This window comes from Halalkalibacterium ligniniphilum (assembly GCF_000334155.1).
In the GTDB taxonomy this organism is placed as follows: Bacteria; Bacillota; Bacilli; order Bacillales; family Bacillaceae_D; genus Halalkalibacterium; species Halalkalibacterium ligniniphilum.
The window spans coordinates 1-54,390 of record NZ_ANNK01000106.1; the positions used below are offsets into that span (position 1 = coordinate 1).

Genomic DNA, 54,390 nt, shown 5'->3' on the forward strand with positions numbered 1-54,390 from the left:
TCGATGACTTGCTTTATTATTACCAGAAAGGATCTTCATGATAATGTTTTGGGCATTGGCTATAGTTCTTTTAGGGGCGCTCCTCTCCTACTTAAGCTGCCTATAACCTCGTTCAGAGAAAGCAGCATTAAACCGTCTATCCTTCCTTTCCGAATGAGTGGTATGCTGTTAGATATAGCCCTCATGTTTATGAAAAACATGAAAAGCTGCCGCACCTATTGAAACGATGGGCAGCTTTCATCAGCAATTTTTTTATCAATTGGAGGCATAAGGATGGACCAGCGTTTTTTACTGAAAAAAATCGAGCGGATTGTGGCAAGCTATACGAACGACACGATGATCCCCATCACAGAACAAGAACAAGAAGGATTGATCACTACCATCTTGACACAGGTCCAAGCCGAGACAAATGAAGAACTAGAAGAGACGATTCATGATGTGTGCTATAGCTATTTTTTTAGTGAACAGGACAGAGTTTAGAGACTAAGATGTCCTGCAACTTTCATTAAAATTTGTATAAAGATAAAGAGGCTGTGACGTAACGAACATGTATGATTAAACATGCGAACAATGCACAACCTTAGCGGAGGAAATATACGTAGACTCCTGCGGGATCAAAGGCAAAGGTGAGACCCCACAGTGCGAAAAGCACGAGGAGGCTCACCAGCCGCCCGCGGAAAGCGAAGGATATTTCCGAAGCGATTGCGATGCAGCAACGATCATGACGTTCGGATGTATCTTCAATAAAAACTCGTTTGTCCCAGCCTCTTTATCAAAAAACAGTTTAATTCTCGTCATGATTATTTGTCTCTTTAACCTAAATTATACTTCCATAGCCAAGCAGCGGCCCCTATAGAAAAAGATAAAAACTCGTTAGATCATCCCTAAATAGCAGAACAGATATAATGAAAGCAAAAAAGAAGTAGAAAAGTAAATTTACAAATTTACTTGCATTTAATTTCATTGTCATTTTGTCCGCTATCCATCCACACAGCACACTGTATAGTAAAACAAAGGGAAAAACATACAATAAGACTGCAAAAATAAGATACCAACTTTGCTCAAAAGTAAAAGACAATAAAACAGTTATTAGTATAACTAAAATGAATGGTGTGATGAATCCTGAGCAACCTTTTTTTAATATTCATTTAACCGGTCCTTAGTTCGGCGTGATGATTTCATAGAAATCTTACTTTTGACGAAATTGCTTTCCTGCCAGCTTCTCAAGAAGGCGAGGTGCAACCTGATAAATCGTCGCGCCAATGTTCATCCACCACGGAAGATTAAGCTCGCGCCTTGGCTTCTCTAGAAGCCGAATGATTTTTTCCGAAACATCCTCAACATCGAGCATGTACCGTTCAATGTTTTTAACATAGGAACCACTTTGGTCAGCTTGCTCAAAAAAGGGGGTCCGTATGGGTCCAGGGTTGATGGCACTCACATGAATCCCCTTTTCTTCAAGCTCCATACGTAAGCTGTTTGTAAAACCAAGCACCGCATGCTTGGTAGCTGCGTAGACACTTGATTTTGGGGTTGAAAGCTTCCCTGCCTGTGAGGCAATATTTACAATATGACCTTTCCCCTGGCTTACCATTGTCGGGAGCACGCTGTGCGTCACTGCCATTATCCCAAGGACATTTACATCAAACATCATTTTATTATTAGTCATGTCACTTTCTGAAAAAAGCTCAAATGTTGCGTAACCAGCATTGTTCACTAATACATCTACTCCACCGACATCATCTATTGCCTGGTTAATGATTTTTGGAATCTGATTATGATCTGACACATCGAGGGGATATACATGAGCCACCCCCCCGTTTCGTTCGATTGCTTCTTTTGCAGAATCAAGCTTTTCTTTTGAACGAGCGAAAAGCACTGAAGTGGCGCCACGTCTTGAGACATCGAAGGCCAATTGACGACCAAGTCCACTTGAGGCACCTGTAATAAAAATGATTTTATTTTGAAGCATTGTTTTACTCCTTTGACAATCAATCTTTTTTAATCATAACGAAGAATGAACGGTGTTGAAAGGATTAGTTTTTATTCACCTCTTGAAATTGTCAGATTATATCTTGACGACCTTTTAAATACGTCTTATAATGAGTTCAACTAAAAAAACGAATGCTTTGATAGGGATTAGTAAGTAGACATTTATGTGAACAGAAAGTGGCACCCACCGGCTGAAAGGTCCACCACCGCTAAATCTGCTGAACCTGCCCTTGAGCAGTCAGGTAAAGCCTGAACGTCCTTCCACGTTACGGGGTTAAAGTGGGCATTTTGCCAACAAAGGTGGTACCGCGGAATCAATCCTCCGTCCTTTTTTTGGACGCGAGGTTTTTTTATTTTCCAGCATTAGCTAGACATCATTTTTACTTGCAAAAAGAGGGGATACGCATGGGAAAACGACGGATCGTAGTAAAAATTGGAAGCAGCTCCCTAACCGACAAAAACGGCTCCTTAAGCAAATCAAAACTACAAGAGCATGTGGAGGCGATCGCTTTGCTCAAGGGTCTTGGGCATGAGGTCATCCTCATTTCCTCAGGGGCGGTTGCTGCCGGATTCAACGTTCTCGGCTATCCCGTCCGTCCGACGACGATGGCTGGAAAGCAAGCAGCAGCAGCGGTCGGTCAGGGGCTTCTTATGCAGCATTATACCGAAGCGTTGAAGGCTCACAGCATCGTGACAGCTCAGCTTCTGTTAACACGGCAGGATTTTCAAAACCGCACCCAATATTCAAACGCCTATGCGTCACTTTCAGAATTGCTGAAGCGTGGAGCATTGCCAATCATTAACGAAAATGACTCCACCTCGATTGAAGAGCTAACCTTTGGCGACAATGATATGCTTTCAGCTCTCGTCAGCGGCTTAGTCCACGCAGATTTGCTTTGTATTTTGACGGACGTGAATGGGTTATATGACTCAAATCCAATGAAAAACCCAGATGCGAAAAAATATCATTACCTCCCTCACCTTTCCAATGAGCTGATTGAGCAGGCGGGAGCAACTGGCTCAAGCGTGGGCACAGGAGGCATGAAGTCAAAGGTGCTTGCTGCAAAAACCGCCCTTTCCCTTGGGGTTCAAGTGTTTATCGGCAAGGGAAAAGGTCCTTCAAAGCTAATAGATATTTTAGAAGGTAAAGGCGATGGCACTTACATCGGAGATGCTTCTGAGCTTCCTGTTGGCAACAAAAAACAATGGATTAGTCTCCATTCACAAGTATCTGGAACCATTCAAATTGACAGTGGTGCGGAAAAAGCACTGATTTTAAAGGGAAAAAGCTTGTTACCAGCAGGGGTTATCCATGTAGAGGGACATTTTGAGCCTGGAGATGTGGTGACAGTAGTCAACCGAGACAACCGCATTCTTGGAAAAGGGCAAATTTCTGTATCAGCAGAGCAATTAAGAAAAATACAAGGCCGTTCTAGTGAGGAAGCAAAACAAGTTACCTCCTTACGCCGGTCTGAGGTCATTCACCGTGATAACTGGGTAAGCTACTCAAAGGAGACGATGAAACAATGAGTGAATTAATTCAAAAAGCACAACAGGCACAGCAAGCGAGTAAAACATTAGTAATTCTGTCAACAGAATCAAAAAACGAAGCACTGAAAAAAATGGCGGAGCAACTCATTCAAGAGCAAGCCTACATTCTTGAGGAAAACGAAAAAGACTTGGACAAAGGTCGCCAGCAAGGGATTAGCGATGCTCTTTTAGACCGTCTCTCCTTAACGGAGGAACGGATCAAAGCAATGGCCGAAGGATTACTACAAGTGGCTGAGCTTCAAGATCCTGTCGGTGAATCGCTTGACTTATTTGAACGGCCAAACGGCATCAAAATTGAAAAAATTCGCGTGCCACTCGGTGTCATCGGCATGATTTATGAGGCGCGGCCAAACGTTACGGTCGATGCATCAGGCTTATGCTTGAAAGCTGGAAATGCCGTTCTGTTACGTGGAAGCTCATCGGCGATTCATTCGAACAAAGCGATTGTTACTGTTGTTCAGCGAGCTCTAGAACAAACAGACATTCCAGCCGATGCAGTTCAATTGCTTGAAGATACGAGCCGAGAAACGGCACAAGAAATGTTTAAATTAAACGAGTACCTTGATGTGTTGATTCCACGAGGAGGAGCGAATTTAATTCAATCGGTCGTGAAAAATGCATCCGTTCCTGTGCTTGAAACCGGTGAAGGTAATTGCCATATTTACATTGATGAAACGGCACAAACAGACATGGCCATTTCGATTGCCGTGAATGCAAAAACACAGCGCCCATCTGTTTGTAACGCTGCAGAGACGATTCTTGTTCACCAAAAATGGGCAGATCAGCATTTAGCTTCACTTCTAGATGCATTAAAACAAAAAGATGTGAGTATTTTTGGAGATGACAAGGTCATTTCTGTCGATTCCACTGCACAGAAAGCAACGGAATCCGACTGGGCAAATGAATACCTCTCCTTATCTGTTGCCGTTAAAATCGTCGCAGATGTAGAAGAAGCGATCGCTCATATTGAAACCTACGGCACGAAGCATTCAGAAGCGATTATTAGTGAAACCGATGAACACGTCGTTACGTTTTTAAATCGAGTTGATGCGGCAGCCGTTTATCATAATGCCTCCACTCGCTTTACAGATGGCTTTGAATTTGGATTTGGTGCAGAAATCGGGATTAGCACCCAAAAGCTACATGCTCGAGGTCCAATGGGGCTTTCTGCACTCACATCAACGAAATATGTCATCCGAGGCACTGGACAAATTAGAGAATAGGGTGTGATCAGCATGCTACAAAACAAAACGATCACCTTTTTAGGTGCAGGCTCAATGGCAGAATCGATCATTGCAGGCCTTGTTGCGCAACAAATTGTCGTTCCTCATCAAATTATTGCAACAAATCAATCTGATGAAGAAAAGCTAGCGTATTTAGAAAACCGCTATCAAATTAGAACGCTTCAAGATCGCGAGCAGGCTGTAAAGGAAGGAGACATTGTCGTCCTTGCCATGAAACCGAAAAACGTCAAGGAGGCCATTGAAGATGTCAAGCATGTGACGTCAAAGGATCAGCTTTTTGTTTCCGTTCTTGCTGGAATTCCGACAACGTATATTGAAGACCTACTCGGTCACAATGCGCCAGTTATTCGAACAATGCCAAATACTTCGGCGAAAGTAGGCGCTTCCGCAACAGGGATTAGTGCAGGAAAGACAGCCAACTCCACTCATATGGTTCTTGTCACGCATCTATTTGAGGCGATTGGAACCGTCACAACGGTTACAGAAGATAAGCTCGATGCGGTGACTGGGATTGCTGGGAGCGGGCCAGCCTATTTTTACTATTTAGTAGAGGCAATGGAACGGGCTGCGGCGGATGCAGGTCTTTCAGAGAATGAAGCCAAAGTGCTCCTTGCCCAAACGCTGATTGGTGTTGGAAAACGACTCCTTTCTACGACCAAATCAACAGCTGAGCTCTACAAAGAAGTGATGAGCCCAGGAGGGACAACAGAAGCAGGCATTGGTGTCCTTCAGGAACGCGAGACACAGGCAGCGATGCAGGAGGCCGTAACAAGAGCCATTGCAAGGTCAACCGAGCTAGGTAGTGTTTTTACAGAATTAAACAAATAGGTGAAAAGACGAGCAGTGAAGGATGTTGCTCGTCTTTGCATTCTTAATTTTCCCCTTGTCTTTTTGAATGGCGCTGTCTTTCCATAAGCCATTTTCCTGCCTCTAATCCAGATAAAATCGCTCCTTCCACCTTTCCTTCCTTGAATGCATCCCCGGCAAAGGCGATCGGTCCAGGGTCCATCGCAGCCAAAAAGCGATCCGGATACAAGGATGAAGGTTTTGCATAGCGCCACTTTTTCAGCTGCGCACTTTTAATCGCTGCGTTTCCAATTAAAGGCCTTATTTTGTGGATGAATATTTTAAGAAGTTCCTCTTCGTCGTCATTATAGTGGCTCAAACTCCATGCGCCTGAAGCTTGGACCGTCACAATTGGAGAAGCTGAAATTCCTTTTTTCTGATTATCACCAATAAAAGCGATAATCCCGTCTCCTTGAATTCCTCCATTGTCAGGTACGCCACTCGGACCTTCTAGTACAAGCAGTGCACAGAGGCAAGGTTCATATAAAAGAGCTTCAAGCTCTTCCTTCACATCTGATTCTAGATCTTCACGGAGCAATAAAGCTAATGATTGGGGAACGGGTGCAGTTGAAAGAACCGCATCTGCTGAAAAATTCAGCTTCTTATGGCTCATGAATTCCGTTGCTTCGATCGCCCACTGCTTGTTGCGAAAGCGAAGCTCGTTCACTTTCACCTCTGTTTTTACAGAAAGTCCATTTGCTAGCTTCTTTGTAAGCGCATTCATTCCGTCGTTTGCCTTGTAGCGAGGATAGCCGTCAACGGATGCTCTCACTAGAGAACCTCCTTCACCGCTTAGTTGATGAAAGCCGTTCGTCCAAACTTGAATCCATCCTTTTTCTTCCCATTCGGAGCAATAGTTCTTCATTGTCTCAGAGCGAGCTGTAAAAAATTGTGCCCCGTGATCGGCACGCCCTTCACCAATCCTTCTTGTCGCCATTCGTCCCCCGACACTTTTTCCTTTATCTAAAACGAGATAACGAAGCCCCGCTTCTGCTACCGTACGGGCAGCCATTAGTCCAGATAATCCTGCGCCAATAATGATGACATCATAGTGTTCCGTCAAAGAAATCTCCCCTTATATGAAAATTCTGATATCTCTATTTTATCAAAATAGTCGTTTGAACAAAAATATTACTTATTTTTAGGCGTCCGACAATTTTTTACTGCTTTTTAATCTGGCAGACAAAATATTGCACCGCTTAAATACCCTTACTTTTCTGCGCATTAAACAAAAGGCCATGACATACGTATCGTTAAAGCTTTTAACCATCAAAGTTCGCTGTGTGAATGCTCCCTTTGAGGACTGATAAATCACTTCAAGCGGTCGATTTTCTAAGATGCTACGATTTAATAGCCCTTCCATGCCTCATCCACCTTTCTAAAGCTCATTATATACGAACACACACCCTAAAACAAGAACATTAGTTCGTTTCTGCATGAGCATCCTTCTCTTTATTGTTGGCTTAAAATCTAGTAAAATAAGCAAGGGCGTGTGTGGAACGTAGATGAGGAGTGATTGAACTAGCATGGTCTCAAAACAGGAACTTCAACCAAACGCTAATTCCTCGTTTAGAAAAGTAGTTGAGAAAGTCGTTGACCACCGAGCGTTTACCGTAACGGTCATTGTACTTATTTTATTTAACGCGGTGATCGTTGGACTTGAGACTTATCCTTCTCTTTATAACGAGCATAAGGGGTTATTCTTTACAATTGACTTCATATTACTATGGACTTTTACGATTGAAATTGCCATGAGGCTAATTGCTTCTAATCCGACGAAACGATTTTTTAAAAATCCTTGGAACTGGTTTGATCTACTTATTGTCTCAGCTGGTCACATCTTTGCAGGTGCCCAGTTTATCACGGTTTTACGTATATTACGTGTCCTTCGCGTGCTGCGAGCGATTTCTGTTATACCTTCCTTGCGACGTCTTGTCGATGCATTGTTAATGACGATTCCAGCCTTAGGGAATATTTTAATCTTGATGAGCATGGTCTTTTATATTTTCGCTGTTATTGGCACAATGCTGTTTTCGTCAGTGGCTCCAGAGTTTTTCGGTACTCTTCAGCAAACCTTGTTAACGTTGTTTCAATTAGTTACATTGGACTCTTGGGCAAGTGGTGTCATGAGACCGATATCTGCTGAAATGACAGGAGCATGGATTTATTTTGTCAGCTTTATTCTTGTTGGAACCTTTATTATTTTTAACCTATTTATCGGGGTAATCGTTAATAACGTGGAAAAAGCCAATGAATTAGAGTTAAAGGGAGAAATCGAGGAGGAGAAAGAACAGCTTCAGGCAGAGCTGTCTCAGCTACGCGGTGAAGTATCTGAAATGAAGCAAATGCTTGCTGAAATGAATAAAAAATTAAAGTAAAACATACTAAGATTAGTAGTACAGACCCCGGCCAGGGTTTGTGCTACTATTTTTTATAGTAGAAGTGAAGTAAGGCCGACCAGCCTCTGGGACCATTTAAGAGTCCGCATTTAAAACCGGCCAACTTCACACCCTTATTTGAATCAGTTTAGTATGTTGGGTCCTAAGAGATCGAGTAAAAGAAAGTGGAATCGATAAGGCAATGTGAAGGCTTCTATGATTGGCAAGAGAAGGAGAAGTGAATATGAAACATGTACTGGCATTCGATGTTAGTATGGGGAAAAGTACGATGGTGATCTATAATCATCATAAGCAATGCGAACATGAAGGTGAACTTACCCACACTAAATCATCGTTTAAAGCTTTGAATGAAAAAATTTATGAATTGACTACACTGGATGGACAAGCACCTGAAATCGTATTTGAAGCAACAGGTGTATATTCAAGACCATTAGAGTACTTTTTTCAAACAGAAGGTCACACTTATCATAGAGTGAGCCCATTGGAAGCGACTATACAAACGTCTTCTATGCGCCGTAATAAGACGGATAAAAGTGATGCTCATGAGCTAGCTAAATCTCACTTTCGAACAGAACGTACCACGACTTACCAAGAAGAAATTTATTATAAACAAATGCGTGCACTCACACGTTATTATAATGAATTAGATAGTGAAGTAATCAATCTATTTAGTCGTATGCACGCAATTTTACAACTTAGTTTCCCTGAGCTTGAACATCTATTTTCTAAGCGTTCGGCACTCTTTTTAAATGTCGTTCAACTATTTCCCCACCCAGATGAAGTATTAAATAGTTCTAAAACGGTCATACGAAACCGAATCAAGGCGAATACAAAAAAGAATATATCCCTTACGTGCGCTGAAGAGAAAGGCATCGAATTACTTCACGCAGCGAGAGATTCTTACCCAGCGATATCAAGAGAAGATGTCCGCTGTGACCAAGTTCGAGATTATGCCAAACGTATTGCAGATTTAAAAGAGAAAAAAGAAAAACTTATAAAAGAGATGGTTACTCTATCAGAGGAACATATCGAGTATAAGGTATTACTTTCATTTCCAGGGATTGGTGAAGCAACAGCTGTAAGATTAATTGGAGAATTCGGGGATCTACGACGTTTTAAAAACCCTAAACAATTAAATGCATACGTTGGGATTGATATCATGCGGTATCAATCAGGTAAGACATTTTATAAGGATAAAATTAATAAGCGAGGGAATAACAAGCTACGAAAAATCTTATTCTATATGATTCAAACGATGATTAGACTTCGCACCAAGACGAACAACCATATTGTAGAGTATTACGACAAATTAAAAACGCAACCTCAAGGAAAGCCCCATAAAGTTGCGTCAATAGCGTGTGTGAATAAATTTTTGAAAGTGGTATTTCATCTCATCACACACAACATTACCTATGATTACGAAGCAGTTTAACCTGTTCGTAAATTAGTTACGTATACTATATCACACTTGACCTTTCGAAAAAACACACATCGTTAGGTCTATTTGCCTTACGCAATTTAATTTGGAGTGAGAGAAGCCCCCTTCCCCCTCTAAATTAAATCTTCTAACCCATATAAATGTGATGAAAAACACTTGACTAGAGGTAAGAAAAGAGGCTGGGACAAAAGAGTTTTTATTGAAGAGGAATCCGAACGTCATGATCGTTGATGCATAGCATTCACTTCGGAACTATCCTTCGCTTTCCGCAGGAGTCTACGTATATTCCTCCGCTAAGGTTGTGCATTGTTCGCATTTTTCTATCATACACGTTCGTTATGTCCCAGCCTCAATCATTTTAAAAGGGCTTATCCTTACAATGAAGCCTCTTTTTATGAACCTAAATGAGGCTTTACTCCGTTATAAAAAGTCATATTCCATAAACGATCACTGGACGGTTCCGTCAGCTGCACCGAAAAATTCTTCATAAAGTTCACGAATCGCTACATCTGTATCTTCTTCATGGATTCCGAAAACAAGACTGACCTCTGATGAGCCTTGGTTAATCATCTCGATGTTCACATTCGCACGGGCAAGAGCTGCTGTTGCTCTAGCTGATATACCGACCGTGTTATGCATCCCTTCACCAACAATCATGACCATGGCAAAATCTTTTTCAATAAACACATCATCTACACAAAGCTCTTCCTTAATTCTTGTAAGGATGCGATGCTCTATTTCATCTGTAAGCTGATTTTGACGAAGGATGACGGATGTATCGTCAATTCCTGATGGGATATGTTCATAGGAAAGCCCTTCATCTTCAAGAATTTGTAACAATCGGCGACCAAAACCGACTTCACGGTTCATTAAATATTTACGCACGTAAATCGTACAAAAGCCTTTGTCTGCAGCAATTCCGATCACAGGATTCATGAAATATTCCCGTTCAGCAATAATCATCGTCCCTCTCGCTTCTGGGTTGTTTGTATTTTTAATACAAACAGGGATCGATTGGCGGAATGCTGGAATCAGTGCTTCATCATGGAAAACGGAGAAGCCTGCATATGAAAGCTCCCGCATTTCCCGGTAAGTCATTCTGCGAATCTTAACTGGATTTGAAACGACCATTGGATTAGCAGCGAACACTGAATCAACATCTGTAAAATTTTCATAAAGCTCTGCTTGAACGCCAGCTGCCAAAATGGAACCGGTAATATCTGAGCCACCACGTGGAAACGTGACGAGGTTCCCCTCTTTGGAAAAACCAAAAAATCCTGGAAAGACAATGATTTCTTTACGATTTCTCAGTTCACGTAGGTTATCATATGCTTCAGGTAACACTTGCGCATTTCCTGGTTCATCACTGACAAGCAAGCCAGCCTCTTTCGGACTCACATAAACAGCTTGTAGCCCTCTGCTCTGAAAATAGTTCGCAATCAGCTTTGCATTGTTGTCCTCACCACTTGCTTTGATTAAATCCATAAATTTCCCTGGGTGACTTGTATCAAAGGAAAGGCGTGCTCTTAAATCCGTTTCAATGACTTGAACGATTTCTTCACCAAGCTCTAAGCCTTGGGCGATTTCTGCATAGCGAGAGATCACAGCCTGTAACGCCTTTTCAGCATGGCCATCTCGTAAGTGTGTTTCACCTAAATGAATTAATAAATCTGTTACCTTCGTATCTTCCTTATCTCGCTTTCCTGGAGCTGATACAACGACTACCTTTCGCTGTTCATCAGCTACGACAATTTCTGCGACCTTTCGAATTTGTTCAGCGCTAGCTACAGAGGTTCCTCCAAATTTTGCTACCTTCATCTTTCTCTCCATCTCCTATCTCATACTCTCTCTATGTTATACCATGCTTCTTGAGATTTTTGAACATTCTAAATCTACCATACCTACATTATCCATGCAAAACGCTTCTCTTCTCTTTATCTTACGTGTAATAGGCTCTCGCGTCCTTAGAGTACATCAAGGGGATAAAACGCCCTATTCGGGTTAAATCATCTTAATGCCTCGAAAATGCAAATAGAATGGCTTGGTCATGTATGGAGATCACTGCGTTGATTTTCATATGGAGAACATTCAAGAGATCTTATCTCTCATTACTTGTTACGCCTCTTACATTTCTTCTTCGTCAACTTTTAAATACATCAAATAACTACGATCATAATTACTCAGTACCTCTTCCATTTCCCTTCCCTACCATCGGAGGCTAGAAATGCTCGCTCGACACGATCCTCACTGTCATCATTTGAAACGATGTAGGCACATCTGTTTTTTCGCCAATTTCAAGGTAAGAATATGAGCGAAAAGGCTTCATTCGTTCCTAAACTTGAACAGAAGCTCCGTCGCTATTTTATAGAAAAAGACCCTTTTCGATGAACCGAAAAGAGTCCTCTCGTATTACCAATCCCATTTTTCCTCGCCAACTCCAAAGAGGGAAAGAATGAGCGGCTGTGATTCACCTTGAAGGGAATCTGTTGTACAAGCAGATTCTGGCTCATAGCCAGTAGCAAGCGCTCCCTCCAATGTTAATTCCTCTAAGTTATTTGTTAACTCTGCATCATCATAGCAAGGCGGTGATACGTACACATTTTTTGTATGATCCACAATCATTCGCGTGTCAGATGGTGCAGTGGCTGTTGTTTGGATTACTAGCCCTGCAATGATAAGCAGACCTACAAGGCCCACCATTCCCCATTTTAAACCATTCATCTGTTCATCCCAACTTTCTGTTTTCCTTCTCTCCTAGTTTAGTTAAACAGGTTCAAAGAATCAATGTCGAACTTTTGAAACCATTTTGACCATTAAAACAAACAATGTTTGCCCCTACAACAAATTATGATAAAATTTAAAGCTACAGACAAAATCTTTTGTAGGAGTGAGGTTCATGAACCAGCCAAAATTACCACCTAAAGACGAACGCCATCGCCATTTTGGTTCCGTTCCACCTGTAAAGGGAACAAAGCCAAATGAAAAAGATAAAATGCCTGATTTGCAAAATCGCCCAGATGATTATTATTTTCCGATTCAGCAGGTGGGGGTTTCAAATGTAAAATATCCAGTGATGTTGGAATCATCCATTGAACCAACAATCCAAACATCAACCGCGACATTTACACTATCAACGAGCCTCTCCTCTGAATATAAAGGAATTAACATGAGCCGCTTAACAGAGCAGCTCCACGAATACTATCAAGTACATATGCTCTCCCTTGAAAGCTTGCGAGAATTCGCGCAAATTTTAGCCGTTGAAATGAAGCAACGATCTTCACACGTATCTGTTTCGTTTCCTTGGTTTTTCAAAAGAGAGAGTCCCGAACTAAAAAAAGAAGGACTCGCTCATGCCGACGTTACCTATGATGTCACCTATGATGAGAACAGTGGCTATGAGGCAAGGGTTACCTTAACCGCTGCTGTGACGACGCTTTGCCCTTGTTCAAAGGAAATTAGTGAGTACAGCGCCCACAATCAGCGTGGTTACGTTACCATGAAAGTGAACGTCGACGAATTCGTTGACACAGATTGGAAATCATTCCTTGTGGAAGCTGCCGAAAGCAATGCCAGCTCGATTCTGTATCCAGTCCTAAAAAGACCAGACGAAAAAGCTGTGACAGAGCGAGCGTATGAGAACCCACGATTTGTAGAGGATTTAGCTCGCCTTGTTGCTGCTGACCTTTATGAAAATGACCAGGTGAAATCATTTGAAATTCAGTGCCGAAATGAAGAGTCGATTCATCAGCACGACGCAATCGCCATCCTTTCTTATTCAAAAGAATCACTCACATAGAAACCTGCATGACCGGTTCGCTCTTTCCACTTGGCTGCAATCGAGTACATCACGTAGTCTGCGTACCACTTCAATGAAGGCAGTGTGAGCAAAAGAACTCCGGTGCTTTCTCATTTCGAGCTCAAGCTCCGTTCCCTTCTCACAGAAAAGAGGCTGATCCAAAGTAAAAGGATTAGCCTCCTATGTTTAAAGAGCATCTGGCAAATGGTGCTTGTACATCTCGATTGCATCTGAATGCTGCTTTAACACCGCAACTATTTTTTCGTTCGGCTTTGTGTAAATGATCGAATAATCCTTTTCATCAAAAGCTTCTTGAACCGAAAAGGCGAGAATTTCTTTATCAACAGAGAATTCTGCCTGAACGCCTGGTTTATTTCCGCGAGCATCTAATCGAATCCAACGATTGATCGATTGTAAAAACACACCATTTAAAGCATGAAGGGAGTAGCCTTTTTCCGGCGTATCAAAAATCATTAAACGCTGATAGCAAAAGCCTGTGGGGATACCTTGTCCTCGGAGCAAAGCGGCTAATAAATTCGATTTGGCATAGCAGATTCCTTCTCCATATATAAGCACCTCTGACGCTTTGCTCGTCACCCTTGTTCCTTGAATATCCCATGAATGAGAAATGTGATCCCGGACAAATTGAAAGGCAATTTTCGCTTTTTCCATATCTGTTTGCTTATCATTAAACAAGTTGCTCATCATTTTTTGAATGACTGGATGGGAAAAATCAATTACATCTGATTCTTGCAAATAGTCCATCTTCTGATTGGATTCTAAAACAAGCTTCACCCTTTGCTCCTCTCCTCTCTTTCATTAAAAAGCCCCGATTCCCTTAATTTGCATAAACAAATGAGGCTTATCTAACGGTTCAAAGCCAAACTCTTCATAAAAGGAGTGTCCGTCATCCGTGTTCAGCATGATCCTCCGAATATGTAAAGGCTCATAGCTCGTGATTGTCTCAAGAAGCCATTTGCCAAGCCCCTTTCCTCGGTGCTCTTTTACAATAAATACATCTGTAAGGTAGGCAAAGGTCACAAGATCAGTAATCACCCTAGCAAAACCTATTTGTATTCTCTCGCCCCTTAATTGGTCTTGATAATACATCCCAAAGCAGATCGCTGAATGCTGAATTGATTTTTCAACATCCTCTTTTGAGATCCCTTTCGACCAGTATGATTCTTCACTTAAAAACCGAGCAATCAGCTCTAGCTGTAAAGCGTTTTTATCAATCGAAATCAAATAGTCTCCCTTACGCCACTCTGTTTTGGTCATTCTACATTCCTCTCTTAACACCTTGTAATTATACATCAAAAAGAATATATATTCAAAAATTTAAAATAGGGGTTTGCAGCCGCACTAGTCCAATGAAAAAGAAAGTCATGTTCTTCTAAATTTCGTAGTGAACAGGTTCGTATTTAATCAATTTTTATTTTAAGCATTTCTTTCAATCTGTCATCCAGCTGAATGTTTGGGTTTTTCTGTACTAACACCTGTACAAACTTATTTTGGTTGATTGGAGAAATAACCGCAAAACCGAATAATTTGCCATACGTGATTTTCAAGCGATCCATTGACAATGCCGGGGCAGACATTGGATTTTTAACTTTATTTATCTTACTGATTTCTGCGATCATGACGACCTTCTTAAACGGCCCATATCGAATCACTAGCCGCTTCTCTTCAATTGTATAACCAGTAGTAAACCACAGCCAAGCCATAAAAAGAGCGACGGGTAACCCTATAAAAAAGGCAAACGGCTCTCTATCGATAACTGGCATAATGATACAGACACCAATCGTACCCCATATAATGATTGATAACCATAGGTCTTTTTTCGATGGAAAATACATGGGCTCGTCTCCTAAAATTTTTTGTCCTCTGTTTTTAGCTATATTTTAGCAAATACTTGAAACATGGTCAGCCTAAAAACAAAATTGATTACGATATTTGAAATTCGTTTCATACTGAACCCAAATCATTTCTATAACAAAGCATCCCGCTGTTTAAAAATTCAAACAGCGGGATTTCCGTGACAATATTTTTTTGAATGGCTTCTAAATCGCCCGGGTTTCTATTTCAAACCCTAAATCCTCAATCATCTCATGATCCCAATCTACCTTTTGGCCTGCAGTTGTTAAATAATCGCCTACAAAAACAGAATTAGCCGCATAGAGGGAAAGTGGCTGCAAGTGTCTAAGTGTTTTTTCACGACCACCAGACACGCGAATTTCCTTGGTCGGATTCATAAATCGCATAAGGGCAAGAACCTTTAACGCTTTCGTTGGCTTTACCGGCTCTTGTTTTTCAAGAGGTGTGCCTTCGACAGCATGCAGGAAGTTCACAGGAATGGAATCAGCATCAAGGTCTTTTAGAGCCATGGCCATTTCAACAATTTGCTCGTCCGTTTCACCCATTCCAATAATAACGCCTGAACATGGGGACATACCTGTCTCTTTCACATGCCCAATCGTTTCAACTCGATCGTCATATGTATGAGTCGTTGTAATGTTCTCATGATTATCCACATGAGTATTAATATTATGATTGTATCGGTGGACACCGGCTTCCTTTAAACGATTGGCTTTCTCTTCAGTTAATAGTCCAAGACATGCACATAATTTTACAGGGATTGTTTCACGGATTTCTTTTACTGCTTCCACAACCGTATCAAGCTCCCGATCCGTTGGTCCTCTCCCACTTGCAACAATACAGTACGTTCCCGCCTTTCGAGCAAGCGCTTCCCTCGCTCCATTGACAATCGTTTCTTTATCAAGGAGAGGGTACGTTTCTACATTCGGTGCTTTCGAAACGATGGATTGGGCACAATACCCACAGTTTTCAGGGCATAAATTACTTTTAGCGTTTAAAATCATATTAAGCTTCACTTTGTTTCCATAATAATGATGACGAATTTCATATGCTGCGTGAAGGATTGAAAGCAGCTCTTTTTCGTCTGATTGCAAGATTTGAAGGCCTTCCTCCTTTGTGATTCCTTCTTTCATTGCTTTTTCTGCAAGCTCACTCCAATTTAATTCAATGGTATTCAACATTTGACTGCCACCCTTCATTTTATGTTAACTTTTTATATTTATAGGTTAACATTAAAACAGGCTAGCTGACAATTTCTTTTTTACAGAATCAGGATTGCTTTCCGAGCTTTTTAGAACGGTTATTTTGCTTCATTTGCATTTTAAATAAGTGAAAGAAAAGGGGCAGGCACCCATTTCCTGATTTTGAATAGGTTAACTACGAACTGACAATCTTTACCTCAAGGGGGGTTGGGATGAAACTTTCAATTGTGCAAGGGAATAACCATTCTCTACATTCATCTGATGTAAACGTTGTGATTGATGTCATCCGGGCTTTTACTGTTTCGCATCTTGCTTTCTTAAAAGGGGCAGAAAAAATAATACTTGTAGGTACAGAGGATGAGGCATTTGCACTTAAAAAAAGTCATCGTCACTTTTTGCTTAGCGGCGAAATCAAAGGGCTACCTATTCCTGGCTTCGATCTGAGTAACTCGCCTAAGGAAATGCTTATGAAAAAAGTGGGCGGCAAAACACTTGTCCAAAAAACCACCAACGGGGTTGCAGCTGCCCTCCATTCCCTCTGTACAAAGTATTTGCTTGTCACAGGTTTTACAAATGCAAAAACAACGGCACAGTATGTTAAAAAAATTTGTGAATCCCTTAGCGGCACCCCACAGGTTAACTTGATAGCCTCACATCCTACTGGAGATGATGATTTAGCTTGTGCCCAATACATGGAACAAATTCTTCTTGAAAATGAAGCTCCTCCCCTCTCACAAATAACGGCAAGAATCAAATCTTCTCATGTCGCAGAAAAGTTTTTTGATAAGGAAAACAGGTTCTTTGATCCTGATGACATTCTTTTGTGCATACAGCAGTGGGATGAATCCTTTGTTATGCAGGTTAATCCGGACGGTCGTTTTCCGGTGATTGAAAGGAAGGAAATAAAATGAACACATATCCAGTTGAGCTTCAATTACCTGTTAGGCCTTTAAAGCCAAGGCAAGTTGGATTGACCATTCTTATTGATAATGGCGTTCCCATTCAGCAATTTAAAGACACGATTTCCAGCTTTGCCGAGATGATCGATTTTGTGAAATTTGGATGGTGCACATCTCTCATCACGAAGCAGATTGAAGAGAAGATGGAATGCCTGAAGCTGTATAATGTGTCGTACTTTTTTGGTGGCACGATGTTTGAGAAATTTCTGAGCCAGGACAAAATCGACGAATTTTACCGCTATTGCAAGCATCACAAGTGTACCCACATCGAAGTATCCAATGGAACCCTTGATTTAACAAATTCTGAGAAAGCCCGATATATCAAAGATTTCTCAGCAGAATTTAAAGTATTCAGTGAGGTCGGACGTAAAAACTCCGACCAGGCAGATAGCTGTTCTTCCTATGAATGGATCGCTTCCATTCAGGAGGATCTTGCAGCTGGAGCTACAAAAGTGATAACGGAAGCAAGAGAGGGTGGCTCAAGTGGAATTTGCACCAAAAATGGCACCCTTCGTTATGATTTATTAGAGGACATCTTATCGTCTGGTACGGATGAGAATTCACTGATTTTTGAAGCTCCTACGAAATTGATGCAGACCTATTTCATAAAAAAAGTAGGACCACAGGTCAACCTGGCGAATATCCCTTTTACAGAAATTATTCCTTTAGAAACACTCAGGTTAGGGCTTCGTTCTGATACCTTTCATTTACACAACGAGGAGGCATTTTCATGAGAGAAGCGAACAAAATATTTCATTTGGCCATTCCATGTAAGGAGTTAGATGAAACGGTAGCATTTTATGAAGCGTTAGGATGTAAGCTCGCAAGACGATACGACGATCGTGTAACGTTTAATTTTTTTGGTGACCAAATCGTTTGCCATCTAAGCCCTGAGCATATTGATCACAAACCAATGATGTACCCTCGACATTTTGGTGTTACATTTACAGAAAAAGAAGAATTTTATCAAGTGCTGCATCTTGCTGAAAAAGAAAAACTTCCATTTTTTCAAAAGGAGATGTCCAGATTTTCCAGGAAGCCGGAAGAGCATGTTACTTTTTTTTTAATAGATCCTTCAAATAATTTGCTTGAGTTTAAATTTTATCATGATGTTTCGATGGTGTATTAGGATATAAGGCATTGGATGAGTAACCTGGTTATCGGAAAAAAGGCTCTTTAGTTTGAGAAAAAAGAGCCTTTATTTACCACTAGTTGGATTTTATTATTCTTTCTAATTGCTGCCAACGGTCTGGCTGTGCTAAAAAAGAAGGGTGAGAAATTTCTGTTAGCAGCTGGCGGCGTTTGGTTTCTTCATGTATTGTTTCTTTAATTCTTTGCCGGGCTTCACCTAAAAAGTCAAGGGTCTCTTCCACATGCTCCGGTAAAATCGCTTCAATCTCTTGTCGTAGCTGCCGAGCATAGATAGGACTTGCTCCATTCGTTGAAATGGCGATTGTCAAGGGCCCTTTTTGAATGGAGGAAGGAAACATTACATCACTCTGCTCTGGGCTGTCGGCAAGGTAGATCAGTTGCTCCGGCTTTTTGGCAGCAAGCACCTGTTGATTCACCTCTCTTTGATTCGTGGCTGCCAGGAGTAAAAAAGCGCCTGTCACATCATCTGACTCAAATGACTTTTGGTGCCAATCGATTTTACCGTCTCTTTTAAGCTGAGCGATCGTGGCATGAATGGATGGAGAAATAACAGTCACGCTCGCCCCCGCTTCAAGTAAACGGGGAATTCTACGTGCAGCTACAGCCCCTCCGCCAACACAGACGACAGGACGCCCTGCCAGGTTTAGCATGACAGGAAGTTGGTTCATGCTGTTTCAATCCCTTCGTACACTGCTTTCATCCGGTAACGGCATAAATCACAATTCACCTTTACCTCCTCTGCAAGAACTTCATCAACACGTGCAAGTAACACTTCAACCAGCCGGTCATCAAATCCTAAAGATGAACAAAGCCGGTATTCTTTTTCAGAGGTGGCGTTCAACTGTAAAACTCTATCGCCTAAGGTATTCATCAACACACCTGAAAACAGTAAGTAAGGGAGCAGGTAGACCGTTTTTCCTTGTAGACGTTCAACCTTCGCTAACCCTTCATCTAAATTCGGCCTTGTTGCGGCAAGATAGCAAACTTCCACATCCGTCACCGGTGTGTACTCCCACAGCAAACGAGAAACTTTTACTAAATCACTATTTGCATCAGGATCACTGCTTCCCCGACCCACCAAAAGAATCGTGGCCTCTTCTCGTTCGTCATAGTCCGGTTGCCCTTCGCTTTTTTTCAAGCCTGCACATTCTAGACGTTCTTTTAACACGTCAATAATTGTTGCCTCAATTCCAAAGGGCCGTCCATACTTGAAGATGACATCTGGGTGATTTTTCTTCGCTTTATCAATCTCTAGAGGAATGTCGAGCTTCGCATGGTTGGCTGTTAGAAGGAGAACAGGAACAATCGCAATTTCAGTTGCTCCTTTTTTCACACATTCTTCAATCCCTTGTTCAATAGAAGGCTCAGCAAGCTCGATAAAACAAAAGGCTTGGAGCCGTATGTCTCTTCGTTTTTCCATTGCTTTCTCCACAAATGCTCTAAGCTCATCATTTCCTGCCTGAACACGACTTCCGTGCCCTACATATAAAATTGCCTTCATTTTATCACCTGCTTCATTCAATCGATTGCTGCTCAAGATACCGAATAAGTATATCGATATTCGGAGTTTCAAGTTCATGATGGACCATATAGCCTGCTTCTTTTGCTGCTTGTGTTGTCGTAGGACCAAAACTGATAATGGTTCTTCCTTCAGAAAGAGATGCTGGACTTTCTCCGCATTCCTTCATCCCGTCTGTAACAGCTTGTACCGAAGCAGCACTTGGAAAGACGATTGTCTGAATCCGTTCTTCATCAAATAATCGCTGACAGGTTCGGATTGATTGCTTAACTAGCTGTAGCTTATGGGTCGTGATATAGTCATGGTCACCCCATGTCTCAGTTAGCTGCTCTCTTTCTGCTTTGCTTTTCACTTCTCCAAAAAGAACGAGCTTCCCTTTATTGGTCATTTCCTCTGCCAAGAAAGCCGCACAGGCATAGGACTCGATTGCCTTAAGTGATTTTTTTGAAATGGCATAAAACGGTGCCCGAATCTGACGAATATCAATCTTTTCCTCACGGAGCCATGAAAAAAAACGATGTACACTTGCTGGTGACGTAAAAAGTATGCGCTCACTATCCATGACCTTCGTTAATGTATCTTTTTCAAGCAGTTGCTCCAACTGATGCCAACGCGGAAATTCAAACACATCGGCTCCTTCTTCTCTAAGTCGTTTCGCTACGTGGCTCGAGTCACTCGTTGTACGGCCTAGTAACACTTGTTGTCCAAAGAGTCGCTGCTCTTCAAACCAGCTTTTTTTCGTCCGAAGCTTTCCAATGTCACCAACAAGCGTGATGGCAGGATTTTTAAATTGAACGTCTTTTGCCTTTTGCGCAATCGTTTTTAACGTTCCTTTCAATACCTCTTGCTTGCCAATCGTCCCCCAACGAATTAAAAGAACTGTCGTGTCTTTATCTCTTCCGTTGGCCATCAGCTGCTCTGTAATGTGAGGAAGATTGCTCACCCCCATGTAAAAGGCGATCGTATCAACCCCACGTGCAAGAGCCTCCCAGTCAATCATTGGCTGACCAGTAGGTGACTTGTCATGACCCGTTATCACAGCAAAAGAGGCACCATGATCACGATGTGTTACTGGAACCCCAGCATAGGTGGCCGCACCAATACCTGCCGTAATCCCTGGAATGATTTCGTAAGGCACACCCGCTTCTTCAAGAGCCGCAGCTTCTTCACCGACGCGCCCAAACACACTTGGGTCCCCGCCTTTTAAGCGGACGACAACCTTTCCTTCTTTCCCTTTTTTTACAAGCAAGTCATTGATCGCTTCCTGTCTCAGCAAATGGCGGTCTGGAAGCTTTCCACAATAAATAAGCTCTGCGTCTGGTTTCGTCCATTCTAATAAAAGTGGATTGACAAGACGGTCATACAAGACAACATCCGCCTTTTCTAAATATTCTTTTCCTTTTAAGGTCAAGAGACGGACATCTCCAGGTCCTGCCCCTACCAAATAAACCGTTCCTTTATATTTTTTCATTGTGGCCTCCTACCGATACATGTTCTATATATGTTCTATATATGTTCTATCTCTGTTTTAATCATTTAATTTTGCTTGAGGCAGCTGGTAGCATTGCTTAATCTCTTGCTCCTTTTCCGCTTTCGCTACTCCTCGTGCCAATTGCTTCATTAAAATGGTCACCTCTCACGATAGTTCATTTCCGACTTTTTAGATATGTTTTATAAAGTATATAACACGATTCCGCTCGTCCGCAATCCTAAACTTATAATTCTTACGTCAAAAAACCTAACATTGCATTTATTCTGTTTTGCCAACAAGTCACACAAATCACTGACTGCATTCCCATGCTTCTCATTTTACCTTGAATCCCCAAAATCGAACATACCTGTTTTGTTCGCCACTTATTGAGCGTAGGTTAATCGTTGGATAAAAGGAAATGTTTTAACCTTTTCAGTACCTTTTACGTTCATCAAATATTCATTATCTCATCTTGCATGATAACGATATTTATGGTATTCTTGATTTTAACACTCAAAAAAAGGAGGGGTTTAATGGGATTCAGCTTATTGATTATGGCTACTGGACTCGTATTAGGTTATCTTAATTTTGGCTACCTCGGTGCTTTAATTGGTCTATTCGCTGCTATCATTATTGGGATGCTTATCAGACCAAAAATAGTTAATCACTAAATTCCCACTCACTTCTTCATTGCCCCCCTTTCTTATTCATACACTTACACTTACCGCACAGATTTTATTAAAGTGACATTCACTACAACTAGACATCTTATGTTGTCTGCGTTTATGTAGCTCATTTTAATAAACGGGCTTAGACAACATAAGAACTTCTTTTGCTCCATGTTTTTTTATTTCAACACTCTCCTCTTGTTAGATGCCCGACGATTTCCCTTTCGCTAATTTATGCAGATACAAAAGAACATCTTACATAGTTTTTTGCTCTGTAAAAAATCCGAAAATATCTTTACATATATGAATTTTTTTACGTAAAAAAACCCGAAAAACACATAACTAGATGTTCGAAGCAAAAACATGTTAGATTATCTAACATCAATCGCCAAATCCCCTCTATTTCTGTGATATAGTGGAATCAAGAAAAGGTCTGAACATTCTAACAAGATTCTACTTGAGGGGTGGAATGTGTGTCTTACAAAGATAAAAAAGTGATTACAATCGGGATCGTCAGTGAATTAACAGGTCTATCAGAGAGAAAAATACGTTATTATGAAGAAAGAAAATTGGTTTTCCCGGAGCGTTCAAACGGTGGAACCCGAAAGTTTTCATTTTTAGATGTTGAACGCCTTCTTGACATCGCCAATAAAATGGAAGATGGCATGCAGACGTTTGAAATAAGAAAAATGGAACAAAAGCAGTTAAAAAAGAAAGAAGTACGCGATCGCATGCTCCGTGGCCAGTTGAATGCTGCATTTAACCTGCGCAAATAGTAAAAGCACAAAGGGTTTTATCCTCCCTTTGTGCTTTTTCTTTTTTATTTCATAGAACAGCCATAAATTTCACAACCTATAAAAGGCGAGAACAAACAAAAACAAACCTATTCCCTCGCAAATCGTTGGAAAGTGGTGTTTTCATGTACGATTGCTTCATTGTAGGTGGGGGCATTGCCGGTTTACAAGCTGCCATTCAGCTCGGTCGCTACAAGCATCGAATTGCAGTAGCTGATGCGAAAGGCGGCCGCTCTAGCCTATGTCAGGATTATCATAACGTACTCGGTTGGGATGAAGGTGTGAGTGGGAAATATCTGCGGAATACAGGGCATAAGCAAGCTAGGAAGCTAGGGGTTCATTTTTATGAAGATGTAGTTAAAGCCATTGAACGGCGTGAAAAAGGCTTCTATGTCTATACCAAAAGAAATCCCACTCCCTTTTATGCGAAACGTATTCTTCTAGCGACAGGGATTCGGGATCGTCTCCCTCCGTTTCCTGAATTAAAGCCTTGCCTTGGCAAAAGTGTATACATTTGTCCAGACTGTGATGGCTTTGAAATTTGCGGTCATCAAACCATCGTGATCGGCTCAGGTAACCCAGGTGCTCACCTTACTTTAGAGCTACTCTATTGGAATTCAAATTTGATCTACATTAATCATGAACAAAAAGTGATTGATCCATATCTCCAAAGAGAATTGGATAAACAGGGTATTCCAAACATCAACGAACCAGTTGTGGCAATAAATAAACAAGCACCTGATCAAATCACAAGTGTGGTTTTAGCAAATGGACAAGAAATTTCAGCCTCAAAAGCGTTCTTAGCGATGGGCGGGGCACAAGTTGAAGCCGATCTTGCCAAGCAGCTCGGTGTAGAGCTTCTTGAGAGTCAGCATATTCTTGTCAACCCCCGTACAAAGGAGACAAACATTACCCATGTGTGGGCCGCTGGAGATGCAACCGTTCATTCACAGCTTTTAACAATTGCCATGGGAGACGGGGCACAAGCAGCAGTGTGGATCCACAAAAGCTTAATAAACGAGGTGAACTAAATGAATATACATCTTCTAGTTACGACAAGCCTTGGCATTCTCCTTTTGTTCTCTGGATTTTTCATGAATGCTTCTTCTTATGCTGAAACAAAAGCGCAACACCTGCGAGCAGCCATTATTATTGATGATTTTGGCGGTGACGTAGAGGGCGTCGACTCTTTTTTAAAAGGAGAGATTCCGATTACAGTTGCAATCATGCCTTTTATGGAGCATTCAACCGATCAGGCGATTCAAGCTCATCATGCAGGCTTAGAAGTCATTGTTCACATGCCTCTAGAACCGAAAAAGGGGAAAGCCTCTTGGCTAGGTCCTAATGCAATTACAAGCGATTTAACCGTTCAAGAAGTCAAGCGTCGTGTTCGAATGGCCTTTGATTCTGTCCCTCATGCAGCAGGGTTAAACAATCACATGGGTTCAAAAATTGTTGAAGACGAAAGGCTTACGAGGGCCATTTTAGAGGTGGTTAAAGAGCGAGGCGTATATGTTATTGACAGTGGAACAAGCGGGAAATCTGTCATTCCGAAACTTGCCGAGGAAATGGGTATTCCTTTTGCTACCCGTAATGTTTTTTTAGACAATACACTTTCTAATCAATCAGAGGTTGAGAAAAATATGAGAACACTTGTCTCACATGCAGAAGAACACGACCAGGCCATCGGCATCGGCCACGTCGGTGTCAAAGGTTGTGAAACAGTAGCTGGAATTAAAGCTAGCCTAGCCCTTTTTAAAGAGAAAGGCATTGAGATCGTCCCTGCCTCTCATTTACTCCCATCGAACATTGAGAAAAACCCTGATTCTTTTTGGCAGGAAGTAAATTAGCCAGAAACTAATTTTAAATTTACCCGCTTTCTACTATCTATACCTATTTATAAAAATGGAGTTGAGAAAAGATGCGAGCATGGCGAATCATCGGAATCCTCACAGCATTCCTACTCGTTATAATTTTTATCGGTCGCGGTGTCATCGAAGATAATCGCGATCACCGAGTAAACATTCAACAAAAAGAAATTCCTGAAGCCCTTGAAGCAAATGCAATGGATAAGCTTTTAGCTGAAGATTTGTCCTTAACGACTTCGATGTTTATTAATCAATTGTCTGAGCAGCTTCAACGTTGGAAAGATGCTGATTTATCCGACCAAAGCATCCGTGGCCGGTTTGAACAAGAATTACAGGATCATCGCCATTTCCAAGGGTTTGCGATTGCACATGAGAACGGTAAAATTGAAAAAGTCGGTTCCATTCATCAACCAAAGCCTTCCCTTCTCACCCATACCCATCACCAGCAGCAGTTTTCCGACCCGTATCAAGTGGGCGACAAGCAATATATGCTCATTGGTGAAAAGATCGATAACAAAAAGACTCTGATTGGTGAAATTGATTTATCTTTTGTTAAACGGTTTATTAACAACACTGCGTCTGTGGCTGATGCCAATGGAAATTTTTTCATTTCCAGCGATAACCCTAAAGTTCAATGGAAATCCGTCTCAGATGCCCCTGATAACCTAATGACAGAAACGGTCCCTGAAGTCGGTTGGGAAATCCACGTCCATTCCGAGGAGCAAAATACAAAGGAAAAGCCACGCCCTTTCCATGAACGACAAGCCGTCATAAAATTTAAGCAGGATTCTTTTGCAGAGCCATGGCTAGCAAGTCACCCTGAGTATACTGTCATTGAAACTGCACCACCGTTTTATATCCTGACATCAAAAACAAAGACGACAGAAGAACTCTTGCAAGAGCTAAGCCATGATCTCGACCTATCTTTTGCGGAACCGAATTACCGTTACTCCAAACAAGTACCTACGTTTAAAACAACACCAAACGATGAGTTTTTCAAGCCGTATCAGTGGAATTTAGAACAGATTAACATTCAAGGTGGCTGGAATTTTTCCGAGGGAGAAGATGTGACCATAGCCGTCCTTGATACCGGTGTCGATATGAACCATCAAGATTTACAAATAAAAATAAAAAAAGGCTACAATACCGTGGACGGGAATACCAATTTTCAAGATGAACACGGCCACGGCACACATGTAGCTGGGATTGCGGCAGCACTGACGAACAACATAAAAGGTATTGCTGGTATTTCCTGGGATAGTGCCATTCTTCCTGTTAAAGTATTAAATAAAGAAGGCGAGGGAACATCCTTTGAGGTAGCAAAAGGAATTTATTGGGCAACCGACAACGGGGCCGATGTCATCAATATGAGCTTAGGTGACTACAATCATTCAGATGCACTTTACGATGCGATTCGCTATGCCTATCAAAAGGATGTTGTACTAATTGCAGCATCTGGAAATGATAATGCAGAGGATCCAATGTACCCGGCTCTTTATGATGAAGTGTTAACTGTGGCAGCTGTTGACGATACAAAAAATCGTGCCTTTTTTTCAAATTACGGCAAGCATATAGATGTTGCTGCTCCTGGCGAGCATATTCCTAGTCTTTTTCCAGATAATCAGTACGTCGTCATGTCAGGAACATCGATGGCAGCTCCCCATGTAGCAGGGTTTGCCGCGCTCATTCGGGCAATGCGTCCCGATTTAAGTAACAACCAAGTGGTAGATGTTATCAAAAAGACAGCGAAAGACCTTGGTCCAAAAGGACATGACCCGTATTACGGATATGGCGAAATTGACATTGAAAAAGCACTAAGCTCCCTCGCAAAATAATAAGCAGTAAGAAAGGTGCAAGAGCCGAAAACGCTGACTTGAAAATGTTTTGTGGTTTCGTAGGAGGAGTTGAAGCAACCCGCTCTAAAATTTATACTTTCTTCTCTTACAAATCAGGGGGCTGGGACAAATGAGTTTTTATTTGATGAGAAATCCGAACGTCATGATCGTTGATGCATAGCCTTCGCTTTCCGCGAGCGGCTGGTGAGCCTCCTCGTGCTTAGGCACTGGGGGTTTCACCATTGCCTTTAATCCCGCAAGAGGTCTACGTCTATTTCCTTCGCTAAGACAACCAGCAAATAGTACCAAGCAGTATGAGCGGAATGCTAAATAACGTTATATTCATTTTAGATTCTTATAAAATCCTACTACTAAGATGAGGAAGGCAGCTGAATATAAAAGAAAACTAGGTATAGTGAAAATCGTAATCCACATATTTAGTTGGTGAGCTGAAGAATGTGTCATTAAGTTAGGAACAATATATTTGGATGTGATTTTAAATATTTCTGACACACTAAGTAAAACAAAGAACCAAAATCCCCAATTGTAAAGTTGTTTTTTACGTTTCATGCCTTTGGAGCAAATATATATTCCGATCAATGCTAACGCAAAAATTAAATAAGAGCTTATTAATGATGATATGGTTAAAAAAAATGAAACGAACATCTCAGTAATCCTCCTTATTTATTTTCAATCTAGTATGACATAGATGCCGTCATTTTTTAAAATGGAAAGTTCAAATGAAACGTCTACTAAAAGGGCATATTAATTGCTTGAAGACCATTAAGCGATTGTTATATGGACGCGCAAGTCTAACGCTCTTAAAAAAACGTGTTCTTCATAGACTGTAAAAAAACTATCCATACATTCGAAGTAGAAGTTGTAGCTTATCACCAAAATGGTATAAGAGCCATTTTATTTTAGCGTTTACAAAACTGTTCATGTCCTTCACTGGGCATGCCTCCTTCAATGGTGAGATGAAGTGGTCGGGAAACCCACTTTATCCTACCATGAAGTGAGGTTTTTTATTACCAAGCTTGAAGCTCTCTGGAACCCCCGGCATAGCCAGAGGTTTTCAAGGACATAAAAACACCCCTTGTTTTTCAACAAGGGGTTGTACTTATGCCTCTACATTCGTTAAAACAAATGCTGCAGCCTTTCGAACAGGTTTTTTCTCAAGCAATGTAATGTCATGAATGATTGGTAGCTTCATGTAGCTGCTTTCAACTTCAATTTCCACCGTTTGAAAAGCCGTGTCTTCGTCCTTTGCAACGACAACAACCTGTAAGATTCCTTGATCTGAGTTCACTTCAAATCGATATAAAAACATGCTTATGATGCAACACCAAGAATGTCATCAAGCTGTGCTTGCAACGCCTCTAAACCGACACGTTGAGTAAAATCAAAGAAGTTCTCGTTCTCTTCTTTGTTGTCTTTGAAATAACGAAGAAGTTCAGCCAAAACTGGAGCGATGTTTTCAGCTTCAATTTTCCCTTTAAGCTTTTGGTTAAATTGAGCCACGTCTTTTTCAAGCGTTCCACCAACGTGAATCTCAAACGCTTCAACCATTTTCTTATCTGCATTTTTCATTTTAATCCCTTGAAGTCCAATATCAGCAATTTGCCGTTGACCACAAGAATTCGGGCAACCAACCATGTGAATGCGAACAGGAACATCAATGGATAATTCTTCATCAAGGTATTCTGCAACACGGCGCATTCTCTCTTTTGTTTCGACAAGTGCTAGGTTGCAATATTCAATCCCTGTACAGGATACAGAGTAGCCGATAAAGTTCTTAGGCTCAAGCTTAATGCGCTCGAACAACTTCTCTTGGAGAAGGGCTTCAACTTTTTCATTTGGCACATTCGGTACAACAAGGTTTTGTGAATTACATGTTCGAATTTCGCCATTTCCATAGTCACGAGCAATTCGTGCCAGATCAAACCATTCTGCGCTATTCATGCGCCCTACTGGTACGTTAAAACCAACGTAGCTAAGACCTTCCTGCTTTTGTGGATGAACGCCGTAAAAATATCCCGCATTCCATTCTTTTACTTTATCCGTTCCTTTAGAAGGGAGATTACCAACAAGTTCAAGCACCTTTTCCTTAAATGCTTCTGGTCCCCAATCAGCCATTAAGAACTTCAAACGTGCACGATGACGCTTCTCACGGTAACCGTGGTCACGGAAAATCGTTGTAATTGCAATTGCCACTTCCTTTACTTGCTCAGGGCGCACAAAAATGTCAAGCTCTTCTGCTAAGTATGGCTTTGCTGAAAGACCGCCACCCACTTTCACATGGAACCCGACAACCTCTTCACCATCAATTTCCTTTACAGCTGGTGTGAAAGCGAGACAGTTAATCCGGTCATGACCAGCATTGTGAATGTTTGAAGAAATTGACATTTTGTATTTGCGAGGTAAATTTGAAAAATCAGGGTTCCGATTAAAATAACGGAACACATCTTCCACAATTTCACGTGTGTCGATTAATTCGTGTGGATCGATGCCTGCAAGAGGGTTTCCAACAATCGTTCTTGGAATATCTCCACATGCACCAACAGATGAAAGACCAACGCTTTCTAAACGTTTGAAAATGTCTGGAATTTGTTCAATTTCTAGCCAGTGGAATTGGATCGCTTGCCGTGTCGTAATGTCAATGACATCGCGGCCGTAATCGCGTCCAATACCTGCAAGCACTTCCGCCTGATCATTCGTAATAATACCTGAAGGGATATTCACACGCATCATGAAATATCCGTCTTCCTTTGGTTTTTGCAAATAAAGACCAGCCCACTTAAACAAGCTCCAATCCTCTTCCGGAATTGAGGCAAAACCTGTTTTTGCATATTTTTCAATATCATCTAAAATTTCTAAGCCGTCTTTTTCAAGCTTTTTTAATTCATCCTTACTTAATTTGCTTGGGTCTTTCGCCCACACCTTTTCGTAAGCCATCCTCGATTCTCCCCTTCACTATTAAAGCTTGTTGTTTTCCTTCAAATATTGAACAATTTGCTCAACCGATTGCTCAATGCTCTGTTGGTCCGTGTCGATGATAAGCTCTGGCTGTTCTGGCTCTTCATAAGGAGAACTAATGCCTGTAAAATCAGGGATTTCCCCCGCTCTCGCTTTGACATAAAGTCCTTTCGGATCGCGTTTTTCGCATGTTGCTAAGCTGCACCGAACATAAACCTCGATAAATTCGCCTTCTTCAACAATAGAGCGAACTCGGTTACGATCTTCCTGAAAAGGGGAAATAAACGCTGTCGAAGTAATCATGCCTGCATCAACAAAAAGCTTCGCTACTTCACCAATTCGACGAATGTTCTCTTTTCTGTCTTCCTCACTAAAACCGAGTCCTGCATTTAGACCATGCCGAATGTTATCGCCATCTAGAACGTAGCTATTCTTACCCTCTTCATGTAAGCGTCGGTCAAGCGCATTAGCTAATGTTGATTTGCCTGAACCAGATAATCCAGTAAACCAGATAATACAGCTTTTATGGTTGTTTCTTTTTTGACGTTCTTCTTTCGTAACGCTCGCTTCGTGCCAGACGATATTTTGATTGTGAGAAGATGTCATCCTTCTCCCTCCTCCCCACACTTAATTCTGATTTGTTTACTCTGTTTTCAAGATAGACTTCAACGACCTGTTTGTCAATACAAATTTGCTAGATGCCGCCACCTTGATCATGTGTTGCTCGCTTTTCCTGTCTTGCAGAATGGATCAAGCTAACCGATCCAACAGTTGCAATAAAAACACTTAAAATAACAACAAATGTATAAATATCCGCCTGTAAAAACAACAGAATAAGCCCATACGACATGACAAGGGCAAATACAGGTGACACAACCCACACTTTAACAATTTGCTTAATAATGCTTTTTTGCCAAAGCTTAAACCCATTCTCAGCTGTTCCAATTCCAACAATGGCTGATGTCGTAATTTGTGTGAGTGGCACAGGTAAACCAAAGATTGATGCAATAACGACAAGCGTTCCCCCTGTAAGTGACACTGTACTCCCTTGCAATAGCGATAAATTTGTGATTTTCTTTCCGTTTGTTTCGAGAACTTTTCCTCCCAATACCAAAGCTCCAAGGGCAACAAAAATTCCTCCAAGGACAACTGCTGTGCTTACGTCCATCAATCCTGCTCCAACAAGGGGACCCACTGCATTGGCCACATTGTTCATCCCTGCTGCAAACGCTTCAAGGCATCCACTAATAATTAAGAGAAGAATGAGCCAACGGCGCCATTTTCCTTTTCCTTTTAAAGCCGGCCAGCGTTTTTCTGCTTTTTGAATCAGTTTTCCCGCTCCAAGTGCGATAAAATAAGCAACAAACGGAATAATTAACCAAAATGAGACAATGACAAGCAAAGCGTTTACATACAATGCTTGATAGGCAATTCCCGCACCAACAATGGCACCAACAACCACTTCACTAGTCGATAGTGGAATACCTAACATGTTTGCGATAAATAAGGTAAGACAAGCTGCACCTAGAATGATGATAACAACTTCAACTTGGACAATATCGGAAGGGATAATCCCACTGCCGATCGTCCTTACAACTTCTCCACCCGCTAATGCACCTAGAAAGGCGCAAATGCCGACAAGGATCATAGCAACTTTTTTTCGTTTAATTGCACCACTGCCATAGGCAGGACCCATTGCAGCCGCTGTTCCACTTGCCCCTATGTTCATCGCAAAAAACAATGCGATGGCGAAGGCGATCGTTGTCAGCATACGCACTCATCCTCTCAAATTAAACCTCAATCTTTTCTTTTTCTTCCATTCCGCGGATGAGAACCTCTACCACTTCTTTCCGACTAAACTCAGGCGGAGGCGTCACTCCGTTTTTGAGCATTTCACGAACCTTAGTACCAGAAAGAATAACATGATCCTCTTTTCCATGAGGACATGTTTTAGTAGACGCCATATTTCCACACGCATTGCAATAAAAACTGTGTTCAAAAAATAGCGGCGTAATACCTAACTCATCTTCAGTGAAATTGCGGAAAATTAATTGTGCATCATACGTACCGTAGTAGTCGCCGACACCTGCATGATCTCTGCCAACGATAAAATGGGTGCAGCCATAATTTTTGCGAACCATTGCATGAAAAATCGCTTCTCGCGGCCCGGCATAACGCATTGCCGCAGGGAATACTGCCAAAAATACTCGATCCTTTGGATAATACCGTTCAAGCAATACTTCATAGCTCTCCATACGGACATCTGCAGGAATATCATCCGATTTTGTTTCACCGACTAATGGATTCAAAAAGAGACCATCGACAATTTCAAGCGCTGATTTTTGAATGTATTCATGGGCGCGATGAACAGGATTTCTTGTTTGAAAGCCAACAACACGGTTCCATCCCTTTTCTTCAAACGTTCTACGCGTTTCAACTGGGTCCAAATAATAGGCTTGGAACTTCTCATGTTTTACTCGCTTTACGAGAACAACGGAGCCACCTAGATAGACATTTGGACGCTCGTATAATTTTTTCACACCAGGGTGGGCCTCATCCGTCGTACCATATACAAGCTTTGCTTCCCGGTTTTTATCTGGCGTATATACTTCTTCTAATGTAAGCACACCATATGTTGCTCCGTTATAATTGAGTTTGATTTTATCGCCGAGAGCAAGCTGCTCCGCTACAACTTCCGTCACTGGGAGAGTAATTGGAATACTCCAAACCGTCCCTTCCTTCAAACGCATGGACTCAACAACTGATTCGTAATCTTCCTTCGTTAAAAAGCCTGTGAGCGGGCTAAACGCACCGATACCAATTAACTCTAGATCTGAAAGTGCAAAAGCATCCAGTTCTACGACTTTCTCAATCTCAGTTAGGTTGTAATTTTCATCAAAACGTTGAATTAATGTTCCTCCGTGTGGTTGACTTAGTGGCATGTATGATTCCTCCCCATTTTTATTGATGTAATCCACATTCTGTCTTTGTCGTATTTGCCCAGCGACCGCTCCGCTCATCCTCACCCTCTTTTACTGGCAGGGTGCAGTGCTCACAGCCAATACTAGGATAATTTTTATCATGAAGCTCGTTATAAGGAAGCTTATGAAGCTTGATATACATCCAAATCTCTTCATTTGTCCAATGAATTAAAGGACAAATTTTGATTGATTGAAACCGTTTATCTTCATTGACAAATTGTGTATTTTTCCGTGTTGGTGATTGTTCTCTTCTTAGCCCAGACATCCAAGCTTTATAGTTAGAAAGCTCTTTTTCAAGAGGCTGTAATTTTCGTATTTGACAGCATAAATCTGGCTTTCGTTCCCAAAGCCGGTCACCATGGACCTTTGCTTGTTCATCTGGTGTTAGCGCTGGTTTTACGAGCTTTAGGTTGAATGACGGATATCGTTCTTTTACTTTGTCAATTAATTCGTACGTTTCTTTAAAATGAAAATCTGTATCTAAAAATACGATCGAGGCATCTGGCTTAACCTTGCTAATTAAATCGAGCAAAACCATTCCTTCCGCCCCCATGCTACAGGCATATACTAGCTCTTCTTCCCCAAATGTGTTATAGGCCCATTTAATGACATCGAGGCTATCTTTCTTTTCCAATCGCTCGTTTGCTTCCTGCAAGTTAAGATCAACTGATTGACTCAACCTACTCCCTCCTCTTCGATACTTACCGTTTTCCATCCATACTTATGAGCTTTTTTTTACTTTCAAAAATAATCTGTTTTTAAGCTGCGTCTCACCATAAAAAAATTCGACCTACCAACGTTTTTTAAGACGGTCGACCCTTTCATCACAACACATTAAAAGCATGGTTTAATTCCTTGTAATTTCATATGATTTATTAGTTTAATAGTATTCTATCCATCTTTCTCCAAAATGTCAATCTGTTTTTAGTAGGAATATACAATGGTTTTCACTTTAACAACCCTTCATAGTAATGGTTATATAGAAACTCTTTATGAAAAGCTACTTGTTAATGCAAGAAAATGACGGGTGCAGTCGTTTTTATAAAAAAAATAAAACCGAGTTACACTCTCGGTTTTATTGAGTAATGGTGCCTTGTACATTTTCAATTGTTATTTCTCCACCACGTTCAAGCACCGTTACGTCCCCAGTTACTGAATTTATCTCTATTTCTCCGGTTCCACTTCGAATGTCAAGTGAGCCATCAATATTCGTTATGTCGACGTTGCCAGAGCCAGTAATAACACTCATATTTCCTATTACATCATCGATAACAGTATCCCCTGAATTACTATTTATACGAATATCTCCAGTCATTTGCGTCAGATTTAATCGGCCAGCCCCATCTGTAATTTCCACATTCCCTTGAATACCGTGTAATTGAAGTGGCCCTGATCCGTGGTTAATTTTTAAATCCCCAACATGCCCTGACAGGAGCAATTCCCCTGCCCGCTGCATTAACTCGATGGACAATCCGTTCGGCACTAAAATCTCTAGATGGACCCGTCCTTCCACTGCTTGGTCTGCCCGATTTACTCGTGTTAGTAAGTGTGCCACCGTTCCCTCTTTTTCTAACTCCAAGCTTGTTGATTGTTCTCGGAATTGCTCTGCTTCTTCTTCAGATTCTCCAACCGTTTGAAACGTTGCTTTAACTTGGATTTCATTGATGTCACTACTTCCTGTTATCTCGACATTTCCTTCATCCAAATCCAACATAAATGATGATAAATTCCCAGCGTCGAGTGTATAGGCGTCTTCTTTCACAACCGTCACGAGGTTGCATGCCGTTAACATAAGTAAACTGCCTACAAGCAATCCCATATACAACCAATGTATTCGTTTCATGTTCGCCTCTCCAATCTATTTGTCCAAACTTAAACGTATCAAAAAAACGATATAGCAACAAGAAAAAAGACATATGCTTTCCCATCTAATCTGTTGATTTCACGAAATGTTCACGTTCAGGCAATGAAATAATTTGCGCTGGTGGCTTCGTAATGGTTCGATGTTCTACCACGTATCCTTGCTTTGCTTTTTGTACAAATGTCCCCTTTGAGATCGGTCGTGGTGTCGACCACATGAGTGATCCTATGTTTTGCCACGTATCTTGGGTAATGATTTCTTGCTTGTAGTAATAACAATTCCCTGAAGGATACTGTTCACAAATATATTTTACTGTATGCTTTGAATGCATAGGACCACCTCGTTGAACCATAGAATAATATGAAGTGTTCCCTAAAAAGCCAGATTTAGTATACCACTTTCGAGACCGGTGTTTTTATGGAAAAGAGTACAGAGCGTCTGTTTCAGCAAAAAAGCAATGGAACCCTTTTGCTCATACCCCCGACCAAAGGTACAGAGAAATGACAGGCTTGTCTCCATCCCGCGTGGAAGAGCACTTGCTCGTGAAGACTTCTGTAAAAATGACTGTGTTCACATTTCTTGACAAATTCTTTCCGTTCCCATTAGTATGGATTTAGAGTACTTGTAGCGTTAAGAAAATACCTTATAAAGAAGTGATGATGCATGATGCAAAAACTATCAGCTCAAAACATTATGGACAATGAAATCAAAGAACTTGTCATTCCGTCTGAAAAGGTTGCTCATGTCCAGCTTAACAACCCTCTTGAACATGCCCTTCTTGTACTTGTTAAATCAGGCTATACTGCAATACCCGTTCTTGATACGAGCTTCAAATTGCACGGTTTAATTAGTAAATCTCTTATCCTAGATTCACTGCTTGGACTAGAACGCATTGAAATGGAACGTTTGAATGAACTAAAGGTCCAAGATGTTATGGAGGCTAGCATCCCCTCCATTCACCATTCCGCTACGTTTTCAAAAGCATTAACCTTGTCTATTAACCATCCATTTATTTGTATTTTGGACGATGATGGCTCATTTCTTGGCATTTTAACCCGCCGGTCCATCCTCGCTCTTATCAACAGATATTTCCACAAGCTAAAATCATAGTTTTTCAGTGTGCTTACATTTTATTTTATTCCACTCCCCGTGATAAACTAATTAATATCTTTTTCAAAGGAGTGGGTACATTGAAACGAGCATTGTTCTCACCGTACGAAGTTAAGGGCGTTACATTAAAAAATCGGATTGTTATGTCCCCAATGTGTATGTATTCATGTGATACGGAAGATGGAATGGTCCGTCCTTTTCATCACACCCATTACGAGAGCCGTGCAGTCGGCCAAGTCGGTCTCATTACCGTTGAAGCAACAGCCGTTACAGCTCAAGGTCGTATTTCCACAAGAGATTTAGGGATTTGGAATGACAAACACATTCTAGGTCTTCAAGAAATCGTGACCCGTGTTCAGTCTCACGGAGCAAAAGCGGCCATTCAACTTGCCCACGCAGGACGAAAAGCGGTCGTTGATGGACCAATTCTTGCTCCATCGGCAATCCCTTTTGATGATGAAAGTAAGATTCCTGAAGAAATGTCCATTGATGACATTCATGCAACCGTAGAAGCTTTTCGCTTAGGTGTGCTTCGCGCCAAAAAAGCAGGATTTGACATCATTGAAATTCATGCTGCTCATGGCTATTTAATTAATGAATTTTTGTCACCTCTAACCAATAAACGGACAGATGATTACGGCGGGAGTCGTGAAAACCGTTACCGCTTTTTAAAAGAGATTCTTTCAGCCGTAACCTCAGAATGGGACGGTCCATTATTTGTTCGTATTTCTGCAGATGAATATACAGATGGCGGAAATACAATGGAGGATTTTATCCAGTTTGCGAAATGGATGAAGGTGCAAGGAGTTGACCTTGTTGATTGTAGCACTGGCGCTGTCGTTCCAGCAAAAATCTCTGTTTATCCTGGCTACCAAGTGCGTCATGCAGAATCCATTCGCAAAGGTGCCAGTATTCCTACAGCTGCAGTTGGCATGATCACATCAGGTGTACAGGCTGAGGAAATCCTTCGAAATGAACGGGCTGATTTAATCTATTTGGCTCGTGAACTGCTACGGAATCCGTATTGGCCACGTGATGCAGCCAAAGAGCTCGGTATTAGCATTGAGTCACCGGTTCAATATGAACGTGGCTGGCAGCAGTAACGAAGTTGAAGATTGCTTTCGTATTCATCTTAACCCGTGCTCACATCGCACGGGTTAATTGTTTAACTGCCTTCCCTCGATCACGAAACATTTTTGTTAACAGTTTATTTACAATAAATGTTGGAATGGTCGCTTCATATTCGACCGTATCCTTCATCAACACTCGTTCGCCGCTTTGTTCAAAAGCATGAATATGTTTCCATGCAGTGAAAGGGAATGGGGGCTTTATCGCCTTATCAATAAAAAAATGTGGCGCTTTCACTTCTTCTATAAGAGCCTCCCACATAACCGATACACCAGCAACTCCTATTTTCATTTTGATCGTATTGCCTTGAATCGTTTCTGGGTTTGATAATAACGTAATTTTCGGCAATCGTGTAATTTTTACTAAATTGTCTGCTGTTGAAAAAAATCCCCACACTTCATCTAGCTGTGCATCAATCACGGTTTCATAATGAAAGGTTTCTTTTCCCATATTTATCACTTCTCCTCTTTCGCCTATTATAATCGAAAAACCGAGTGAGCCAAAATAATAAAGGTGTGACCAATTTGAATGGACGAATTTTTATTTCTGGGCTTTTGCTTGCAGGATTTCTGCTCTGGATGAGCTTTAGCTGGCAACCTATCGATTTTTGGGTGCTATTTCCCCTATCACTAGCGTTTCTGACAGCGTATGCCTACTTTTTTGAACAAATCGAAATTACCTCCCTGTCAAAAAAAGAATGGCTTCTTGGGCTTTTCAGTGGTGCACTAATTTATGTGGGATTTGCTTTTGGAAAAGGAGTAATTGTTGCCACAGGTCTTCCTCTTCTCGAGCAATTGGAATCACTCTATGAGCTTGTCCGACCACGAGAAACCTGGCACTATCTATTACTTTTCATTATTGTCATTCCAGGGGAAGAATGGTTTTGGAGAGGCTTTGTCGTGAAGCGACTTAAACAAAGACTGACCCCAGTCCATGCAGCCCTTATCGGGACACTGCTTTACGCAGGAGCGCATCTTTTTGCAGGGAGTCTATTACTCGTACTCGCAGCGTTGCTTGCCGGCTTTATTTGGGCTTGGCTTTATGTGAAAACAAATAATTTAGGGGTCCCTATCGTTTCCCATCTTCTGTTTGATCTTTTATTACTTATCATTTTCCCGCTTATCTAGAAAAGCATCAATCTCACGAGAACAGACAACCCACTTTTTCATATGATACAGATGACTGATTCTTGAAGGGGAGTGATTGATTGGTACAAAAAGCATGGGGAGTCGATTCGGCAGCAGCCTACACAGAGGAATTATACACATGTGTTAAAAATAATTTTGGAAATCCGAAATATTGGGGGAGGTATTTAACTGATGTACCAAATGTTTCAGCGGGGTTGACGAAACAAGAAATCGAATTAATTCGAGAAAAAGGAATTAAGATCCTACCGATTTACAATCTTTTTTCCGAAGCAATCGGATACGAAAAAGGGCAAATTACAGCGAGGAATGCTGTTTTTCATGCCAGAAGGCTAGGGATTCCAACAAACATCGCCTTATTTGCAAATGTCGAACGCTTTTTTTCGGTTGACGAAGCCTGGATACGAGGATGGATGGGTGCACTTTTTCCAACTGGTTACAGGCCAGGTATATATCATGACCCTATAGAAGGTCCATTTTCTGAAGCGTATTGTCTGGCCTCTCAAAAAGATCCGAAAGTAGCGGAACAAACGATCCTATGGAGCGCTGAACCTGAGATAGGGATAACCAATGAAAGGAATGCTCCAGACTATAAACCTGCTTCCCCAAATTGTAAAGCGAATGTCTGGATTTGGCAGTATGGAAGGGATGCGAAAGAATGCCCAATTGATACGAATTTAGCTGACTCAAGACTATTATCATATTTGTATTAAAAAACTGATAGGCACCAGTCTAACGGCAAGAATCACTGGAAACTTTGACAGAAAACGTATTTAGTTTTCGTAGGAGGAGTTGAAGCGGCCTTGAGCCCCCTGGCTCCTTTAGCTAGACTTCTAGGGGCTGGAACATAACGAACGTGTAAATTTGAAAATGTGAACAATCCACAACCTTAGCGGAGGAAATAGACGTAGACTCCTGTGGGATCAAAATCAAAGGCAAGGGTGAGACCCCACAGTGCCTAGGCACGAGGAGGCTCACCAGCTGCCCGCGAAAAGCGAAGGATATTTCCGAAGCGATTGCTATGCATCAACGATCATGACGTTCGGATTTCTCATCAATAAAAACTCCTTTGTCCCAGCCTCTCTATATGAGTTGTAAAGACCGCTACAAGCTAGTTACTAGATCCCATTTTTCGAGATTATTTATGATTATATAAATAAATGGAAGCCAGCATAAGAATAATAGCAATGACTTTTTTTGTATCTAAAAGGAAGGTTTGACCACCAAATAGGCCAAAATGGTCAATCATCGCAGACATTAAGATCTGACCTGCAATAATAGAGAAAAAAGCAGCTGTTACACCAATCTTCGGCACGGCCATGACCATCACAAAAACATAAAAAGCACCGAGCAACCCACCCATCAATTGCCCTTTTGGTACTTCAAAAACAGCTAGAAGGTTTCCTTTCCCAAAAAACAGAACCACAAAAAACAATGCGACCGTTCCGATTAAAAAAGAAATAAACGCTGCCTCAATGACTCCTAGCTTTTTTCCTAAACCTCCGTTTATGACTGCTTGTATTCCGATAGCGATTCCACCAGCTAATGTCATCAATAGATAAAACCATTGCACTCTTTTCATCCCTTTCTTTGTTCATTTCTACATTGATTGTTCCATTCATTTCTCTCAAAAATAAGATAATTTAACAACTCTCCTACAAATGCAGTAAACCCTTCTTTACCTCTTCTGAGCGACTTAATTAGAAACCCGCATGAGCAGCTTCCTCTTCCCACTTGGATGAAAAAAAGTTCGTCAAGTAATGCTGAGAAACCTTTCAATAAAGGGATGTGAGCGGAAGGGCTTCATCGTTTTATCACCTGGCACACAAGCTTCGTCCCCTTTTCCACAAAAAAAAGTTGCGATAGAGCAACTCTTTAGGCGTATATATTAACAAGAAGGCCTTTAATTTCACCAACCATGCTTAAAATATCGAGCCCCTTTTTTTCTTTAGCAAGGACCGCATCTGTTAAATCAAGTAGCTTCCTGTCAACCTCCTGGACAATTTTATAGATCTTTGTTCGTCCTCGGCGATTAAACCCACGGCGTTCCTCTAATTTCAGACCAAGATCAACGGCATCCTGGATAAATTCCTTTACAAGCTGCTTATATTTTCGAAGCTCATCAACGGTGCGTGAGTCAGCCAATACCTTTCCTTGATCATCAATTTTCTGCATCAATTGACTTAAGCGTTCATATGCCTTATCATCCCGCTGTTTCCCCATAACCTCAGCGAATGAGACACGAGCAGTTGGTTCTTGCTTTTTGCTTTCAGCACGTGACAAGCCCGTTCTGCCAATTCGTTGTACGTCCATTTTGTTCCCGCCTTTACTAAGTTCCTTCTATTGTACCATAGCTGTTTCGTACACAAACCTATCAGTACGTACTTTTTTTATGAAGAAAAAGATGAAGGATGTTCCTCCTCCATCTTTCCACTTTTTATTGCAGTAATTGTAATACGCCTTGTGGCAATTGATTCGCCTGCGCAAGCATCGCTGTTGCAGATTGATTTAAAATGTTATTACGGGTAAACTCCGTCATCTCTAACGCCATATCTGCATCACGAATCCGTGACTCAGACGCCGTTAGGTTTTCATGCGTAATTTGTAAGTTGTTAATGGTGTGCTCCAAACGGTTTTGAACTGCACCTAGCTTCGCCCGAGCATCAGATAGACGTGTGATCGCTTGATCAAGGGCAAAAATGGCCTGATTTGCGCCGGCATGGGTAGTCACATCAATGCTTTCAATGCCCAATGTAACGACGTTCATTTCTGGAATGTCGATCATCACCTGCTGGTTTGTATTTGGTCCGATTTGGAACGCTAATGCATTGTTAATAACAGAGAATTCTGTTGTGTTTGTTGCGTCAGAAACAGAAAGGCTACTGTCAATCTTAAACCCAATTCCACCGTGCTGAATCGTACCATTCTTTGAAGTAAGCACCTTCGCAAAAACCGTATTTTCATATGTCGAACCAGCCTTCATTGGGTCCTTATAATTGATGGAAAACTCCGCTTCCATTTCTAAAGAAACCTTCACTGTTCCTGCACCAGTAATTTTCCGTGTGTTGATTTCAAGACCACCGACCTGAACAACCTCTGAACGAGGAATGACTAAGTCTTTAAATGTAAGAGGATTTGATGTCCAATCATCAAAATCATCTAGTCCCACTGCCGTAGCTGGCATAGGAGGAGTAGCCAATTCAGTTATTTGAATCTCTCCATTATTATCAGTTAATTCATACTCTGTTCCATCATTTGCCAAACCATACAAATCAGTTCCGTCATAAAACAGCTCTAATTCTTTGAAATTACCCGGAGTGATTTCAAACAGACCAACGATATTTCCAGCCGTGCTTCTTTGATAATCTCCCACTTGAACGGCTTTTGTTTCAATTGGTAATCCATCAGGGCCTAACACCTCGAGCCTTGCACCTTTTGGATCCGTTGTTCCATCATAGTTACGAATGTTAATCGTATATTGTCCTAGCGCGTTCTCGTCTGCTAAATTGGCAAATGAAACGTCTGAAGCTGCCCCAAGTCCTCCAGCTGATTGAATCATTTCAACCTTCTCTTTAACATTTCTCACGTCTAATCTGTAATCACCAGACTTTAAGTTTGCATCAACGACCTGTGGAAATTCAACAAGGTTTGCATTGTTCGTCGTATTGATATCTACAAATGTCGTCAATACCGCAGATGAGCCATCTAAAAGCTTCCTTGTGTTAAATTCTGTTTTTCGAGAAATGTCATCAATTTCTAACTTCAGTTGGTCAATTTCCTTTTGAATTTGTTCACGGTCATATTCTGTATTCGTATCATTGGACGCTTGCACAGCTAGCTCACGCATCCGTTGCAGCATAGCGTGCACTTCTTGCATGGCACCTTCCGATGTTTGCATAAGAGAAATTCCGTCCATCGCGTTTCGTTCAGCCATTTTAAGGCCGCGAATTTGGGAGCGCATTTTTTCAGAAATTGCAAGGCCTGCAGCATCATCTGCTGCACGGTTAATACGGAGTCCAGAAGATAGCTTTTCAAGGTTTTTTGACGTTTGAAATTGGTTTTTATAAAGGTTGCGATATGCGTTCAATGCTTGAATATTATTGTTTATTTTCATTCAGGTTACGTCCCTTCCTAATTGTCATACATGACATTATTTTCATAGACGCTCGCCTTTTGACGTAGCGATTTAGGCTGAATATCCTGTTTTGTTTTCATCGCTTCATTCCAGGCTCCCATAATAGAAGTCAACAGTTGGATAAGCTCTTGAAGGATAGCTTTATCTTTTTTGTAGTTTGCTTCAATGATCTTGTCGGCCATATAATTGTACAGCTGATCGAGCTGATCTGCGACAATCCCTGCTTCATAATTGAGTCCCGCACCTAAGCGATGTACAATATCACTTGCTTTTTGCAGTGACTCGTTTGCAGTAACGTAATCTTTTTCATCGATTTGCTGAATCGCTTGCTCCAAATTATTGTAACACGCTTCATACAATAGAGAAGTTAATTCTTCTGGAGACTTCTGATAAATGGCTTCATTTGTTAAAAACTGTGACAACTAGGTCACCTCCGCCTTCTTTGCTCTATTGTTAGTATCGGATTAGATGAAGAAGAAGTTAATATTTTTTTTCCATTTCCTCAATAAGTAACAAAATTTCGGCCATCACTGAGTATAATTGGGGCGGAATATTATCACCTAAGTCCATATCTAATAAATTTTCAACGAGAAGCGGGTCTTCTTGCATATGAATTTGATTTTTTTTTGCTAATTGTATAATTTGATTGGCAATCTGACCTTTCCCCTGGGCGACGACTTTGGGTGATCCACCCTCATCTTCATCATAGCGAATCACTGCTGCTGTCGGCCCATTCACATGCCGACGCTGCTTTTGATTAAAATGCTTGGAAATCATCATATTTTAAAATCAAACCCTTTCTCAGTAAAAATCGGCTGCTGGGTTTCTGCGGTATTATTTGCTTTTACTCCTTGTTGTTCCTTTGACTCTGACGTCATTTTCGCAAACTTAATGCTGGAAATTGAATAACCAATTTCAGAGAGTCGTGTCGTCGTAAGCTCGACGAGTGGCTCCATTTTTGTCGCAAAATCATTTTTGTCATTTTTCAGTGTAACGGACAGGTTTCGATCCGCCACTTGAACGAGAATGCCAATTTCACCTAACTTTTTCGTTTCCATTAAAAAATAAAGGCTACAGTTTTCCCAATCTACTTTCTGTCCTTCGCTTCGCGAGTTCACAAAGACTTGAAGATTTTCCACTTTTTCTTCTAACAAAAACGGCAGGTTCATAAATAAGCTCTGCAAATTCCCTTGTTGGTCTGATTTGCTTAAAAGCTGCTGACCTGTTATGTTCGAAAGGGCTTGATTGGCCAACTGCTGAGCTCTTGAACCTTCTTCCTCTCCCCTCAACAGCTGGAGTAACGCTGCTTTCAAGTTTTGCTGACTTCCTTGCTGCTGTCCATCTCTTCCTGAAGCAAATTGCTGAGCCATTTCACTATCCCGATTTATACCAAGACCACGAACTGCTTCAAGCATTCCCCTTGCCGACTGGTCTTGCCCCAATGCCCTTATCGATTCGGAGAGTTGAGCTGGTAGCTGGGGTGGCTGATTTGAGGCGCGCTCTGACACATAGTGCATGACTTTCGTTTCAGAAGGCTTGAAATTGATTCGTTCAATAAGCTGCTTCACTTCATGAACGATGCGACTTGCTTCTTGAGCTTGTCCACGACTTAACAGCTTTTTTGCTTCCGCTAGCTGGCTACTTGCTTGCATCAGCTGCTTTTCCTGTTTCATTGACGCAAACAGCATCATTTCACTTTTTAAAATCGCATGATCAAGCTTGTTAATCGTCGTTTCAAGCAATGGTTTTGTCTGGGCATTTGCTTGACTACGAAATTGCTCCATTAAGCGATGAATTTGGTCTAAACTTCTTGTCACATCTCGTTGAAAAAGTTTGAAGGATTCTGTTAACTCAGCAAGCTTTTGCGTGACCGTCGTCACCGCAATGCTTTTACTTCCAAGCTCAACGCTTGTCTGAAACTGCTCATTCCCTTGGTACACTTGACCTTGATTCGCTAATGACGCATCTTTTGCAACCATTTGATTTTCAAGCTGCATAAGTAGGTTCCCGACATTTTGTCTTGCTGCAAGCTCCCTTCCTTGCTCCTTTAACTGAAGGGCTTCTGCTAGGCTGGCCTCCACCACAGGGGTAACTGCAGAAAAGGAAGGAAGCTGGGAAAGGGTCGACTGAACCGACTGTAAAGCTTTTTCAAAGTTTCCTTCCCGCTGTATCTGCTGCTGTGCTTTTTGAAAAATATCACGAATGGTTGGACCTATTGGTGTCATTCCACCACTCTGCCGCTGCTCAAGCTTTTCTAATGCTTGACTTAATTGTATGCGGCCTTCTTCACCGATTTTTGGAAGCTGTTGAAGCAGTCTCTCAAGCTGTTGTCGAACTTCTGTTGGCAATCCTTCCTTTTGAAGAAGCATAATGATGCGATCGTGAAGTGGCTCTCCAGGTACTCTACTAACTCTATTATCAGTTTGTGATCGATCACGTGGTTGAATTTGAAAATCCCGATTCAACTCCCGTGCTAAATCCTGAAGCACCTCATTTATTGGACGTCCGTGAAGGGCTTCATGAATGGAACGGAGATGGGTCGCAGTAAGCTCTAAGCTTTTATTGGCTAGAGCTTGAACCGTATTTAACCTCTCAGACGCTGTTCCTTCATTCATAAATCGTTGCAGCTCACGAATCCCCTCATTTGTTAGCGAAATGCCCTTATCAATAAGAATCTGAACAGCTTGAATAAGCTCAGATGAGGGTTGCCGCATCCCCATGCTCTGTAAAACGGTTTGAGCTTGACCTTGCCGCTGTCCTTGTAATGGAGGTGTTCCTTTTGTTTCTTCCGTCACAGCACGAACTTGAATCGTTTCACCTTTCGGATCGGTGACTTGCACCATAACCCGATCACCTTCAGGAATTTTCCCTTCAAAAGTGGCTGTTATTTCCCGACCGCGTATGGTTAATACCGCTTGGTTGTCTCCTTTACGTTCTTTAATGGTAGCACGATAAATCTCACCTTTTCGAACCGGCACTTGCTGTTGGGCTGGTTGCTGCTGCGATGTTATTTGGTTGCTGATCTGCATGCCATTCACGCTCCCGAACAAATTCTCTATAGTTGTTATCGGAGTAATTGCTCGATTTCTTAATAGCTTTTATGTTTAACTACCCCTTGCCCATCATCTCAAAATACTCAAAAGTGGGTTCTTTTCTAAATGGAATAGAAGTTTAAATCTAAGTAGATTTCCATTAAGGAGCTACGTCCGAGAAAGCTCCTTCACTTCCTCACGAGCTCCATAGCTCACTTTACGATAAAAACTCACCTGTTTTAAAATGGATTGATGATCTCATCCTCATCATTGACTAAAAAATCTCGTTGTAGGCTGGTACCTCTAGTTGCATGGGTTCCCTTTTCTTGCCGTAAGAAAAGATCATTCCCTTTAATGACTGCTTTTTCACCAAAGCGGCTTTTTAATTCCTCGACTGCTTTCGATAACCTATCCTTTTTTATTTCTTGTTCGTATTGGAACAAATCTAATTGTTTATACGCATGCTGCTCCTCGATTAAATCATAACCAGTAATGCCGAGAAGGCGAATAGGCTCTCCATTCCAATGCTTGTGCAACAATGCCAAGGCTTCATGATAAAAATCGTCCTTAAACTGAAGGGGATTTTCGACTTTTCGGCTACGTGTAATCGTCTTCCTATCATGATAACGAATCGTTAGCTGTACACCTCTAGCAAACACCTTTTTGCGTCTCATCCGGAGATTAACAGCTTCGGACAGACGAACAAGATGTTGTTGGATGGTCTGCATGTTCACCGTATCTTCTTTTAAAGTTGTTGAATGGCCCACGCTTTTAAAATGATGAATCGAATCAGGATCAACAGGTCGATTGTCTTCCCCATTCGCTAAGCGTCGCAGTCTTTTTCCATTGATTCCAAATGCTTGTGATAGCAAGTGAATATCAGCCTTTGCTAAGTCACCAATTGTCTTAATGGAATATTTGTGAAATTTTTGAACCGATCGCTTTCCAATACCATGCATCTCTCCAATTTCCATTGGCCAAAGAATGTTTGGAATATCACGTTTTCTGAGAACTGTAATCCCTAAAGGCTTTTTCATATCACTAGCCATTTTTGCTAAAAATTTATTAGGAGCAATTCCAATACTACAAGGCAAATCCATTTCTTTCAGCAAACGAGATTGAATTTCCTTTGCTAAATCTATTGGATGCTTCTTCGATGTGCTTGAGGTCACATCGACATAGCCCTCGTCAATTGAAACAGGTTCGACGAGCGGCGTGTATTCCTGTAATAATGCAAAAAGCTTCCTTGATGCTGCTCGATACCTATCAAAGTTAGGAGCCATAATGATTAATTCAGGGCAGGCTCTTTTCGCCTGCCAGACTGGCATTGTTGTACGGACACCCCTTGCTCGCGCCTCATAGCTGCTCGTCACAACAATCCCTCGACGATCTTCTACACTTCCAGCAATGGCAAGAGGCTTTCCTTTAAGTGAAGGATTATAGGCCATTTCAACTGACGCATAAAAACTATTCATGTCAATATGAAGGATGATTCGCCCTTGTCCCATGAATTTCGAACCTCCATTTATTGTTCTTTTCATTATACGAAAAAATGTTCGTATTTAAAACAGCGCTGATACAATATGATTGTCATTACATAGCAAATGAGCCGTATCACAGTTCTGCGATACGGCTCATTTGCTTTTGGTCTGAAGCATTTATCTTGAATATAACTTCACACGAAAATCCAGAAGAGTAACACAATCACTATAGCAACAATTGGAATAATGACAATATAAATAAAGGAAAGATTTGCAATACTTTTACCACTCTCATAATTTGACCCATCAGCCCTTGTAAGCATTAATGTGACAACAAGTGCAATCACACACACAAACAAACCTAAAAAAATTAAAAAGTTCATCTCTTATCTCCTTTTAATCTATATCAAATATTTTGATTATTTTTTCTCACCAACTTGAATAATAAAATCAAATATTATAAAAAGTTAAATATTACCATTCGATCAACAAGCTCGGGTACAATCAATGCTATTCTCAAATATTTCAAGAATAACAAAAGGTTCGCTTTTGTGGCAAGTTAAATGATCCGAGAGCAAAAAGAATGTAATGGTCATGCATAAAAAAGTAAAACTCTGAAAGTTCTTGTAAATAACGATGGAGAAAAAGACGAATGTCGTTGAACTATGTTATGATTGATTTAGACAGTCAGCTTGGTCAGTCTTAAGTTGCGAAGGAGGGTGACCAAAGATGAGCAATGTCGAGTATGACCTTTTATACGAAAGGGTAAATGCTTTTATAAAGCTTTACCGACAAGAGCGAATTAAATCACCGACCATTGCAGAATTAGCTGATTTAGTCGGTGACACAGAAGAGAAAGTATTGGAATGTCTTGAATTCGGTAATCCTGTTTTTCAAGCACCTCATTACCTCCATTAACTGATATTTTTTGTCGAGTATATCTTTTTCATCCTTTCACGGACTCTTTGAACCTCCGTTTGCCCTGTTCTAGCCTCATATTACCCACGTACTATTTCCCCATAACCACTAATCATTGTACAGTCAGAAATCAGACAGTAAAATATAGTTTTTTAAACGAAAAAGCCATTACAAGGATCAATGTGTAATGGCTTTTTCGTATTTCTTAATGTGACACTTCTTTAGAAATGGCGACAATTGCTTCAGCCGCTTTTATTAATTCAGCGATCGGCATTTTTTCATTTTTTGTATGAATCTCTTCATAGCCAATCGCCAAGTTCACAGTTGGAATACCGAAGCCTGCAATGATGTTTGCGTCACTTCCTCCCCCACTTTTCAGCAATCGGGGAGTTCGATCAATTGCAGTCATTGCTCTTTTGGCAACCTCTACCACTTCATCCCCCTCACCAAGCTTATACCCAGGATACATCACTTCAACGTCCACTTTAGCAGTTGTTCCCATTTCGAGCGCTGTCTCTTCAAAAGCTGCTTTCATTCTCGCTACTTGGGCTTCCAGCTTTTCCGGTACAAGGGAACGGGCCTCAGCAAGAATGTTCACTTGATCACACACAATATTTGTTTGTGATCCACCTTCAAATCGACCAATGTTTGCTGTTGTTTCTCCATCAATGCGTCCAAGAGGCATTTTTGAAACAGCTTTAGCCGCAACAGTAATCGCTGAAATTCCCTTTTCAGGAGCTACACCAGCATGAGCTGTTCTCCCGTTCACAACCGCCTTTACCTTTGCCTGGGATGGTGCTGCGACAATAATATCTCCAACAGGACCATCACTATCAAGTGCGTAACCAAACTTTGCTTGGATAAGCGTTGGATCTAATGCTTTTGCCCCTGCCAGTCCAGACTCTTCGCCTACTGTAATAATAAATTGAATCACTCCATGCTCAATGTTTTGCTCCTTTAATACTTTGATTGCTTCAAGCATTGCAGCAATTCCAGCTTTATCATCCGCTCCAAGAATTGTCGTTCCATCTGTCACAACATACCCATCTTTAATCGAAGGTGTCACGTTCTTTCCTGGTACGACTGTATCCATATGGGACGTAAAATAAATTGCATCAACCCCTTCTTTAGTTCCAGGTAATGTACAAATAAGATTTCCAGCTGAATGCTCTGTTTTCGTTGCTGCATCATCTTCTATCACATCAACGCCTAGCTCTTCGAATTTTGCTTTTAAAATAGGAGCAATCTTATCCTCATGTTTTGTTTCAGAATCAATTTGAACAAGTTCAAGAAATTCCTCAACGAGTCTTTGTTCGTTAATCATCTAGTAAGCCTCCATCATTGTTCTCTACGTTGATGTTACAGGATTTCTTTAATATTTTCAGCTTTTTTGCCCGAAATTATTGCGGGTCATCTTTTTCACAATATTCATACAAAACACCTCGAGCCGATCTTGGGTGAAGGAAAGCAACCTTCATTCCATTAGCACCTGGAACAGGCTTTTCGTTAATCATTTCGACACCATTTTCTTTTATCTCAGCAATCCGTTCTTCAATATTTTGAACGCCTAAAGCAATATGGTGAATCCCTTCACCACGCTTCTTTATAAATTTTGCAATTGGACTCTCCGCCGACAGAGGCTCCAGCAATTCAATTTTTGATTCTCCTAATTTTAGGAAGGCGATTTTTACACCTTGAGATGGAACTTCCTCCATCCCAAGAAGCTGCAACTTCAAGCTTCCTACATAAAACGGGAGAACTTCCTTTATCGAGGTAACTGCAATTCCGATGTGGTCAATTCTTCTTGCTTTTTCTGTCATTCTCGCTCACCTCTCTGTTGTTTCGGATTTCTTCTCTATCATACATAAATTCTTGGTAACGATTCCATTTTCCTGCTTTTCCTAGAGAAATCCCCTATAGACCTTGTCCAAATGCTCATCTCTAAGTACAATAGTTAAGAAGTAGGATGATGCTGGAGGAGGGACAAACATGCCACGTAAGTTTCAAAAAACGATTATATACATTATGATTATCACACTTGTTCTTGGTAGTCTATTAATGGGTGTCTCATTTTTCTAGACATTGACAATCATAAGTAAGAGGCTGACAAAAGGTCAGCCTCTTTTGATTTTAGGTTCTATTTTTTACATTGCTCCATATAGACGGGCAAGCGTTTCAAATGAGTCACCTGAACTCACAATTAACACTTTTGTTCCGAGGGGTACCTCTTCATAAAGAATCTCCACCTGCTCATTTGCCATACGGACACAGCCTGCAGTAATAGACTGACCAATTGATTGAGGTTGATTTGTTCCATGGATTCCGTACGTGCGCCCATCTGATCCCCGCGCGTCAAAGCCAATCCAGCGTGAGCCCAGAGGATTTTCAACTGCCCCTCCCTCGATATTTTTCTTTCGATAATAGGGTTCCGTTGCTTTTACAGTCACTGTAAAAAGACCTTCAGGTGTTCTGTCTTCTTCCTTTCCAGTCGCCACAGCGAATGTTTTTTTGATCTCTCCGTCATGGACAAATGCCAATTGATTTGTCGAGATGTTCACAATGACAAACGGGTCCCCGACTGTCGGATTTTCCCCGAGCGGCCATAGAGGGGAAGCTACAAGGACAACGAGAAGCATTAGGAAGCCTTTCATAGTTAGCCCCTACCTTTCAACATTGTTTTTGTTAGCTTCCCCTATAAATTATTTGCTATCCTCTTCCTTATACAGTGACTCTTTAATCAGTAAATATTCTTCTAGCTCATGCATGACATAAAAAAGAGCAGAACGAATTTGAAATTCTTTATGCGTAACTGGCAGGGGCATTTGGGCAAAATTTTCGCGAATCTCTTTTAGACGCTGTAAAAAATAAGGAACGGTATTAGTAGGACTTACCGCTTTACTAAGTTCTTCTAAGAAATCTGCAATGGTTTCATTTTGTTTGACTGTTTCGTCCATCGATGAGAGGAAAGGAATAATCCGTTCAATGATTTCAAATTGTCTTTCTCTCATTTTGAAATAATGGTAAAAATGATCCTCATAGCGAACAAGATGGTTATTTATATTTCTTAAAGCGACATTTTTTGCTTTTTGAATGAGGTTAGCCGTCTCATGAATTTCCTGACCTTTCCAGTCACTTTCTCCATGGCGAACGTACAGCGCCAATTCGCGGAGCATGACTTTAAAGTTTTCTTCGATGTTACGTTGGTAACGTCGTAAATCCCGATCAATATTTGGCATATACAAATTCATAACAAGAGCGACACCAATACCAATAACGATGATTAATAATTCATTTAAGAAGATCGCAAGAGATACTTCTCCAAACATTAACACATGAAGCATAATAACTGTACTTGTGACAATCCCTTCTTTTAAATTGAGCCATACAACGGTCGGAATAAATAAAAGCAAGAGCAAAGTCAGTGTCCATGGTTCGTATCCAAGTAATTCAAACAATATAAAGCTATAAATAAGTCCAATGATTCCTGCAGCCAACCGTTGCCAGGCTGCTCGAAGTGAGCTTTTTCGCGTAACTGAAATGCATAAAATTGTCAGAATCGCAGCAGATGAATAAAACTCCAACCCTAGTGAACGGGCGATTAAAATGGCAATGCCTGCACCTAAAGCTGTTTTCAATGTACGGTAACCGATTTTAAGTTTCATGAATGCACCTTTCCCTGTTTTTTGTTCATTCTATCATACAAGCGTTGTTGAGCAAGTAACGAAAACACAAGCCTCTCACTATTATTCACCAAAAGGTCAGAACAAACATCGATCGATTAAAGGAAAAACAAAAAGACTTGCAATGCAAGTCCCCTTTACAATACTTTGTCCAAGAAATCTTTTGCCCGTTCTGTTTTTGGAGCTGAAAAAAATTCATTCGGCGGTAAGTCCTCCAATAGGATTCCTTGATCCAAAAATAGCACCCGATCGGCAACTTCTCGCGCAAACCCCATCTCATGGGTAACAATAGCCATTGTCATGCCACTTTCAGCAAGGTCTTTCATAACAGCCAAGACTTCCTTCACCATTTCAGGGTCAAGGGCAGATGTTGGTTCATCAAACAGCATAACCTCAGGGTCCATTGCAAGCGCCCTGGCAATTGCTACACGCTGCTTTTGTCCCCCTGATAAACGAGTTGGATACTCGTCTCTCTTTTCATACAAGCCGACTTTTCTTAATAAATCTTCAGCTTTTGCTGTTGCATCACTCTTTGAGACATCTTTCACCGTCATCGGTGCATAGGTTAGATTTTCCAATACTGTCATATGTGGAAAAAGATGAAAATGTTGAAAGACCATCCCGATTCCTTGTCGTGCTTTCATAACGTCTGTCTTTGGGTTTGTCATTTCATAATCTCCAACCCATATCTGGCCAGATGTTGGCCTCTCCAGAAGGTTCATACAGCGAAGAAAGGTTGATTTTCCTGAACCGGATGGACCAATGACTGCAACTACATCTCCTTTATGAATTTCCGTTGAAATTCCTTTGAGCACCTCTAAGGAGCCAAACGATTTATGCAAATCTTCAACTTTAATCACTACGTTTTAATCTCCTTTCAAGCATGCGGCCGATTATCGTAAGAATCATTACTAAAACATAATAAATCAGCGCAACAAACAACAGCGCCTCGAAGGAACGAAAAATTTGTGCATTAACAACTTGTGCTCGACGCATTAAGTCCATGACGCCAATGACTGATACAATCGCTGATTCTTTCGTTAAATTAATAAATTCATTAAAAAGTGCCGGTAAAATATTTTTTAAAGCCTGAGGTAAGATAATTTTCAACATCATCGGACGAGCCGGAATGCCTAGCGCTTCTGCGGCTTCCCTCTGTCCTTTATCAACCGCTTGAATGCCCGCACGAATAATCTCAGAAACATATGCCGCTGAGTTTAAACTGAAGGCAAGGACCCCTGCTGTATAAGCATTGATATCAATCCCAAATTGAGGCGGTGCAAAGTAAATAATCATTAATTGTACAATTAAAGGTGTACCACGAAAAACAGACGTATAAGCGTCTGCAAGAAAACGTAAGATACGGTTCTTACCAATTTTAAATGTGGCGAGCACCGTTCCTAAGGCTAATCCTAGTAATATTGAAACAGATACAAACTGTAACGTGACCCCGATCCCTTGTAGCATAAAAGGGATAAAGGGCACAATTTGGGAAAAATCCAAATTCATGCCCATTTCATTCCTCTCTAAAACAAATATTTATTCCTTACTCATCTGTGTCAAGCCATTTAACAATTAATTCATCGACTGTTCCATTTTCAATCAATTCATTTAATTTTTCATTAAACGGCTCAACAAGCTCACTACCCTTTGGAAAAGCAATGGCAAACCCAGACTCTTCATCTACACCCATTTCAAATGACGTTAATCCGTCTTGTGCAGCAACATAACCCTCTGCGACCTTATCTTCAATAATTAAAGCATCAAGACGTCCTGCAAGTAATTCTTGAATTAAATCAGGAATACGATCTCTTGTTTCAATCGTTAATTCCCCTAGTTCCTCTTGCAAGTCTGCAGCAGTTTCCTCTTGAATGGAACCAAGCTGTACACCAACGCTTTTTCCAATTAAATCTTCAATCGAAGCAATACCACTGCCTTCAGGAACAACAATCAAGTTTGCCGCTTCATAATACGTATTGGAAAAATCAACGTTTTCTCTACGATCGTCCGTTGCAGACATGGCTGACATTACAAAGTCAACACGCTCAGACTCAAGTGCAGCAATCAAACCATTAAAATCCATGTTCATGATTTCAAGCTCATAGCCAAGCTCTTCTGTAATTAACTCTGCAAGCTCGATGTCAAAACCAACATACTCTCCCGTTGTAACATCAACAGATTCGAACGGCGGGTAATCAGCAGATGTACCCATAACAATTGTACCGCCAGCTTCCTCTGTCGGTGCTTCTTCTGCATTTTCTGCAGGTGTTTCTGGCGTTTCTTCAGCCGGCTCTTCTTCGCTTGTCCCACATGCAGCAAGCAAACCTAGTGATAGGATTGCCGACATTCCTAATGTTAACCATTTATTTTTTTTCATTAAAAAATTCCCCCTATGAATTTATTCTCGTAATGTAATATTTATTCAAGTGTATGTATCTTAACACATGCTTCTTTTTTTTTGAAGTACTTTAGCAAAAATTATCCCGTCATTATTATTTACAGAATATTCGATTCGGTTCAACATCTAATTCAGTCCCTATTTGACACCTTATAAGCTTTAAATCCTTCCAAAACAAATGAGTCGATTCCTTTATTCCAATAGCAAAAAATTGAACAAAAGAGGGTATCTTAATCAATGATAATAGCCTTTTCTATCATCTTTTATTTTAGATTCGCTCGCTTTGTATTCATCATTCTCCACATTTAAGCTAGAATATCTTATAATAATGCTACATTTTGATTTGAAAGGTGAGAGCGTGCATGCCTTTTCGACGTGAAGATGCGTTTCGTTATACATTTGAAGATCCGCTTAAGTCAACTTTTCGATTGATCAAAGCCGATGAAAAGAACATTCGTAGTTCTGAGGGAGAAATGTGTATTCTAGATATTAGCCCTGGCGGTATTCGAATGTCTACTACGTATGAACTACCTGATCCAGAGGAAACAAGCCTATTTTTAGAAATCGATCTTCCGATCAATGAAGCTGCTTTAGTTATGAGAGGAGAAGTCGTATGGAAGAAAAGCTATGCTTCTTCTTTCGAATACGGAATTAACTTTCATAATACAGAAAAAGAGCGCCAAATGATTGTTGCCGAATTAAAAATCTACGTTAAACGTCATTTAAAGTTAGGAAAATAAATCCCTAGTTTGCTTCGTTTTTTCATGTATGTATTTTATTTTACCTCCTTTACCGGCGGATTCTCTATACTACATTAAGGAGGATTAAATGGACCTAATTCTTGTTGTTGCTCTTGGGGCACTCATTGGTATTTTTTCTGGTTTTTTTGGTATTGGAGGAGGAATGATTTTAACACCTCTTCTTCTGCTAATAGGT

Annotated in this window: 59 protein-coding genes and 1 other annotated feature; of the genes, 22 read left to right on the forward strand and 37 right to left on the reverse strand. The window is 41.1% G+C overall.

Translation table 11 applies throughout. The features are described from left to right. The first annotated feature begins 273 nt into the window (after positions 1-273). Complete coding sequence (locus tag BLT_RS0112980; protein ID WP_017728210.1) at positions 274-480, forward strand: YqzH family protein; 207 nt, start codon at positions 274-276, stop codon at positions 478-480. Positions 481-660: 180 nt separating this feature from the next. Here the strand turns inward: BLT_RS0112980 and BLT_RS24065 are convergent, their stop codons facing one another. Beyond that, positions 661-798, reverse strand: coding sequence for a hypothetical protein (locus tag BLT_RS24065; RefSeq protein ID WP_017728211.1), 138 nt, complete (start codon positions 796-798; stop codon positions 661-663). 391 nt (positions 799-1,189) lie between these two features. Continuing rightward, positions 1,190-1,972 carry an SDR family NAD(P)-dependent oxidoreductase gene (locus BLT_RS0112990; protein ID WP_017728212.1) on the reverse strand — a complete coding sequence of 261 codons (783 nt, stop codon included), beginning with the start codon at positions 1,970-1,972 and terminating at the stop codon, positions 1,190-1,192. 148 nt (positions 1,973-2,120) lie between these two features. Beyond that, positions 2,121-2,325: a binding site (T-box leader), on the forward strand. Positions 2,326-2,397: 72 nt separating this feature from the next. Between BLT_RS0112990 and proB the strand changes: the two genes are divergently transcribed. Genes proB through proC form a run of 3 tightly spaced genes read left to right on the forward strand, consistent with a single transcriptional unit; the run spans position 2,398 to position 5,615 of the window. Further along, a complete protein-coding gene (gene proB / locus BLT_RS0112995; protein ID WP_017728213.1) occupies positions 2,398-3,522 on the forward strand; it encodes a glutamate 5-kinase in 1,125 nt (374 codons plus the stop codon). After that, a complete protein-coding gene (locus BLT_RS0113000) occupies positions 3,519-4,766 on the forward strand; it encodes a glutamate-5-semialdehyde dehydrogenase (protein ID WP_017728214.1) in 1,248 nt (415 codons plus the stop codon). The genes proB and BLT_RS0113000 overlap by 4 nt, the downstream gene beginning before the upstream one ends. A 12-nt stretch (positions 4,767-4,778) precedes the next feature. Then, positions 4,779-5,615, forward strand: coding sequence for a pyrroline-5-carboxylate reductase (proC, locus tag BLT_RS0113005; RefSeq protein ID WP_017728215.1), 837 nt, complete (start codon positions 4,779-4,781; stop codon positions 5,613-5,615). Positions 5,616-5,658: 43 nt separating this feature from the next. Here the strand turns inward: proC and BLT_RS0113010 are convergent, their stop codons facing one another. Next, positions 5,659-6,696: an NAD(P)/FAD-dependent oxidoreductase gene (locus BLT_RS0113010; protein WP_017728216.1), complete on the reverse strand. Its 1,038-nt coding sequence runs from the start codon at positions 6,694-6,696 to the stop codon at positions 5,659-5,661. A gap of 78 nt (positions 6,697-6,774) precedes the next feature. Beyond that, positions 6,775-6,996 carry a WYL domain-containing protein gene (locus BLT_RS0113015; RefSeq protein ID WP_017728217.1) on the reverse strand — a complete coding sequence of 74 codons (222 nt, stop codon included), beginning with the start codon at positions 6,994-6,996 and terminating at the stop codon, positions 6,775-6,777. 163 nt (positions 6,997-7,159) lie between these two features. On the opposite strand from BLT_RS0113015, the gene BLT_RS0113020 reads away from it, so the two are divergent. Together BLT_RS0113020 and BLT_RS0113025 are read left to right on the forward strand one after the other, a co-directional pair. Next, the gene (locus BLT_RS0113020; RefSeq protein ID WP_017728218.1) at positions 7,160-8,011 is read left to right on the forward strand and encodes an ion transporter; all 852 of its coding nucleotides are present in this window, start codon (positions 7,160-7,162) and stop codon (positions 8,009-8,011) included. Between the two features lie 244 nt (positions 8,012-8,255). Continuing rightward, the gene (locus tag BLT_RS0113025) at positions 8,256-9,464 is read left to right on the forward strand and encodes an IS110 family transposase (RefSeq protein ID WP_017728219.1); all 1,209 of its coding nucleotides are present in this window, start codon (positions 8,256-8,258) and stop codon (positions 9,462-9,464) included. A 453-nt stretch (positions 9,465-9,917) separates the two neighbouring features. On the opposite strand, the gene BLT_RS0113030 is transcribed toward BLT_RS0113025, so the two are convergent. Continuing rightward, positions 9,918-11,288, reverse strand: coding sequence for an aspartate kinase (locus BLT_RS0113030; RefSeq protein WP_017728220.1), 1,371 nt, complete (start codon positions 11,286-11,288; stop codon positions 9,918-9,920). A 591-nt stretch (positions 11,289-11,879) separates the two neighbouring features. Then, positions 11,880-12,191: a hypothetical protein gene (locus BLT_RS0113035; protein WP_017728221.1), complete on the reverse strand. Its 312-nt coding sequence runs from the start codon at positions 12,189-12,191 to the stop codon at positions 11,880-11,882. A 175-nt stretch (positions 12,192-12,366) separates the two neighbouring features. On the opposite strand from BLT_RS0113035, the gene folE2 reads away from it, so the two are divergent. Continuing rightward, positions 12,367-13,266, forward strand: a complete 900-nt coding sequence (folE2, locus tag BLT_RS0113040; protein ID WP_017728222.1) for a GTP cyclohydrolase FolE2 — start codon at positions 12,367-12,369, stop codon at positions 13,264-13,266. A 186-nt stretch (positions 13,267-13,452) separates the two neighbouring features. Here the strand turns inward: folE2 and BLT_RS0113045 are convergent, their stop codons facing one another. The 4 genes from BLT_RS0113045 to bioB all read right to left on the reverse strand — a co-directional run bounded on the left by BLT_RS0113045 (position 13,453) and on the right by bioB (position 16,322). Continuing rightward, entirely contained in the window at positions 13,453-14,061 is a 609-nt protein-coding gene (locus BLT_RS0113045) for a transglutaminase-like domain-containing protein (protein WP_017728223.1), read from the reverse strand. Positions 14,062-14,085: 24 nt separating this feature from the next. Then, the gene (locus tag BLT_RS0113050) at positions 14,086-14,544 is read right to left on the reverse strand and encodes a GNAT family N-acetyltransferase (RefSeq protein WP_017728224.1); all 459 of its coding nucleotides are present in this window, start codon (positions 14,542-14,544) and stop codon (positions 14,086-14,088) included. A 143-nt stretch (positions 14,545-14,687) separates the two neighbouring features. Continuing rightward, positions 14,688-15,122 carry a PH domain-containing protein gene (locus BLT_RS0113055; RefSeq protein ID WP_017728225.1) on the reverse strand — a complete coding sequence of 145 codons (435 nt, stop codon included), beginning with the start codon at positions 15,120-15,122 and terminating at the stop codon, positions 14,688-14,690. A gap of 204 nt (positions 15,123-15,326) precedes the next feature. Continuing rightward, on the reverse strand, positions 15,327-16,322 hold the full coding sequence (gene bioB, locus BLT_RS0113060) for a biotin synthase BioB (RefSeq protein ID WP_017728226.1): 996 nt from the start codon (positions 16,320-16,322) through the stop codon (positions 15,327-15,329). Positions 16,323-16,555: 233 nt separating this feature from the next. Between bioB and BLT_RS0113065 the strand changes: the two genes are divergently transcribed. Genes BLT_RS0113065 through BLT_RS0113075 form a run of 3 tightly spaced genes read left to right on the forward strand, consistent with a single transcriptional unit; the run spans position 16,556 to position 18,431 of the window. Beyond that, positions 16,556-17,254, forward strand: coding sequence for a 2-phosphosulfolactate phosphatase (locus tag BLT_RS0113065; protein WP_017728227.1), 699 nt, complete (start codon positions 16,556-16,558; stop codon positions 17,252-17,254). Continuing rightward, positions 17,251-18,036 carry a phosphosulfolactate synthase gene (locus BLT_RS0113070; RefSeq protein ID WP_017728228.1) on the forward strand — a complete coding sequence of 262 codons (786 nt, stop codon included), beginning with the start codon at positions 17,251-17,253 and terminating at the stop codon, positions 18,034-18,036. The genes BLT_RS0113065 and BLT_RS0113070 overlap by 4 nt, the downstream gene beginning before the upstream one ends. Next, a complete protein-coding gene (locus BLT_RS0113075; RefSeq protein WP_017728229.1) occupies positions 18,033-18,431 on the forward strand; it encodes a VOC family protein in 399 nt (132 codons plus the stop codon). Before BLT_RS0113070 ends, BLT_RS0113075 begins: the two co-directional genes overlap by 4 nt. A gap of 79 nt (positions 18,432-18,510) precedes the next feature. Here the strand turns inward: BLT_RS0113075 and BLT_RS0113080 are convergent, their stop codons facing one another. The 3 genes from BLT_RS0113080 to cobA are packed head-to-tail and all read right to left on the reverse strand — an operon-like array spanning position 18,511 to position 21,444. Continuing rightward, positions 18,511-19,122 carry a precorrin-2 dehydrogenase/sirohydrochlorin ferrochelatase family protein gene (locus BLT_RS0113080; RefSeq protein WP_017728230.1) on the reverse strand — a complete coding sequence of 204 codons (612 nt, stop codon included), beginning with the start codon at positions 19,120-19,122 and terminating at the stop codon, positions 18,511-18,513. Then, positions 19,119-19,955: a sirohydrochlorin chelatase gene (locus BLT_RS0113085; protein WP_026105113.1), complete on the reverse strand. Its 837-nt coding sequence runs from the start codon at positions 19,953-19,955 to the stop codon at positions 19,119-19,121. The genes BLT_RS0113080 and BLT_RS0113085 overlap by 4 nt, the downstream gene beginning before the upstream one ends. A gap of 13 nt (positions 19,956-19,968) precedes the next feature. Then, on the reverse strand, positions 19,969-21,444 hold the full coding sequence (gene cobA, locus BLT_RS0113090) for a uroporphyrinogen-III C-methyltransferase (protein WP_017728232.1): 1,476 nt from the start codon (positions 21,442-21,444) through the stop codon (positions 19,969-19,971). Positions 21,445-21,977: 533 nt separating this feature from the next. On the opposite strand from cobA, the gene BLT_RS24070 reads away from it, so the two are divergent. From BLT_RS24070 to BLT_RS0113120, 5 genes are all read left to right on the forward strand, one after another. Beyond that, on the forward strand, positions 21,978-22,115 hold the full coding sequence (locus BLT_RS24070; RefSeq protein WP_017728234.1) for a hypothetical protein: 138 nt from the start codon (positions 21,978-21,980) through the stop codon (positions 22,113-22,115). A gap of 470 nt (positions 22,116-22,585) precedes the next feature. After that, a complete protein-coding gene (locus BLT_RS0113105; protein WP_017728235.1) occupies positions 22,586-22,888 on the forward strand; it encodes a MerR family transcriptional regulator in 303 nt (100 codons plus the stop codon). A 143-nt stretch (positions 22,889-23,031) separates the two neighbouring features. Beyond that, complete coding sequence (locus tag BLT_RS0113110; RefSeq protein ID WP_017728236.1) at positions 23,032-23,937, forward strand: NAD(P)/FAD-dependent oxidoreductase; 906 nt, start codon at positions 23,032-23,034, stop codon at positions 23,935-23,937. Then, positions 23,938-24,756 carry a divergent polysaccharide deacetylase family protein gene (locus BLT_RS0113115; RefSeq protein WP_017728237.1) on the forward strand — a complete coding sequence of 273 codons (819 nt, stop codon included), beginning with the start codon at positions 23,938-23,940 and terminating at the stop codon, positions 24,754-24,756. A 71-nt stretch (positions 24,757-24,827) separates the two neighbouring features. Then, complete coding sequence (locus BLT_RS0113120; RefSeq protein WP_017728238.1) at positions 24,828-26,609, forward strand: S8 family peptidase; 1,782 nt, start codon at positions 24,828-24,830, stop codon at positions 26,607-26,609. 1,120 nt (positions 26,610-27,729) lie between these two features. Here BLT_RS0113120 and BLT_RS0113135 read toward each other — a convergent pair. From BLT_RS0113135 to BLT_RS0113170, 8 genes are all read right to left on the reverse strand, one after another. Further along, a complete protein-coding gene (locus BLT_RS0113135) occupies positions 27,730-27,939 on the reverse strand; it encodes a DUF3906 family protein (RefSeq protein ID WP_017728241.1) in 210 nt (69 codons plus the stop codon). A gap of 2 nt (positions 27,940-27,941) precedes the next feature. After that, complete coding sequence (locus tag BLT_RS0113140; RefSeq protein ID WP_017728242.1) at positions 27,942-29,564, reverse strand: nitrite/sulfite reductase; 1,623 nt, start codon at positions 29,562-29,564, stop codon at positions 27,942-27,944. Between the two features lie 21 nt (positions 29,565-29,585). Beyond that, entirely contained in the window at positions 29,586-30,191 is a 606-nt protein-coding gene (cysC, locus tag BLT_RS0113145; protein ID WP_017728243.1) for an adenylyl-sulfate kinase, read from the reverse strand. An 88-nt stretch (positions 30,192-30,279) separates the two neighbouring features. After that, the gene (locus tag BLT_RS0113150; RefSeq protein ID WP_017728244.1) at positions 30,280-31,356 is read right to left on the reverse strand and encodes an inorganic phosphate transporter; all 1,077 of its coding nucleotides are present in this window, start codon (positions 31,354-31,356) and stop codon (positions 30,280-30,282) included. Between the two features lie 19 nt (positions 31,357-31,375). Beyond that, a complete protein-coding gene (gene sat / locus BLT_RS0113155; protein ID WP_017728245.1) occupies positions 31,376-32,527 on the reverse strand; it encodes a sulfate adenylyltransferase in 1,152 nt (383 codons plus the stop codon). Positions 32,528-32,546: 19 nt separating this feature from the next. Next, complete coding sequence (locus BLT_RS0113160) at positions 32,547-33,245, reverse strand: phosphoadenylyl-sulfate reductase (protein WP_017728246.1); 699 nt, start codon at positions 33,243-33,245, stop codon at positions 32,547-32,549. Positions 33,246-33,641: 396 nt separating this feature from the next. After that, positions 33,642-34,409 (reverse strand): DUF4097 family beta strand repeat-containing protein, encoded by a 768-nt coding sequence (locus BLT_RS0113165; protein WP_017728247.1) that lies wholly within the window; start codon positions 34,407-34,409, stop codon positions 33,642-33,644. An 85-nt stretch (positions 34,410-34,494) separates the two neighbouring features. Further along, positions 34,495-34,758 (reverse strand): hypothetical protein, encoded by a 264-nt coding sequence (locus tag BLT_RS0113170; RefSeq protein ID WP_017728248.1) that lies wholly within the window; start codon positions 34,756-34,758, stop codon positions 34,495-34,497. A gap of 335 nt (positions 34,759-35,093) precedes the next feature. Here BLT_RS0113170 and cbpB point away from each other — a divergent pair, with 335 nt between their 5' ends. Further along, positions 35,094-35,537 carry a cyclic-di-AMP-binding protein CbpB gene (gene cbpB / locus BLT_RS0113175; RefSeq protein ID WP_026105115.1) on the forward strand — a complete coding sequence of 148 codons (444 nt, stop codon included), beginning with the start codon at positions 35,094-35,096 and terminating at the stop codon, positions 35,535-35,537. A gap of 80 nt (positions 35,538-35,617) precedes the next feature. After that, complete coding sequence (gene namA, locus BLT_RS0113180) at positions 35,618-36,640, forward strand: NADPH dehydrogenase NamA (RefSeq protein ID WP_017728250.1); 1,023 nt, start codon at positions 35,618-35,620, stop codon at positions 36,638-36,640. A gap of 40 nt (positions 36,641-36,680) precedes the next feature. Here namA and BLT_RS0113185 read toward each other — a convergent pair whose 3' ends face one another. Then, complete coding sequence (locus tag BLT_RS0113185) at positions 36,681-37,115, reverse strand: SRPBCC family protein (RefSeq protein WP_017728251.1); 435 nt, start codon at positions 37,113-37,115, stop codon at positions 36,681-36,683. A gap of 65 nt (positions 37,116-37,180) precedes the next feature. Between BLT_RS0113185 and BLT_RS0113190 the strand changes: the two genes are divergently transcribed. Continuing rightward, positions 37,181-37,792 carry a CPBP family intramembrane glutamic endopeptidase gene (locus BLT_RS0113190; protein WP_394295515.1) on the forward strand — a complete coding sequence of 204 codons (612 nt, stop codon included), beginning with the start codon at positions 37,181-37,183 and terminating at the stop codon, positions 37,790-37,792. Positions 37,793-37,872: 80 nt separating this feature from the next. Continuing rightward, positions 37,873-38,523 carry a glycoside hydrolase domain-containing protein gene (locus tag BLT_RS0113195; protein WP_017728253.1) on the forward strand — a complete coding sequence of 217 codons (651 nt, stop codon included), beginning with the start codon at positions 37,873-37,875 and terminating at the stop codon, positions 38,521-38,523. 425 nt (positions 38,524-38,948) lie between these two features. On the opposite strand, the gene BLT_RS0113200 is transcribed toward BLT_RS0113195, so the two are convergent. From BLT_RS0113200 to BLT_RS0113235, 8 genes are all read right to left on the reverse strand, one after another. After that, positions 38,949-39,383 (reverse strand): DMT family transporter, encoded by a 435-nt coding sequence (locus BLT_RS0113200; RefSeq protein ID WP_017728254.1) that lies wholly within the window; start codon positions 39,381-39,383, stop codon positions 38,949-38,951. A gap of 302 nt (positions 39,384-39,685) precedes the next feature. Beyond that, positions 39,686-40,123 carry a YaaR family protein gene (locus tag BLT_RS0113205; protein ID WP_017728255.1) on the reverse strand — a complete coding sequence of 146 codons (438 nt, stop codon included), beginning with the start codon at positions 40,121-40,123 and terminating at the stop codon, positions 39,686-39,688. Positions 40,124-40,247: 124 nt separating this feature from the next. Continuing rightward, a complete protein-coding gene (locus tag BLT_RS24505; protein WP_017728256.1) occupies positions 40,248-41,924 on the reverse strand; it encodes a flagellin N-terminal helical domain-containing protein in 1,677 nt (558 codons plus the stop codon). 17 nt (positions 41,925-41,941) lie between these two features. After that, positions 41,942-42,367, reverse strand: a complete 426-nt coding sequence (gene fliS, locus BLT_RS0113215; protein ID WP_017728257.1) for a flagellar export chaperone FliS — start codon at positions 42,365-42,367, stop codon at positions 41,942-41,944. A gap of 58 nt (positions 42,368-42,425) precedes the next feature. After that, the gene (locus BLT_RS0113220) at positions 42,426-42,725 is read right to left on the reverse strand and encodes an EscU/YscU/HrcU family type III secretion system export apparatus switch protein (protein WP_017728258.1); all 300 of its coding nucleotides are present in this window, start codon (positions 42,723-42,725) and stop codon (positions 42,426-42,428) included. Next, positions 42,722-44,974, reverse strand: coding sequence for a hypothetical protein (locus BLT_RS0113225; protein WP_017728259.1), 2,253 nt, complete (start codon positions 44,972-44,974; stop codon positions 42,722-42,724). Before BLT_RS0113225 ends, BLT_RS0113220 begins: the two co-directional genes overlap by 4 nt. Before the next feature lie 242 nt (positions 44,975-45,216). Continuing rightward, positions 45,217-46,485 carry a DNA polymerase IV gene (locus BLT_RS0113230; protein ID WP_017728260.1) on the reverse strand — a complete coding sequence of 423 codons (1,269 nt, stop codon included), beginning with the start codon at positions 46,483-46,485 and terminating at the stop codon, positions 45,217-45,219. A gap of 167 nt (positions 46,486-46,652) precedes the next feature. Beyond that, positions 46,653-46,841, reverse strand: coding sequence for a hypothetical protein (locus BLT_RS0113235; protein ID WP_017728261.1), 189 nt, complete (start codon positions 46,839-46,841; stop codon positions 46,653-46,655). A 346-nt stretch (positions 46,842-47,187) separates the two neighbouring features. Between BLT_RS0113235 and BLT_RS0113240 the strand changes: the two genes are divergently transcribed. Next, positions 47,188-47,376 (forward strand): hypothetical protein, encoded by a 189-nt coding sequence (locus tag BLT_RS0113240; RefSeq protein WP_017728262.1) that lies wholly within the window; start codon positions 47,188-47,190, stop codon positions 47,374-47,376. Positions 47,377-47,581: 205 nt separating this feature from the next. On the opposite strand, the gene BLT_RS0113245 is transcribed toward BLT_RS0113240, so the two are convergent. Both BLT_RS0113245 and mce read right to left on the reverse strand, forming a co-directional pair. After that, a complete protein-coding gene (locus BLT_RS0113245; protein WP_017728263.1) occupies positions 47,582-48,700 on the reverse strand; it encodes a M20/M25/M40 family metallo-hydrolase in 1,119 nt (372 codons plus the stop codon). A gap of 76 nt (positions 48,701-48,776) precedes the next feature. Then, positions 48,777-49,196 (reverse strand): methylmalonyl-CoA epimerase, encoded by a 420-nt coding sequence (mce, locus tag BLT_RS0113250; RefSeq protein ID WP_017728264.1) that lies wholly within the window; start codon positions 49,194-49,196, stop codon positions 48,777-48,779. A 169-nt stretch (positions 49,197-49,365) separates the two neighbouring features. Here mce and prli42 point away from each other — a divergent pair, with 169 nt between their 5' ends. After that, a complete protein-coding gene (gene prli42 / locus BLT_RS23750; protein ID WP_017728265.1) occupies positions 49,366-49,455 on the forward strand; it encodes a stressosome-associated protein Prli42 in 90 nt (29 codons plus the stop codon). Between the two features lie 65 nt (positions 49,456-49,520). Here prli42 and BLT_RS0113260 read toward each other — a convergent pair whose 3' ends face one another. From BLT_RS0113260 to BLT_RS0113280, 5 genes are all read right to left on the reverse strand, one after another. Further along, positions 49,521-50,027 carry a L,D-transpeptidase gene (locus BLT_RS0113260; protein ID WP_017728266.1) on the reverse strand — a complete coding sequence of 169 codons (507 nt, stop codon included), beginning with the start codon at positions 50,025-50,027 and terminating at the stop codon, positions 49,521-49,523. Between the two features lie 48 nt (positions 50,028-50,075). After that, positions 50,076-51,038: an aromatic acid exporter family protein gene (locus BLT_RS0113265; protein ID WP_017728267.1), complete on the reverse strand. Its 963-nt coding sequence runs from the start codon at positions 51,036-51,038 to the stop codon at positions 50,076-50,078. A gap of 155 nt (positions 51,039-51,193) precedes the next feature. Further along, positions 51,194-51,916 carry an amino acid ABC transporter ATP-binding protein gene (locus tag BLT_RS0113270; RefSeq protein WP_017728268.1) on the reverse strand — a complete coding sequence of 241 codons (723 nt, stop codon included), beginning with the start codon at positions 51,914-51,916 and terminating at the stop codon, positions 51,194-51,196. After that, positions 51,909-52,565, reverse strand: coding sequence for an amino acid ABC transporter permease (locus tag BLT_RS0113275; protein WP_026105117.1), 657 nt, complete (start codon positions 52,563-52,565; stop codon positions 51,909-51,911). The genes BLT_RS0113270 and BLT_RS0113275 overlap by 8 nt, the downstream gene beginning before the upstream one ends. A 37-nt stretch (positions 52,566-52,602) precedes the next feature. Further along, positions 52,603-53,433, reverse strand: coding sequence for a transporter substrate-binding domain-containing protein (locus tag BLT_RS0113280; RefSeq protein ID WP_017728270.1), 831 nt, complete (start codon positions 53,431-53,433; stop codon positions 52,603-52,605). Positions 53,434-53,816: 383 nt separating this feature from the next. Here BLT_RS0113280 and BLT_RS0113285 point away from each other — a divergent pair, with 383 nt between their 5' ends. Then, entirely contained in the window at positions 53,817-54,194 is a 378-nt protein-coding gene (locus BLT_RS0113285; RefSeq protein ID WP_017728271.1) for a PilZ domain-containing protein, read from the forward strand. Positions 54,195-54,390 lie beyond the last annotated feature (196 nt).

What these genes read in the sequence shown, in the direction of transcription:
- BLT_RS0113000 (WP_017728214.1), top strand. Translation starts at nt 3,519, where the DNA reads ATGAGTGAATTAATTCAAAAAGCACAACAGGCACAGCAAGCGAGTAAA.
- BLT_RS0113140 (WP_017728242.1), bottom strand. Translation starts at nt 29,564, where the DNA reads ATGGCTTACGAAAAGGTGTGGGCGAAAGACCCAAGCAAATTAAGTAAG.
- BLT_RS0113265 (WP_017728267.1), bottom strand. Translation starts at nt 51,038, where the DNA reads ATGAAACTTAAAATCGGTTACCGTACATTGAAAACAGCTTTAGGTGCA.
- BLT_RS0113260 (WP_017728266.1), bottom strand. Translation starts at nt 50,027, where the DNA reads ATGAAAGGCTTCCTAATGCTTCTCGTTGTCCTTGTAGCTTCCCCTCTA.
- BLT_RS0112980 (WP_017728210.1), top strand. Translation starts at nt 274, where the DNA reads ATGGACCAGCGTTTTTTACTGAAAAAAATCGAGCGGATTGTGGCAAGC.
- cysC (WP_017728243.1), bottom strand. Translation starts at nt 30,191, where the DNA reads ATGACATCTTCTCACAATCAAAATATCGTCTGGCACGAAGCGAGCGTT.
- proB (WP_017728213.1), top strand. Translation starts at nt 2,398, where the DNA reads ATGGGAAAACGACGGATCGTAGTAAAAATTGGAAGCAGCTCCCTAACC.
- BLT_RS0113070 (WP_017728228.1), top strand. Translation starts at nt 17,251, where the DNA reads ATGAACACATATCCAGTTGAGCTTCAATTACCTGTTAGGCCTTTAAAG.
- BLT_RS0113245 (WP_017728263.1), bottom strand. Translation starts at nt 48,700, where the DNA reads ATGATTAACGAACAAAGACTCGTTGAGGAATTTCTTGAACTTGTTCAA.
- BLT_RS0113275 (WP_026105117.1), bottom strand. Translation starts at nt 52,565, where the DNA reads ATGAATTTGGATTTTTCCCAAATTGTGCCCTTTATCCCTTTTATGCTA.
- mce (WP_017728264.1), bottom strand. Translation starts at nt 49,196, where the DNA reads ATGACAGAAAAAGCAAGAAGAATTGACCACATCGGAATTGCAGTTACC.
- BLT_RS0113230 (WP_017728260.1), bottom strand. Translation starts at nt 46,485, where the DNA reads ATGGGACAAGGGCGAATCATCCTTCATATTGACATGAATAGTTTTTAT.
- prli42 (WP_017728265.1), top strand. Translation starts at nt 49,366, where the DNA reads ATGCCACGTAAGTTTCAAAAAACGATTATATACATTATGATTATCACA.
- BLT_RS0113120 (WP_017728238.1), top strand. Translation starts at nt 24,828, where the DNA reads ATGCGAGCATGGCGAATCATCGGAATCCTCACAGCATTCCTACTCGTT.
- folE2 (WP_017728222.1), top strand. Translation starts at nt 12,367, where the DNA reads ATGAACCAGCCAAAATTACCACCTAAAGACGAACGCCATCGCCATTTT.
- BLT_RS0113170 (WP_017728248.1), bottom strand. Translation starts at nt 34,758, where the DNA reads ATGCATTCAAAGCATACAGTAAAATATATTTGTGAACAGTATCCTTCA.
- BLT_RS0113150 (WP_017728244.1), bottom strand. Translation starts at nt 31,356, where the DNA reads ATGCTGACAACGATCGCCTTCGCCATCGCATTGTTTTTTGCGATGAAC.
- BLT_RS0113285 (WP_017728271.1), top strand. Translation starts at nt 53,817, where the DNA reads ATGCCTTTTCGACGTGAAGATGCGTTTCGTTATACATTTGAAGATCCG.
- BLT_RS0113020 (WP_017728218.1), top strand. Translation starts at nt 7,160, where the DNA reads ATGGTCTCAAAACAGGAACTTCAACCAAACGCTAATTCCTCGTTTAGA.
- BLT_RS0113055 (WP_017728225.1), bottom strand. Translation starts at nt 15,122, where the DNA reads ATGTATTTTCCATCGAAAAAAGACCTATGGTTATCAATCATTATATGG.
- BLT_RS0112990 (WP_017728212.1), bottom strand. Translation starts at nt 1,972, where the DNA reads ATGCTTCAAAATAAAATCATTTTTATTACAGGTGCCTCAAGTGGACTT.
- BLT_RS24065 (WP_017728211.1), bottom strand. Translation starts at nt 798, where the DNA reads ATGACGAGAATTAAACTGTTTTTTGATAAAGAGGCTGGGACAAACGAG.
- BLT_RS0113025 (WP_017728219.1), top strand. Translation starts at nt 8,256, where the DNA reads ATGAAACATGTACTGGCATTCGATGTTAGTATGGGGAAAAGTACGATG.
- cobA (WP_017728232.1), bottom strand. Translation starts at nt 21,444, where the DNA reads ATGAAAAAATATAAAGGAACGGTTTATTTGGTAGGGGCAGGACCTGGA.
- sat (WP_017728245.1), bottom strand. Translation starts at nt 32,527, where the DNA reads ATGCCACTAAGTCAACCACACGGAGGAACATTAATTCAACGTTTTGAT.
- BLT_RS0113065 (WP_017728227.1), top strand. Translation starts at nt 16,556, where the DNA reads ATGAAACTTTCAATTGTGCAAGGGAATAACCATTCTCTACATTCATCT.
- BLT_RS0113075 (WP_017728229.1), top strand. Translation starts at nt 18,033, where the DNA reads ATGAGAGAAGCGAACAAAATATTTCATTTGGCCATTCCATGTAAGGAG.
- BLT_RS0113165 (WP_017728247.1), bottom strand. Translation starts at nt 34,409, where the DNA reads ATGAAACGAATACATTGGTTGTATATGGGATTGCTTGTAGGCAGTTTA.
- BLT_RS0113280 (WP_017728270.1), bottom strand. Translation starts at nt 53,433, where the DNA reads ATGAAAAAAAATAAATGGTTAACATTAGGAATGTCGGCAATCCTATCA.
- BLT_RS0113035 (WP_017728221.1), bottom strand. Translation starts at nt 12,191, where the DNA reads ATGAATGGTTTAAAATGGGGAATGGTGGGCCTTGTAGGTCTGCTTATC.
- BLT_RS0113015 (WP_017728217.1), bottom strand. Translation starts at nt 6,996, where the DNA reads ATGGAAGGGCTATTAAATCGTAGCATCTTAGAAAATCGACCGCTTGAA.
- BLT_RS0113110 (WP_017728236.1), top strand. Translation starts at nt 23,032, where the DNA reads ATGTACGATTGCTTCATTGTAGGTGGGGGCATTGCCGGTTTACAAGCT.
- BLT_RS0113135 (WP_017728241.1), bottom strand. Translation starts at nt 27,939, where the DNA reads ATGTTTTTATATCGATTTGAAGTGAACTCAGATCAAGGAATCTTACAG.
- bioB (WP_017728226.1), bottom strand. Translation starts at nt 16,322, where the DNA reads ATGTTGAATACCATTGAATTAAATTGGAGTGAGCTTGCAGAAAAAGCA.
- BLT_RS0113225 (WP_017728259.1), bottom strand. Translation starts at nt 44,974, where the DNA reads ATGCAGATCAGCAACCAAATAACATCGCAGCAGCAACCAGCCCAACAG.
- BLT_RS24070 (WP_017728234.1), top strand. Translation starts at nt 21,978, where the DNA reads ATGGGATTCAGCTTATTGATTATGGCTACTGGACTCGTATTAGGTTAT.
- BLT_RS0113080 (WP_017728230.1), bottom strand. Translation starts at nt 19,122, where the DNA reads ATGAACCAACTTCCTGTCATGCTAAACCTGGCAGGGCGTCCTGTCGTC.
- BLT_RS0113240 (WP_017728262.1), top strand. Translation starts at nt 47,188, where the DNA reads ATGAGCAATGTCGAGTATGACCTTTTATACGAAAGGGTAAATGCTTTT.
- BLT_RS0113185 (WP_017728251.1), bottom strand. Translation starts at nt 37,115, where the DNA reads ATGGGAAAAGAAACCTTTCATTATGAAACCGTGATTGATGCACAGCTA.
- BLT_RS0113235 (WP_017728261.1), bottom strand. Translation starts at nt 46,841, where the DNA reads ATGAACTTTTTAATTTTTTTAGGTTTGTTTGTGTGTGTGATTGCACTT.
- BLT_RS0113115 (WP_017728237.1), top strand. Translation starts at nt 23,938, where the DNA reads ATGAATATACATCTTCTAGTTACGACAAGCCTTGGCATTCTCCTTTTG.
- BLT_RS0113220 (WP_017728258.1), bottom strand. Translation starts at nt 42,725, where the DNA reads ATGATGATTTCCAAGCATTTTAATCAAAAGCAGCGTCGGCATGTGAAT.
- BLT_RS24505 (WP_017728256.1), bottom strand. Translation starts at nt 41,924, where the DNA reads ATGAAAATAAACAATAATATTCAAGCATTGAACGCATATCGCAACCTT.
- BLT_RS0113085 (WP_026105113.1), bottom strand. Translation starts at nt 19,955, where the DNA reads ATGAAGGCAATTTTATATGTAGGGCACGGAAGTCGTGTTCAGGCAGGA.
- BLT_RS0113050 (WP_017728224.1), bottom strand. Translation starts at nt 14,544, where the DNA reads ATGACCAAAACAGAGTGGCGTAAGGGAGACTATTTGATTTCGATTGAT.
- BLT_RS0113205 (WP_017728255.1), bottom strand. Translation starts at nt 40,123, where the DNA reads ATGGACGTACAACGAATTGGCAGAACGGGCTTGTCACGTGCTGAAAGC.
- cbpB (WP_026105115.1), top strand. Translation starts at nt 35,094, where the DNA reads ATGCAAAAACTATCAGCTCAAAACATTATGGACAATGAAATCAAAGAA.
- BLT_RS0113030 (WP_017728220.1), bottom strand. Translation starts at nt 11,288, where the DNA reads ATGAAGGTAGCAAAATTTGGAGGAACCTCTGTAGCTAGCGCTGAACAA.
- proC (WP_017728215.1), top strand. Translation starts at nt 4,779, where the DNA reads ATGCTACAAAACAAAACGATCACCTTTTTAGGTGCAGGCTCAATGGCA.